Raw genomic sequence first — 56,845 nt, forward strand, 5'->3', positions numbered from 1 at the left:
ATTACGGCGAATTTCGTAGAACTGCTGACGGCTGTAGCCGATGAGCTTGCAGGCTTTGCTGACATTATTGAGCTCTTTGGCGAGCTCTAGCAGGCTGAGTTTGCGACGTGCTACTTTCTCGTTGGTGGTCATACGGTGACTCCAGATAACACGGTAGGGGTACCGTTTTGTTATCCGGTTTGAAGCCGTATGACCACTCCCTTTTGTGGGCAACTGTCAGGTGAATACCATCTCCATACACACGGTATTGGCTTCCCCCTCCAATCCGCCGAGGGGGAGGGGCAAGATCAGGAGCGCCATCAGGGATGATGGCGCAGCCGCAGTCGGCACAGGGATGTGCCGTCTGCGGCGGTCCGTCCGACCTTGTACCTGATCCGAGGGAAACCGCGCAGCGGTCGGATTGGCGGGGTGGCCGCTCGATTGGTGCCTTTTCTTTGGCCACGCAAAGAAAAGTTACTCGCCCAAGCCCGAAGGGCGGGCGAAACCCCTTCGAGGCCACCGGCCTCGCGTCCTGCACGGCGCAGCCGTGCCTGCTCGCCACAAGCACGGAGTTTGGCCGAACTCCGCCCCTATCGGCCCAAGAAAGGCTCCCAATCCTTGAACACCGGCTGCAACCCGGCCTGCCGCACGGCGGCGGCCACTTCCCCCACCGGGCGGTCGTCGTGGATAGCGAACTGCTCCAGCTCCTCTGCATCCCCCTCGGCATAGCCCCCCGGCTGGGTGCGCGACTCGGCCGACATCTGGGTGATGCCAAGGCGCACCGCGCCGTTGCGGAAGGTGGCCGACTCGCGAGTCGAAAGCGACAAGTCCAGCGTTGGCGAGAAGAGACGCCAGGCGCAGATAAGCTGCGCCAGCTGGCGATCCGACATCACAACCTCCGGCTCCAGCCCACCGGTGCAGGGGCGCAGGCGCGGGAAGGAGAGCGAGTAGCGGCTCTGCCAGTGGTGGCGCTCAAGCCAGCTCAGGTGCTCGGCGACAAAGTAGCTGTCGGCGCGCCAGTCTGAGGAGAGGCCGATGAGTGCCCCCAACCCGATTTTGTCGATCCCGGCGCGGCCGAGCCGATCCGGCGTGGCGAGGCGCCATGCAATGTCCCGCTTGTTGCCGCGCAGATGGTGGCGGGCATAGGTGGGGGCGTGGTAGGTCTCCTGATAAACCATGACGGCATCGAGGCCGAGGCTTTTCAGCTCGGCATATTCGTCCTGCGAGAGGGGCTGCACCTCCATCCCCACCGTGCTGAAGTGACGGCGGATGATGGGCATCACCTCGCGAAAATAGGCGAGCCCCACCTTGTGCTCGTGTTCACCGGTCACCAGCAGCACGCTGTCAAAACCGCGCGCCTTGATGGCCAGACACTCGCGCTCTATCTCCTCTGCATTCAAGGTCTTGCGCTTGAGGCGGTTGCTCATGGAGAAGCCGCAGTAGGTGCAGTCGTTGGCGCACAGGTTCGACAGATAGAGGGGCACATAGAAGCCGATGGTGTTGCCAAAGCGCTGGCGGGTCAGGCGCTCGGCCTCGGCCGCCATCTGCGGCAAAAATGCCTCGGCAGCCGGCGAGATCAGCGCCATAAAATCGCTCAGGGTGCGACGCGGTGCGCTCAGGGCTCGCGCCACGTCGGCGGCGCTCTTGGCGCGGATCTGCATACCGATATCGTCCCACTCCAGCTCGCGCCATCTATCGAGAAAATTCTCCGACTTTCTCTCAACCCCCTCCCGGCCTCCCCCTTCACAAGGGGGAGGTGTTAATCCGCCCCCCCGGTCTCCCCTTTCACAAGAGGACGGAGTCAACACTCCCTCCCCTGGCAAGGGGAGGGTCGGGGTGGGGTCATTGGCATGCTGACTCATAACGCCCCCAGAAAATCGGTAAGCGGGCTGGAGGCTTGCGCCTGCAGGGCGCGGGCGCCAAGACCCGCTTCATAGGCGCTGCGACCTGCTTCACAAGCGAGCGCAAAGGCGCGGCCCATGGCGATCGGATCGCCGCTCACCGCGATGGCAGTGTTGACCAGCACGGCATCGGCGCCGAGTTCGAAGGCCGCCGCCGCGTGGCTCGGCGCACCTATCCCCGCATCCACCACCACGGGCACATTGGCCTGTTCGACGATGATGGAGAGGAACTCCCGGGTCACCAGCCCCTGATTCGAGCCGATAGGCGCGCCGAGCGGCATCACGGCGGCGCAGCCCACCTCTTCGAGCCGCTTGCAGAGCACCGGGTCGGCGCCGCAGTAGGGCAGCACCACAAAACCCTCTTTCACCAGCTGCTCGGCGGCTTTCAGCGTCTCGATGGGATCGGGCAGCAGATAGCGCGGGTCGGGGTGGATCTCCAGCTTGAGCCAGTTTGTCCCCAGCGCCTCGCGGGCCAGGTGGGCGGCAAACACCGCCTCGGCGGCGGTCTTGGCGCCTGAGGTGTTGGGCAAGAGCTTGACCCCGAGTTTCAAAAGCGGGCTCAGGATATCGTCGTGGGCCTTGCCGGGTTCGAGCCGCTTGATGGCCATGGTGACGAGCTGGGAGCCGCTCGCCTCGATGGCGGCGGCCATCAGTTCCGGACGGGCAAACTTGCCGGTGCCGGTAAAGAGGCGCGAGGAGAAGGTGTGATCGGCAATTGTCAGCATGTCAGCCTCCGGCCACTGCGATAAGAAGAGATGAGGCCCCGCCGCAAGGCATAGCGCTCGAAGATGGGACTGCGAGCATCATGGGTCAGCCTCCGGCAATGGCGGTGAAGAGGTGAAGTTCATCCCCGTCATTGAGACGGGTCTCGGCCCAGCGGCCACGGGGCAGCACGGCGCCGTTAAGGGCCACCGCCACCCCCTGGGGATTGACCCCTTGCGCGGCCAGCAGGTCGGCCACGCTCTGCCCTGCCGCCAGCGGCTGGGATTGATCGTTGAGTCGAATGGTCAAGGTCATGGGGTGATTTCCTTATCGTGTGTCGGGCATCGGTGCTGCCCGCAGACCGGGCAATCGGGGTCGGGGGCCAGAGTGAGGGTCTGCCACTGATGGGTTAGCGCATCGAAGCGGCGCAATGTGCCGGCCACCGGGTTCGGCATCCCGAACAGCAGTTTCAGAGCCTCCAGCGCCTGCAAAGAGCCCATCACCCCCACCAGCGGGCCGGTGACGCCGCTGGTATCGCAGCTCTCCTTGATCTCGGTATCCTGCGGATAGAGGCAGGCGTAGCAGGCGTGATCGCTGCTGGTGCGCGCCATCAGCTGCCCCTGCCAGCCCACTGCGGCGGCACAGACCCAGGGCTTGCCCTGAGCCACGCAGGCGGCGTTGATGGCCTGGCGGGTGGCGAGGTTGTCGCAGCAGTCGATCACCAGATCTACCTCGGCCACAAACTCCGGCAGGCTGGTGGCATCGAGCCGCTGGTTGATGGCAATCAGCTCCACCAGCGGGTTGTGTTGGCTAAGGCGCTCGCGGGCCAGCTCCGCCTTGGAGTGGTTGACTGCCTCGGAGTCGAACAGGATCTGGCGCGGCAGGTTGCTGGAGTCCACGGTATCGCCATCGGCGAGCCAGAGCGTCCCCACACCGGCCCCGGCCAGATAGAGGGCGAGCGGCGAGCCGAGCCCGCCGAGGCCGACGATCAGCACGGATTTGTCTTTCAGCCGCGCCTGCCCCGCCTCCCCCACTTCCGCCAGCATCAGCTGGCGGCCGTATCTCAGATACTCTTTGTCACTAAGAGAAGCCGCATCAGAGCGCATGTTCCACCTCCCTTATGGCTGTGGCCGAGCGCGGCTCATCCCCCGCTCCCACTGCGGCCAGCAGCCGTTCGGTCGCCCCCTGCCAGTCGTCGCTCGCCGTGATGGCCGAGACCAGCGCGATGCTGCCGACCCCGCTCCCCTTGACCGCCGCCACCCGCTCCTCGCTGATGCCGCCGATGGCGACCGTCGGCCACTCCGCCATCAGGGCGCGGTAGCGATGCAGCCGCACCAGCCCCTGAGGGCGCGAAGGCATCGCCTTGGTGTTGGTCGGGAAGATATGACCGAGCGCGATATAGGAGGGGGCCAGCTCGCGCGCCCGCATCAGCTCGAAGTAGCCGTGGGTGGAGATGCCAAGGCGCAGCCCGGCCGCCTGAATGGCGGCGAGATCGGCGGTCTCCATATCCTCCTGCCCCAGATGCACGCCCCAGGCACCCGCCGCTATGGCCTGTTGCCAATGGTCGTTGATAAAAAGCCGCGCCCCATGGCGGCGACCGAGCTCTACCGCATCACGAATGGCCGGCGCCACCTCTGTGGCGGGCAGATTTTTGATGCGCAGCTGGATGGTCTTGACCCCCTGCCCCAGCAGGCGGCGCAGCCACTTGACCGAATCCACCACCGGATAGAGACCGAGGTTGTGTTCGGTCGGCGCGAAGGGGCCATCCGGCAGACGGGCGCTGCTTGTCTCATACAATCCGAAGCGGCGATCGAGCTTTGACCCCGCCAGCACGGCGCGGGGGAAGTGTGCAAGATCGGCGGGCCAGCCGAGGTGGGCGATGGGCCCCGGGCCTGCCCCCACCCCCTGCGCCGCCGCCAAGCCCTGTTGCAGGTAGGCCCGCGCCAGGGTGATGGCGTCCTCCACCGGATAGTCCTGCGCCACCACGGCGGCAATGGCGCTGGCGTAAGCGCAGCCGGTGCCGTGGCCATGGCGGGTATCGAGGCGCGGCGCGGCGAGCCAGAATTCGCGGGTCTCGTCCTGGTAGTAGTCGAGGCAGTGATCCCCGCTCCAGCCCAGATGGCCACCCTTGACCAGCACCGCCCTGGCGCCGAGTTCCCGCAGTCGCCGGGCGGCGAGGCGCACCAGTTCGGGGCTGGTGGCGGGCAGTCCGGTCAGGGCCTCCAGCTCGGGGCCGTTGGGGGTGATGAGCGACAGACGTGGTAGCAGGTGCTCGCGCACCGCCGCCAGCATGCCGGCCTCCACCATGGGGGTGCCGGTGCTGGCGATGGCCACCGGATCGTAGACCACGAAGGGAGCCTCGACGGTCGACAACCTGCGGGCCAGCACCTCCACATGCAGCCGGGTCGGCAGCAGGCCGATCTTGATGGCGGCAGGTGGCAGATCGACACTGAGGGCGTCGATCTGGGCGGTAAAAGTCTGCATCAGCACAGGGTCGACCATCTTCACCGCCACCGAGTTCTGGGCCGTGATGGCGGAAATGACGGAGCAGCCGTGCACGCCGAGATCGTGCATTGTGTGCAAGTCGGCCTGAATGCCGGCCCCGCCGCCGGAGTCGGACCCGGCGATGGTCCAGACCACGGGGCGGGCAGCCGTCACTGCTGTCAGGTCGGCGGGGCTGACAGCCCCGCGCTCGCTGCTCACGCCTCCTCCCCTGCGGCCTGCTTCAGGGTCGCCGCCTGATGGTAGATCTCGCCGCCGGTCTCCTTGAAGGTTTCAGCCATGCGGGCCATGCCGCTCTCGACCTCGGCCACCACCCGCTCCTGCTGACCGTCCATGCCGACCAGCTTTATCTCTACGGCTTCCAGCTTGGCGGCGTAGTCGCGCACGTCCTGGGTGATCTTCATGGAGCAGAACTTGGGGCCACACATGGAGCAGAAGTGGGCCACCTTGCCGGACTCCTGGGGCAGGGTCTCGTCGTGGTAGGCGCGGGCGGTGTCGGGATCCAGCGCCAGATTGAACTGATCCTCCCAGCGGAATTCAAAGCGCGCCTTGGACATGGCGTTGTCGCGGATCTGGGCCCCCGGGTGACCCTTGGCCAGATCGGCGGCGTGAGCGGCGATCTTGTAGGTAATCAGCCCCTGTTTCACATCCTCCTTGTTGGGCAGCCCCAGATGCTCCTTGGGAGTGACGTAGCAGAGCATGGCGCAGCCATACCAGCCGATGAGCGCGGCACCGATGCCGGAGGTGAAGTGATCGTACCCCGGCGCGATGTCGGTGGTGAGCGGACCAAGGGTGTAGAACGGCGCCTCGTGGCAGTGCTCCAGCTGCTCGGTCATGTTGCGCTCGATCATGTGCATCGGCACGTGGCCGGGGCCCTCGATCATCACCTGCACGTCGTATTCCCACGCGATCTTGGTCAGCTCACCCAGGGTGCGCAGCTCGGCGAACTGGGCCTCGTCGTTGGCGTCATAGACGGAGCCCGGACGCAGACCGTCACCCAGCGACAAGCTCACGTCGTAGGCGGCGCAGATCTCGCAGATCTCGCGGAAGTGCTGGTAGAGGAAGTTCTCCTTGTGATGCGACAGGCACCACTTGGCCATGATGCTGCCGCCGCGCGACACGATGCCGGTGAGGCGCTTGGCGGTCATCGGCACGAAGCGCAGCAGGACGCCGGCGTGGATGGTGAAATAGTCCACCCCCTGCTCGGCCTGCTCCAGCAGGGTGTCGCGGAACAGCTCCCAGGTGAGCTCTTCGGCGATGCCGTTGGTCTTCTCCAGCGCCTGATAGATGGGCACGGTACCGATGGGCACCGGGCTGTTGCGCAGGATCCACTCGCGGGTCTCGTGGATGTAGCGACCGGTGGAGAGATCCATCACGGTGTCGGCGCCCCAGCGGGTCGACCAGACCAGCTTCTCCACCTCCTCCTCGATGCTGGAGGTGACCGCCGAGTTGCCGATGTTGGCGTTGATCTTCACCAGAAAATTGCGGCCGATGATCATCGGCTCCGCTTCCGGGTGGTTGATGTTGCTGGGGATGATGGCACGACCGGCGGCCACCTCATCACGCACGAATTCGGGGGTGATGTTCTGGGGCAAACGGGCACCAAAATCACGGCCCGGATGCTGGGTGCGCAACAGTTCAGAGCGCACCCGCTCGCGACCCATGTTCTCGCGCAGGGCGATAAATTCCATCTCGGGAGTGACGATGCCAGCGCGGGCGTAGTGGAGCTGGGTGACCCGGCGGCCCGGCTTGGCACGGCGCGGTTTCGGCAGATGCTCGAAGCGCAGGTGATCCAGCCCCTCGTCGGCCAGCCGCTCCTGAGTGAAGGTGGAGCTGAGCCCCGGCAGTTCGTCGGTATCATCCCGCTCCAGCACCCAGTTCTCCCGCAGGCGCGGCAGGCCGCGGCGCACGTCGATAGCGACCCCCTCCTCCCCGTAACGGCCCGAGGTGTCGTAGACCGGCACCGGCTCGTTGGGCTCGAACTGAGGAGCCTCTTTGGTGCCACCGACGAAGGTGTCGGCCAGCTGGATCTCCCGCAGCGGAACACGGATATCGGCGCGGGAGCCTTCGATAAAGATGCGGCGGGAGTTGGGGTGAGCCATTCCCTTGAGGCTGTCGATAAAGGCCTGAGCGCTGGAGCGCTGCTCGCGGCGGCTGGATTTGGCGGTATCAGATACGGAAGTAGACATAGCAAAACTCACATTAACTGGTTGAAGTTATGGGTATTTGCTTGTCTGGAGTTCGAGGAGAAGATGAACTTGCGGCGGGGTGTGTTCGGGGGAACGGGCGATGGATTTTCCCTGCTCTGCCGTCCCGGTGTTTCCCTAGTCTGGAAACCCGGCGCCCTATGGACAACCGGACGGGACAGCCTCCCCCTCTGTGCGCCTGTGCCAGCCAGAGGCTGGTCTGCTTCCGACTGGCGGGAAGGTGCTCCTTCCCCGGCGCGGTAACCCGCAAGTTACCCTTGTTTCCCTTCGCAGGTCTTAACCTGATCAGGTTCCACGGATCCCGAATTAACGGTCTCAGCTTCGCGTCGTTCGACGGTCAGCACTCCGACAAGATGGCGCAAGTATAAGTGGGGAATTTGAAAGTACAAGGTTTTAACAAGTCAGACCTGTGGGCGCGGCTGACTCAGGGTTCGTTCGGATCATCTTCCGGATTGGGGATCAGGATCTCGGTGAGGCGGCCCTCCTCATCCCGGCTCAGCACCAGGCGGCGACCCGGTTGCAGATCGGCGACGCTGCCGTTGATCCAGCGAGTGTCGGTATCAAACACCAGCACGCCGAGACCCTGTAGCAGCAATGCCTGCCCCGAGTGGGTGAGCAGTCGATCCTCCGCTCGCCGCCAGTTGGCCCCGAGCGCCGGATCCGGCGCCCCGTCGAGCACCCGGATCGTCTCGGCCACGCCGTAACGGCTCTGGATCGCGAGGCGCATGCCGGGCACGAGCCCGTCGGGCTGGGTCACACCGTGCAGCTCGGCACTGCCGAGCTCCAGCTCGGCCCCCTGGAATTGCAGGCGCACCCCGTCGTTGTGCTCCAGCTCCACCAGCCAGAGCTCGGCGTCGTCGGCGAGGGTGCAGAAGGGCAACAGCAGCAGGCAGAGTGCGGTTCTGGTCATGGCTGGCGGTCCAGGGTCACGGGATGAGGTTTAACTATGGGCCTGGACGGGCCATTTTTCCGGTCTCCCGCGACCGGCTCAGTCATCCTCCCGGCACTGGCTCAGGCGCATGCCGTCAAACCTGCACTCCAGCTCCAGCCAGCGCCCCTCGAACGGATCCAGACTCCCATCCGAGGTGACATAGCCCCAGATACGGCCCCCCTCCACCGGCCCCTCCAGCTCCATCTCGTCCTCCTCTTCCAGCGGCTCCACCTCGCGAACGAGCCGCCGCGCCCCCTGCGCCGTCTCCTGCACCACCCCTTCCAGATCGACCCAGGTCCCGCCGAGATCGTCCTCATCCAGCCCGTCCTTGAAGCGAGTGCGCTCGTCGATCACGAAGGGAATGCCGTTGACCATCAACTGGCCAAGCTGCCAGCTGGTGCGGCCCGTGAGCTTGAACTCGGCCGCCTGCGCCAGACCAAAAGGCAATAGAATCAATAACCAGAAGGCGCGGAGAGACTTCTTCATCGGGGATCCTCGGGGTTACACTGGCACACAGGATGACGCATCCGGTGTGAAATGGCCGTGAAATGCCGGCCAGAACCAGGAGATCAAAGCATGAAAATACTGGTGGTGGAAGACAGTCCCCAGGTGGCGGAGACCATCATGGACTATCTGGAGCTGGCCGGGCACAGGGTGGATTGCGCCTATCACGGTCAGGCCGCCCTGCAACTGCTCGCCGAGCAGCGCTTCGACGTCATCATTATGGATGTCATGATGCCGCGCCTGGACGGCCTGCGCACCGTGGAGCGGCTGCGCTCGGACGGCATCTCGACCCCGGTGATCTTTCTCACCGCCCGCGACAGCCTGGAGGACAAGCTGGCAGGCTTCAAGGCGGGAGGGGACGACTACCTGGTCAAGCCCTTCGCCATGGAGGAGCTGGAGGTGCGGCTGCAGGCCCTGGGCCTGCGCGGCCCCCGAGGTGACATGGGCGCCCTCAGCTTCGGCGACCTGACGGTGGACACCGCCGCCGGTCGCGCCACCCGCGCCGGGGTGGAGCTCAAACTCGGCAAGATCCCGTTCCAGATCCTCAGCCTGCTGGTGAGGCGCGCCCCCCAGCTGGTGACGCGTCAGGAGGTGCTCGACACCGTCTGGGGGGACGAGGAGCCCGACTCCGACGCCCTGCGCAGTCACATCTATGCCCTGCGCAACGCCCTCGACAAGCCTTTCCCCGCCCCCATGCTGGAGACCCTGCACGGCCAGGGCTACCGGCTGGTGAAACCATGAGAGCCCCGCCACCGCCAGACCAGCAGGCCCCGGGCCTGCCGAGCCTGCGCCGACGGCTGGTGCTGGCGCTGGGGGGGGCCGGCCTGCTGCTGCTGATGATCCTGAGCCTGCTGATGGTGGTGGCCGAGGACAAGATGGAGGAGCTGAGCCTGCGCCACTGGCTGGAGGCCGAGGCGACCCGCTACGGCGACGACTGGCTGCGCCTGGGACCTGGGGCCCCCGCCCCCAGCCCGCGCCAGTTCTCCAGCTACTGGACCGAGGCGGGCCGCCTGCCGGCCTGGCTCAAGACCTACCGGAGCCCCGGCTTCTTCGAACACCAGCTGGGCGAGGAGGACAAGCACTTCCTGGTACGCGCCCACCCCTCGGGTCAGGGGCTGCTCTATCTGGTGTTCAACGACGACGCCGACGACTATCTGGACCCCTACGAAGACAAGCTGCATCTGGTCACCCGGTTGATCGGCCTGGCCCTGCTGCTGGGGAGCCTCGCCTTCGGCATCTGGCTGGTGCGCCACATCACCCGCCCCCTGGACAGGCTGCGCCAGCGCGTCGCCCACCTCACACCGGATCAGGGGGACTTCGTGCCGGATGCCCCCTGGCAGGAACTGCGTGACATCGAGCTGGCGCTGCTGGCGGGCAAGCACGAGGTGGCCGCCGTGTTCGCCCGCGAACAGGAGTTCAGCCGCTTCGCGAGCCACGAGCTGCGCACCCCCAACATGGTGATCCAGGGCTCCGCCGCCCTCCTAGGCAAGGTGGCGGACCTGCCCGCCCCGGCGGCCCGCGCCACCGCTCGCATCCGCGCCGCCGCCGACGAGATGGCCCTGCTCACCGAGACCTTCCTGCTGCTGGGGCGCAAGGAGGCCGTGGAGCGTACGCCCCAGCAGGTGGCCCCTCTCATTCGCCAGGAGCTGACCCGCCTCGCCCCCCTGCTGCAACGGGAGGCGCTGGACATTCGCCTGCAATTGGACGAGGAGAGCGAGGTAGAGGCCCCCCTCTCCCTGCTCGCCATTGCGCTCGGCAACCTCTTGAAAAACGCTCTGAGCTACGCCGAGGGCCATATCGAGATCGCACTGCACGAACGGGTGCTCACCATCAGCAACCCCACGACAGCCGCACCGGATCAGATCCTCGGCTACGGCTGCGGCCTCACCATCATCCAGCGCATCTGCGAGAAGCTGGGCTGGCAGATAGAGACCCGGCTGGAGGACGGCGTTTTCAGCGCCCGGCTGGCGATGATCGCCGGCGACCCCGGGGCGGCATAGCCCCTCCTCCCCGCCCCTTCTCCCGCAAGGGGAGACAACAACACTCCCCGGCAGGCCCGCTGCCCACCAGCCGGATAACGACAAGGCGCCCGAGGGCGCCCTGTTTTATCTGTCTGACACTCGTTTGGGACTCATTCCGCCGGCTTGTGCTTGCGACTCGCCTTGAGCTCCAGATACTCGATGATCTTGCCCGCCACGTCCTTGCCGGAGGCGGCTTCCACCCCCTGCAGGCCGGGGGAGGAGTTCACCTCCAGCACCAGGGGGCCGCGGGCGCTGCGCAGTATGTCCACCCCGGCCACGTCCAGCCCCATGATCTTGGCGGCCTGCACCGCGGTCGCCCGCTCCTCCGGGGTGATCTTGATGGCCGAGGCCTCGCCGCCCCGGTGCAGGTTGGAGCGAAACTCCCCCGGCTGGGCCTGACGACGCATGGCGGCCACCACCTTGCCGTTGACCACCAGGCAGCGGATGTCGGCGCCGTTCGCCTCGCGGATATACTCCTGCACCAGGATGTTGTTGTTGGTCTGGATGAAGGCCTCGATCACGCTCTCGGCGGCCTTCTGGGTCTCGCACAGCACCACCCCTATCCCCTGGGTCCCCTCCAGCAGCTTCACCACCAGGGGCGCCCCGCCCACCATGGTGATGAGGTCGGGCACGTCGTGGGTACTGTGGGCATAGCCGGTGATGGGCAGGCCTATGCCGTGACGGGAGAGCAGCTGCATGGCGCGCAGCTTGTCCCGGGAGCGGGAGATGGCCACCGAACTGTTGAGGGCCATGGTGTTCATCATCTCGAACTGGCGCAGCACGGCGGTGCCGTAGAAGGTGATGCTGGCCCCGATGCGCGGGATCACGGCGTCATAGCTCTCCAGTTCCCGTCCTTCGTAGTGGATAGAGGGATTGTGGGAGGCGATGTTCATGTAGCAGCGCAGGGTGTCGAGCACCTCGACCTGGTGCCCACGGGCCCGGGCCACTTCGACCAGGCGGCGGGTGGAGTAGTTGTTGGGCTCGCGGGATAAGATGGCAATATTCATGGCGATTCCGCTAGAAGGCTGTGCCTGGGCAGGATGGGGCGGGAGAGTATAAAGTGCCACAGCGCCAAGACAACGCCAATTGTTTATCCTGACAACAAGGCAAACCACGCAGAACTCCGCTATGCCATCCCGTTGTCATCCAGATGTCACACGGCGGCACCAGACTGGTCTGTCCCCCAGCACAGGATGCCGCCGTTGTTCGTCAAAGATCAATCTGGATTGACCCGGTTGCCACGCCTCAGTGCAGGTTCGGCCCCAGCCAGCGCTCGGCTTCTGCCAGGGTCATGCCCTTGCGCTGGGCATAGTCTTCCACCTGGTCCGGCTGGATCTGGGCCACGGCGAAGTATTTGCTCTCGGGGTGGGAGAAGTACCAGCCCGACACCGCCGCCCCCGGCCACATGGCGTAGGACTCGGTGAGCTGCATGCCGATGGCCTGCTCCACGTCCAGCAGCTCCCAGATGCTCCCCTTCTCGGTGTGCTCCGGGCAGGCCGGGTAACCCGGCGCCGGACGGATGCCCCGATAGTTCTCGCGGATCAGCTCCTCGTTGGAGAGCGCCTCGTCCGGGGCATAGCCCCAGTGCACTTTGCGCACCTGCTCGTGCAGGTATTCGGCAAAGGCCTCGGCCAGGCGGTCGCACACAGCCTGGATGAGGATGGCGTTGTAGTCGTCGTGGTCCGCCTTGTAGGCCTTGGCGATGGCCTCCTCGCCGATGCCGCCGGTCACCGCGAAGGCGCCGATCCAGTCGGGCTTGCCGCTCTCCTTCGGGGCCACATAGTCTGCCAGACAGTAGTTGGGGAAGCCCTGCTTCTCGCTCTGCTGGCGCAGGTGGTGCAGCACCTTGCGCACCTGGGTGCGGGTCTCGTCGGTGTAGACCTCGATGCTGTCCCCCACGGCATTGGCCGGGAACAGGCCGATGATGCCGGCGCAGCGCACGCTCCGATCCTTCTCCAGCCGATCCAGCATGGCGTTGGCGTCGGCGTAGAGGCGCGTCGCCTCCTCCCCCACGACTTCATCCTCCAGAATGCGGGGGAACTTGCCCGCCAGCTCCCAGCTGAGGAAGAACGGCGTCCAGTCGATGTAGGGGCGCAGCACCGAGATGGGCACGTTCTCGAAGGTCTGCACGCCGGGCTCCCGGGGCGCCGGGGGCTCATAACCCACCCAGTCCAGCTGGTGGCGGTTGGCACGGGCATGGGCCAGGGAGACCGGCTTGGAGCGCGGCTGCTTGCGGGCATGCTGATCCCGGGCGATCTCGTACTCCTTGTCGATGCGGGCGACGAAGGCGGGCTTGAGCTCGGGGCTCAGCAGGCTCTGGGCCACCCCCACGGCGCGGGAGGCGTTGGAGACATAGACCACGGGCTCGGAGTAGTTCTGCTCTATCTTCACCGCGGTGTGGGCCTTGGAGGTGGTGGCACCGCCGATGAGCAGGGGCAGCTTGAAACCCTGACGCTCCATCTCCTTCGCCACGTGCACCATCTCGTCCAGCGACGGGGTGATAAGGCCCGACAGGCCGATGATGTCGGCCCCCACTTCCCGCGCCGTCTTGAGGATGGTCTCGCAGGAGACCATGACACCGAGATCCACGATCTCGAAGTTGTTGCACTGCAGCACCACCCCGACGATGTTCTTGCCGATGTCGTGCACGTCGCCCTTGACGGTGGCCAGCACGATTTTGCCGTTGCTGGAACCGCCGGACTTCTCCGCCTCTATGTAGGGTTGCAGGTAGGCCACCGCCCGCTTCATCACCCGAGCCGACTTCACCACCTGGGGCAGGAACATCTTGCCGGCGCCGAACAGATCGCCCACCACGTTCATGCCGTCCATCAGCGGCCCCTCGATGACGTGCAGCGGCTTCTCGGCCTGGGCACGCGCCTCCTCGGTATCCTCCTCGATGAAATCGGTGATCCCCTTGACCAGGGCGTGTTCGAGCCGCTTGCCCACCGGCCAGCCTCGCCACGCCTGATCCCGCGGATCCTCGGCCTGGGCCCCCGCGCCGCGATACTTCTCGGCGATGGCCAGCAGCGCCTCGGTGGCGTCGGGATTGAGGTTCAGCACCACAGCCTCCACCTTCTCTTTCAGCTCCGCCGGGATGTCCTCGTAGATGGCGAGCTGGCCCGCGTTGACTATCCCCATGTCCATGCCGTTCCTGATGGCGTGGTAGAGGAAGACGGCGTGGATGGCCTCGCGCACCGGCTCGTTGCCACGGAAGGAGAAGGAGACGTTGGAGACGCCGCCGGAGATCATGGCGTGGGGCAGGTTGCGTTTTATGTCGCCGACCGCCTCGATAAAGTCCACCGCGTAGTTGTTGTGCTCGTCGATGCCGGTCGCCACCGCGAAGATGTTGGGGTCGAAGATGATGTCTTCCGGCGGGAAGCCGACGCGGTCCACCAGGATCCGGTAGGCGCGCTGGCAGATCTCGAACTTGCGGGCCCGGGTGTCGGCCTGGCCCACCTCGTCGAACGCCATCACGATGACGGCGGCGCCATAGCGGCGCAGCAGTTTCGCCTGCTCGATGAACTTCTCCTCCCCCTCCTTCATGGAGATGGAGTTGACCACGGGCTTGCCCTGCACGCACTTGAGACCCGCCTCCAGCACCTCCCACTTGGAGGAGTCGATCATCACAGGCACCCGGGCGATGTCCGGTTCCCCGGCGATCAGGTTCAGGAAGCGCACCATGGCCACCTCGGCGTCCAGCATCCCCTCGTCCATGTTGATGTCGATGATCTGGGCGCCGTTCTCCACCTGCTGCTTGGCCACGTCCAGGGCCTCGTCGTAGAGCCCTTCTTTTATCAAGCGCTTGAACTTGGCCGAGCCGGTGACGTTGGTCCGTTCCCCCACGTTCACGAACATGGATTCGGGGGTGATGATGAGGGGCTCCAGGCCCGACAGGCGACAGGCCACCGGCAGATCCGGCAAGGCGCGGGGCTTGATGCCGGCGACGGCGTCCGCCATGGCGCGGATGTGGGTCGGGGTGGTACCGCAGCAGCCGCCCACCAGGTTGAGGAAGCCGCTCTGGGCCCACTCGCGGATATGCTCCGCCATCTCGACCGCGTCGAGATCGTACTCGCCGAAGGCATTGGGCAGGCCGGCGTTGGGGTGGGCGCTGACATGGGTCTCGCTGATGCGGGACAACTCCTCCACGTACTGGCGCAGCTCGTCCGGGCCGAGCGCACAGTTGAGGCCGAAGGAGATGGGCTTCACGTGGCGAAGGGAATGGTAGAAGGCTTCCGTGGTCTGGCCCGAGAGGGTGCGGCCGGAGGCGTCCGTGATGGTGCCGGAGATCATCACCGGCAGGCTGTAGCCCAGCTCCTCGAACACCAGGTCCACCGCGAAGGCGGCCGCCTTGGCGTTGAGGGTATCGAAGATGGTCTCAATCAGGATGAGGTCGGCCCCCCCCTCGATCAGGGCATGAGTCGATTCGGTGTAGGCGGCCACCAGCTCGTCATAGGTGACGTTGCGCTTGCCCGGGTCGTTCACGTCCGGCGAGATGGAGGCGGTGCGGTTGGTGGGACCCAGGACCCCTGCCACAAAGCGCGGTTTCGCCGGATCCTTGGCCGTCCACTCGTCCGCCACGGCGCGGGCCAGGCGGGCCGCCTCCCGGTTGATCTCGGCCGAGAGCGCTTCCATCTCGTAGTCGGCCATGGCGATGCGGGTGGCGTTGAAGGTGTTGGTCTCGAGGATGTCGGCACCGGCGGCGCAGTACTGGTCGTGGATCTCGCGAATGACGGCGGGACGGCTCAGCACCAGCAGGTCGTTGTTGCCCTTGATGTCGGTATGCCAGTTCGCAAACCGCTCGCCTCTATAGTCCGACTCGCCGAGCTTGTAGCCCTGGATCATGGTGCCCATGGCCCCGTCGATGATCAGGATCCGCTCCCTGAGACAGGCTTCCAGCCTGGTTGTGACATCCGCTTTCTTGTTCGACTCTCTGCTCGACACCGCTCGTACCCCTTACATCCATGCAACTGCGTGATGCCCATCCTAGCAGCAATCAAATTAAATGGAAATCTAGCCGTCTATCTGTCCGTATCGGCGATTAAATATAACCATAAATAGGTAATGAGCGGGCACTAGCCCGGGAGTACCCTATGCCCGTCCTCAATAGGGATACGTGCTTGCTGTTTACTAAAGAGAAAAAATAACTATGAGCGTCTACTACACACTCTGCTTCCTGGCAGCCCTGGCGATCTTCATCGCCTTTGCCAACCAGTATGTTGTGAAGATCCAGACCACCATCGCCATCACCGCGGGATCCATGCTGATCTCCGCCCTGATGGTGCTGTTTGGTAAGTTGGGATGGTTCAACCTGGAACCTCTGGCCGTCGAGACCATGGAGAGCATCGACTTCCAGAACTTCCTGCTGAAGGGGATCCTGGGCTTCCTGCTGTTCGCCGGTGGCCTTGGCATCAACCTCAAGGCATTGCGCAGCCAGAAGTGGGAGATCACCATTCTCTCCATAGTGGCGACCCTGCTCTCCACCTTCATCATCGGCTACGGCTTCTGGTTCATCGCCAGGCTGCTGGGCTGGGAGCTGCCGCTGGTCTACTGCATGCTGTTCGGTGCCCTGATCTCCCCCACCGACCCCATCGCCGTGCTGGCCATCGTCAAGAAGATGAAGGCGCCACCCCAGATCGCCATCCAGATCGAGGGGGAATCCCTGTTCAACGACGGGGTCGGCCTGGTGATCTTCGCCACCGTGTTTGCCGTGGCCTTTGGCGGTGTCGAGCCCACCTTCACCAGCGTGGCCGGCCTGTTCCTGCATGAGGCCCTCGGCGGCATCCTGTTCGGTGCCGTGCTGGGCCTCATCGCCCACGTGATGATCAGCGCCACCGACGACGGCTCCCTGGAGCTGCTGCTGACCCTCTGCATCCCCACCGCGGGCTTCGCCTTCGCCAACATGATCGGCGTCTCCGGCGCCCTGGCCATGGTGGTGACCGGCATCATGATCGGCAACTGGACCCGCCACAGCGGCTTCTCCGAGCAGAGCAGCCACCACCTGGATCACTTCTGGGAGTTGATGGACCAGTTCCTCAACGCCCTGCTGTTCCTGCTGATCGGCCTGGCCCTGGTGCTGCTGGATCTCGCCTGGCAAGACTGGATCCTGCTGGTCATCGCGGTGCCGCTCTGCCTGGCCGCCCGCTTCATCAGCGTCTCCCTGCCCTACGTGGCCTTCCGCCGCTATCGCAGCTACAACACCTTCTCGGTGCGTATCCTGACCTGGGGCGGCCTGCGCGGCGGCCTGGCCATGGCCATGGCCCTGGCGCTGCCCTCCGGCGTCATGGTGCTGCCGGAGCACGGCGTCGACCTGCGGGAAGTGATCCTGGTGATGACCTACTCGGTGGTGATGTTCTCCATCGTGGTACAGGGCATGACCATCACCCCCATGATCACCGCCGCCAAGAGGGCCTGCGGCGACGCCTGAGTCGCCCGCATCCCCTGACAGACAAGGCACAAAGGGCTCCCTCTGGAGCCCTTTTGTCGTCACCGCGACAGTGAAAAATGAGGGAATGCTGGATGGCAGCACAATGAGTGTTTGCTTTTTATGCATTTTGAAGAGAGAATGCGCGCCGGCTAGTCAATCAGCCCTGATTATGTTCGCAATGCTTCACCTCACGATGAATCCTGCCAGTACCTACATAACCTCCCTCTGATTTACTCGCCTTGAGAACCGTTCAGGCTGTCTGCCTGCGTTGCCCGGCTCTCACGGTGCAGACCCGATCTGCCCATCCATTGGTCTATGCATGTCGCATAGGTCTTGGCGCCTTCCTTGAAAGTGCAGACGCCCCTTATCCGGGCTGGGTATTCCTGCGCGCCCGTCAGCCAGAACGCTGACCGCGCCCATCGACCTGACATTTGCCAACACAAGGAGCAAACACTTAATTTATATAGAGAAATACCATGATGAAACACGTACAAATCCGCAAACCCCTGCGTCGCAGCAAGCCCATCAACCTGCCCGTGCAAGAACACGACTATGATGCGTTTCTGATCCAGTTCAGCACCCGCTTCAGCGGCGGCTTCGCCATCTCCTGCGATGGCATCGCCGGCGAGTTCTCCATCGAAGAGCTCAACTGACCCTGCCTGACGGCAGTGTCCGATGCAGACAGGCCGCAGCTCACGGCGGCCTCCCTTGCCCAGACCTAGACCCGGCAGGGCGCCTTATCCGGCGCCTCCAGCAGCAGGCACTCCTCCTCGCTCTCCCCCAGCCTGACCCGCTTGCCCTGACTCAGCCCCAGCTTGGCCAGTAGCCGGACCGAGCGCTCGTTGCCCGGGGTGACGATGGCCACCACCCGCTCGATGCCGAGCCGCTCGCGACCATCCTTCAGCGCCGCCCGCGCCGCCTCCAGGGCATAGCCCTGTCCGCGCCAGGCCGGCAGGAAGGCGTAGCCGATGTCCTCGCACGGCAGGGTGTCGCGCTTGATGAGACCGCAGATGCCGAGCCTGGCCCCGTCGCTGCGCCTGGCCACCAGATAGAGGCCGTGACCGTGGCGGGCATAGCTGACCGCCGGCCCCTGCTGGATGTAGTTCTCGGCATCGTCCCGGGTACGCACCCCGCGATCGCCGATCCAGCGGTGGAAGTCGCCGTCGTTGAGCAGTTCGAGAATGAAGGGGGCATCGGCAGTGGTCAGTTCGCGCAGTTCCAGGCGCTCGGAGAGGATCATGACAGGGGCTCTGTTGACAAAAACGGGTCACCCAGACTGCCCCCGTCGCCCGATCTTGGCAAGATCCGGGCAGACATTTCTGCCCCGACGGCAGGCGTCCCCGCTATACTGCCCACCCCATGACAACCCCATGCAACAGACAGGACACCACCATGACGGACACCACCGAATTTTTTGATGAAGCGACGCTGCTGGAGATGGTGGAAAACCAGCTCGCCGACGGCCATCCCCTGCAGGTGAAAGCCACCCTGATGCGGCTGGTGATGAAGGGCACCCCGAGGGAAGAGGCGCTGCAATACATCGCCTGCGCCCTGGGCGCCGAACTCATGGCCATGGAGGCCGATCAGGGCCCCTTCAACCTCGCCCGCTACGGCGAGTTTCTCGACAGCCTGCCCGAGATGCCCTGGGCCGAATAAGGCCCCTGGTTAGGCAAGGCGCGGGACCCGCCATTATCATTACTGCCACCAAAGATGACGGGAGTATGGGGATATGCGCTGGCAAGATCGCCGTGAGAGCAACAACGTGGAAGACAGGCGCCAGCAGGGCGGGGGCGGCGGCCTGCCCATCGGCGGCAAGGGGCGCCTCGTCCTGCTGGTCGTGGTCATGGTCGCGGGTTACTACGGCGTTGACCTGAGCCCCCTGCTCGACGAGCCGGCCCCGCAGAGCCATCCCCAGCGTCAGAACCCGTCCCAGGCCGCCAGCGACCCCCTCGCCCGCTTCACCTCGGTGATGCTCGCCTCCACGGAGGATGCCTGGGGCGAGATCTTCCAGCAAAGCGGCAACCACTATCAGGCCCCCAAGCTGGTGCTCTATCGCGGGGCGACCCGCACCGGGTGCGGCCAGGGCCAGTCGGTGATGGGGCCCTTCTACTGTCCGGCGGACGGCTCCGTCTACATCGATCTCTCCTTCTATCAGGACATGCGCGACAAGCTGAGGGCCGACGGCGACTTCGCCCAGGGCTATGTGATCGCCCACGAGGTGGGCCACCACGTGCAGCACCTGCTCGGCATCTCCACCAGGGTGCGCCAGCAACAACAGGGGCTGAGCCAGGTGGCCCAGAACCGGTTGTCGGTCAGGCTCGAACTGCAGGCGGACTGCTTCGCCGGGGTCTGGGGCCACTACATGGAAAAAGAGCAGGTGCTGGAGCGCGGCGATCTGGAAGAGGCGCTCAACGCCGCCCAGGCCATCGGCGACGACAGGTTGCAACAGCAGGGTCAGGGCCGGGTAGTGCCCGACAGCTTCACCCACGGCACCTCGGCCCAGCGCCTCGCCTGGTTCAAACGCGGCTTTGACAGCGGCAAGCCCGCCAGTTGCGACACCTTCGCCGCCCGCTGACACACGGCAACGACAGGGCCGGATCCCCGAGGATCCGGCCCTTTCTCTGGGCGCTGGCGGCCCGCCTCAGGCGATCTCGTCCGCCAGCAGATCGGTGAAGACGAAGCCGTCCCTCAGCACAGTCTCCCCCACCCGGATGGCCAGGGGCCGCTGGAACATGGGGCCGTCCCAGGCCAGGGTGTGGAACTCGCCGTTTTCGCCGCAGGGGTCCACCCCGGCGGGCAGGGCGGCCAGCAGGGCCTCATCGAACTCGTGTCCCCCCAGGCTCATGTCCAGCGTCTTGGGGTCGAGGGTGCAGACCCTGGCCCTGAGCCCGGCCGCCATCATCTGCTGCGCCAGCTCGGTCGTGTCGCTGCCCCAGAGCGGGAACAGCGGCGTGATGCCGGTTCCCGCGAGCTGGCGCTCCCGGTAGGCGCGCACCTCCTCGAGGAAGAGATCGCCAAACGCCATATGGCGGATCCCCCGGGCCATCACCTCCCTGATAAAGCCGGTCATGATGCGGCCGTACTCCTCGTTGCTGCAGGGCCAGGGCAGGTCGATGGTCATCAGCGGCAATCCCACGCACTGGGCCTGCCGCGCCAGCAAACTCTTGCGCACCCCGTGCATGGCGACCCGCTCGAATGCCTGATTGAGGGTGGTGAACAGGCCCACCACCTCGATGGCCGGATCCTGCCGCAATCTGTGCAGCGCCCAGGCGCTGTCCTTGCCGCTGCTCCAGGAGAGCAGCACTTTGGTCTTGGTCATGGTTTCTCCCACTGTGTCGTCCCGGGCCAATGGCCGCTCGCCGTCAGCCGCTCTCCTGTCTCGTTGCACCAGGATGCTGCAAGACAGTGTTGCGAATTGTGCGATTTACATCGCGGGACACAAAAGCATACCCTCGTGATCGAGCGTATCCCCGCAGAGCCTGGGGGAGAATAACTAAAAAAACGATGGGAAACATAAGGATATGAGTACAGTCAGCACATCGCACGACCACTGTCGCCCCCTCAACCGACAGGATTACAAGACCCTGAGCCTGGCCGCGCTGGGCGGCGCCCTCGAATTCTACGACTTCATCATCTTCGTCTTCTTCGCCGTGGTCATCGGCGAGCTCTTCTTCCCGGCGGACATTCCCGAGTGGCTGCGCCAGTTCCAGACCTTCGGCATCTTCGCCGCCGGCTACCTGGCCCGCCCGCTCGGCGGCATCATCATGGCCCACTTCGGCGATCTCATCGGCCGCAAGCGGATGTTCACCCTCAGCATCATCCTGATGGCCCTGCCGACCCTGCTGATCGGCCTGCTGCCCACCTATGCCGTGCTCGGCATCGCCGCCCCCCTGTTGTTGCTGCTGCTGCGGATCCTGCAGGGAGCCGCCATCGGCGGTGAAGTGCCTGGGGCCTGGGTCTTCGTGGCCGAGCACGTCCCCGCCCGCCGGGTCGGCGTCGCCTGCGGCACCCTCACGGCGGGCCTGACCGCCGGCATCCTGCTCGGCTCCCTGGTGGCCACCGCCATCAACCGCGGCATGAGCCCGGACGACGTGAGCGACTGGGGCTGGCGCCTGGCCTTCGTGCTCGGCGGCGTGTTCGGCATCGTCGCCATGTACCTGCGCCGCTGGCTGCACGAGACCCCGGTCTTTGCCGAGATGCAGGCCAACAAGTCGCTGGCAGAGGAGCTGCCGCTCAAGACGGTGCTGCGCGAGCACAAGGGCAGCGTCATCGTCTCCATGCTGCTGACCTGGCTGCTCTCCGCCGGGATCGTTGTGGTGATCCTGATGACCCCGACCTATCTGCAGAAGGTCCACGGCATCAGCCCCGCCGATGCCCTGACCGCCAACTCCCTGGCCATAGTCGCGCTCACCCTGGGCTGCATCTTCTACGGCCGCCTGATCGACGCCCTCGGCAGCGGCCCCACCTTCGTGCTGGGCTCCCTGCTGCTGGCGGGATCGACCTACGCCTTCTACCACGGCCTGGCGGCCGGCATGGCGCAGCTGGTGCCGCTCTACATGCTGGCCGGCTTCGCGGTGGGGATAGTCGGCGCCGTGCCCTACGTCATGGTCAACGCCTTCCCGGCGGTGGTGCGCTTCTCCGGCCTGTCCTTCTCCTACAACGTGGCCTACGCCATCTTCGGCGGCCTGACGCCCATGCTGGTCACCCTCTGGATGAAGAGCGACGTGCTGGCCCCGTCCCACTATGTGGTCAGCCTGGCCGGCCTCGGCTTCGTACTGGGCCTCTGGCTCTGGCTGCGCCAGCGCGGTCAGCGTCAGGTCACGCCACAAACCGCCTGATCACCATGGGGCCCCGCACTGTCGGGGCTCCTTCATTCCGGCTATATTCAGCCGGGCTCCCATAGAGTAGCCCCCCCTTGAGGCCAGACCCCCGTCTGGCCCTGTTGTTTGCCAACCACCCCGAGGTACACGATGTTCTTCCAGGTCGTCTTCATCGCCTTGCTGGCCCTGCTGCCCATGGTCAACCCCCCCACCACGGCCACCCTGCTGCTGGGTCTGAGCAAGGGGATGTCCCGCGAGCACATACGCCGCCAGATCAACATGGCCGCCATCTATCTGTTCGCCACCCTCTGCGTCAGCTTCTTCATCGGATCCTCCATCCTGGATCTGTTCGGGATCTCCATCCCGGGGCTGCGCCTGGCCGGTGGCCTCATCATCGCCTTCATCGGCTTTCGCATGCTGTTCCCTGCGCCGAGCCAGGCCGCCGGCGTCGATACCAACCAGAGCATCGCCTTCGTGCCGCTCACCATGCCCAGCATGTGCGGGCCCGGTACCATGGCCCTGGTGATCAGCGGTGCGGCCCAGATAGCCGAGCTGCCGGCGGAGGCCGACCGCTTCGTCATCTATGCCGCCATGGTGACCGCCTTCGCCCTGATGAGCCTCATCAGTTGGGGCGTGCTCAAGCTCGCGGATCCGGTGTGCAAGATCCTCGGCGCCACCGGGATCGACGCCATGACCCGGATCATGGGTTTCCTGCTGGTGTGCATGGGCATGCAGTTCTGCATCAACGGCGTCAAGGAGGTGGCCCAGGATCCCGTGTTCCACGGCGCCCCGGCACCGCAGACGTCCCCCGCCTCGCCCCAGGCCGGCGCCGGCACCCTGGATCATCTCTCCCTGCCGCGCCAGCCCTGACTGAAAACGCTGTCATCCGTCTCGAGAATCGCCCTGGATCTTGCGCCCGATCATGTTGCCCACCCACAGGTGAGGTAGTCTGATTTTTGTACAGGCAGGGTTCAGAGGGTCGCCGTTAGCCTGACTGACGCAGACCCCGTCACTTGAGGAGATATGCAAATGGAAAAGATGCTGACCGAGATTGGAAGCTACAGCCTGTTTCATGAATATCTGAACGTGGTCGGGGCCGCCAGCCCCGCCCTGACCCGGATCAAGACGAGGTGGGAGTTCAAGCAGAAGGATCGTCTGGTTGCCCAGATAAGGGTGGATGCCCAGGGCCACGCCCGGTTCTTCATCGACGCCCGCGCCATCTCGGTCAACTGATCCGAGCCCCCTTCACCAGCCCCGGCCCTGTCCGGGGCTTTTTGTTGCCTTTTCTCCGGCCAATAAAAAACCCCGGCACCGGGCCGGGGTTCGAGAGGGCGAGTGAGCCTTACTGGGTGCCACCCACGGTCAGTTGATCCAGCTTGAGGGTCGGCTGGCCGACGCCGACCGGCACGCTCTGCCCCTCCTTGCCGCAGACCCCCACCCCGCGATCCAGGGCGAGGTCGTGGCCCACCATGGAGACCTGGCTCATGGCCTCTGGGCCGTTGCCGATCAGGGTCGCGCCCTTGATGGGGGCGGTGATCCTGCCGTCTTCGATGAGGTAGGCCTCGGAGGCGGAGAAGACGAACTTGCCGGAGGTGATGTCCACCTGGCCGCCGCCGAAGTTGGGGGCATAGATCCCCTTCTTCACCGAGGCGATGATCTCCGCCGGATCATACTGGCCTGCCAGCATGTAGGTGTTGGTCATGCGCGGCATCGGCAGGGCGGCGTAGGATTCGCGGCGGCCGTTGCCGGTGAGCGGCACCCCCATCAGGCGGGCGTTCTGCTTGTCCTGCAGATAGCCCTTGAGGATGCCGTTCTCGATCAGGACGTTGTAGCCGCCCGGCGTCCCCTCGTCATCGATGGAGACGGAGCCGCGTCGACCCGGCAGGGTGCCGTCGTCGACTATGGTGCAGTGTCTGGAGGCGACCTGCTCGCCGATGCGGCCGGCGAAGGCGGAGGAGCCCTTGCGGTTGAAGTCCCCCTCCAGACCGTGGCCCACCGCCTCGTGCAGCAGCACGCCGGGCCAGCCGGCGCCGAGCACCACCGGCATGGTGCCGGCCGGGGCGTCGATGGCTTCCAGGTTCACCAGGGCCTGGCGCACCGCCTCGCGTACATAGCCAAACGCCCGACTCTCGAGGCCATCCAGTTCGAGGAAATAATCGTAGCCGAAGCGGCCACCGCCGCCGGCGCTGCCGCGCTCCCGGCGATCCCCCTTCTCGGCAATGACGGTCACCGACAGGCGCACCAGGGGGCGCACGTCGGCGGCCAGGGTGCCGTCGGTGGCAGCCACCAGGATCTCCTCGTAGACACCGCTGATGGAGGCCATCACCTGATTGATGGCGGGATCCAGACTTCTGGCGAACCTGTCCATCTGCTCCAGCAGGGCGATCTTCTGCTGCTTGTCGAGGGTCTGCAGGGGGTCCATGGCCGGATAGAGCAGGTTCGCTTCGGTTCTGGCCCAGGCCTTCACCTTGCCCTGCGCACCGGCGGCGGCGATGCCGCGGGCGGCGGTCACCGACTGCTGCAGCGCCAGCAGGCTCAGCTCGTCCGAGTAGGCGAAGCCGGTCTTCTCGCCGCTGACGGCGCGTACCCCCACCCCCTGATCGATGTTGTAGCTGCCGTCCTTGACGATGCCGTCCTCCAGCATCCAGGACTCGTGCCAGCTGCGCTGGAAATAGAGGTCGCCGAACTCCACCTCATGGCTCATCAGGCTGCCGAGCAGCTGCTGCAGGCGCCCTTCGTCGAGGTCGTTCGGGGCCAACAATGCGGCACTAACCTGGCTCAATAGACTCAAATCTTTCTCTCCACTCTCATGCGAGATGTCGTAACGGTTAAATCCACGGCCGCAGGTTCACAGCAGGCGGGCATGATCCAGCACCGGCATGGTGCGCTTCAACTCCTCGACAAGGCCGGCATCCATCTGCGCCAGCACTGTGCCCTGTCCGGTCTCCCGACACGCCAGCACCCGGCCCCAGGGGTCGATCACCATGCTGTGGCCCCAGGTCTGACGTCCCGTCTCGTGGGTGCCCCCCTGGTTGGCGGCCACCACATAGCACTGGTTCTCGATGGCGCGGGCCCGCAGCAGCGGCTCCCAGTGTGCCTCGCCGGTCACGGCGGTGAAGGCGGCAGGCACCAGCAGCACCCGGGCGCCGGCCCGGGCCAGCTGGCGGTACAGCTCGGGAAAGCGCAGATCATAACAGATCGACAGGCCGAGGGGACCAAGGGGGGAGTCTACCAGCACAGGTACCTCGCCAGGGCTGAAGGTCTCGGACTCCCGGTAGCGGCCGTGATTGTCCGCCACGTCCACGTCGAACAGGTGGATCTTGTGGTAGTGACCCCTGAGCTCACCGCTGGGGTCGAACACCAGGGAGCTGGTGTGGATATGGTCCGACCCCGGGATCCGGGTCGGCATGGCCCCGGCCACCAGCCAGATCCCGTGCTCCCTGGCCCAGGCGGCCAGCTGCTGCTGGATGGGGCCTTCCCCTATCGTCTCGGCACCGTCCAGATAACCCTGGCGCTCGCCGAACAGGGCGAAGTTCTCCGGCAGCAGGGCCAGCAGGGGACGCCGTGCCGGCAGGGCCGCCAGCTCGGCGTCAATCCGTGCCCGGTTGTCCTGCCAGTGACGGCCTGACACCAGTTGTATTGCGGCTAACCACATGACTCGCTCCTTGTCGTTGTTTGGCCCCCCTGGATGCGGATCGCATCCCGGGTATCAGGCAGCACTATGCCCCCTCGCCGCCCGGCGCGGAAGATGGCCGGCTCAACGCTGGGCCGGCCCGCCGTGCTTGGGGGTGAGCAGGAAGGGGGTCACCTCCTCGGCGGGCAGGCTGGGCGCCACCGCGTCCACCGCCTCCTTCTGCTGCTGGTTGAGCTTGATGCGGGCGCGGTTGCGCCCCGCCTCGATCAGCCTGGGATCGTCCAGCGGGCCCGAGACCCTGAAGTCGATGCGGGTCACCACGTCCACCACGGGCTCCAGCAGCTTGGAGAGCGCCAGCACGTAGAGTCCGGTGATCGGGGTCAGGGAGAAGGCCGCCACCACAGGCAGGGTCCCCCCCAGGTTCGGCGAGAAGCTCAGATCGTAGTCGAGTTGCCAGCGCACCAGATCGGCGATCCCCTCCCCGCGCAGGTTGCCCGCCGCCCCCTTCATGTAGAAGTCCTTGTTCTCCACCACCCCCTGGCTGACCTTGGCGGAGGCGGACATGGACTCGAAGTAGAAGCCCTTGTCGAAGACGTCGCGAAAATCGAGGCGCAACTTGCGCAGCAGGGAGTCGAGGCTGAGCAGGGAGAGCAGCCGCGCCCCCTTGTCGTTCACCTCCCGCAGGGTCCCCCCTTCCAGCTGGTAGTCGGCGCTGCCGGCCAGAGTCGGCAGGCTCAGCCGGTAGGGGGTATCGCGCCAGTTCAGATCCAGCGCCAGCTTGCCCGGCGCATCGCCGATGGGGGAGGTAAAACCGAGCCGCTTGAGCAGCAGCTCGCTGTTCGGGGTGTCGAGGTGGAGCCGGGCCCGGGTCTGCATCTGGCCGGCGCGCGACAGCCACTCGGCGCCGCCGCGCAGGGTGCTGCCGGCCAGGCGCATCTCCAGCCCCTTGAGATCGAGCCGGTTGGCACCGGGGACCAGCTCCCCCTTCACCTCGCCCAGGGGCAGCTCGCCGAAGCGGCAGTCCACGCAGCTGAAGCGCAGCCAGGGGATGGCGTCCATGATGGCCTTGTCCTGGCGCGCATCGGGATCCGGGCTCAGGTCCGACCCCTTGCCGGACCAGTGGATGCGGGCAAACCTGGCGTCGATGGGCTGGCGGTCGGTCAGCGGCAGGCGCACCACCCCCATCACGTCCGGGCTGTCGATCATCACCTCGGTGGCTTGCTGTACCGGCCCCACGGTGAAGTGCACCGCCTTGAGGGTGGCGGTGCCGATGTCGGCCCGGGCCAGCTGGCCGTCCACCCACCACTCCTGGGGCAGGAAGGCGGGGCCCACCACCGCATTGCCGGTCGTCTCCTGCCCCTTGCCGGGCAGCCAGCGCGTGAGCCTGCCCAGCCAGCCCGCCACGTCCGCCTGCTGCTGGTTGATGGCGAGCAGCATGGGCCTGTCCTGGAGCACGCGCGCGCCGGGCTGGCCGACGTTGACCCTCACCCGGCTCATGTAGGGAGCCCCCTCGCCGTAGACCAGGCGGCCCTGCATGTCCACGTCCGCCCCCAGCACGGCCCGGAGGTCGGCGCTGCCGTCCCGGCCCCGCGCCGTCACCTTGAGGGGGAGGCGAGCCCCGGCGGCCTTGGCCAGCGGGGCCGGCAGATCCAGCCCCATCCCCTGCAGGCTGGAGTCCAGCGCCAGCTGGAAGCTGAAAGGCTTGTCCTCCGGCAGGGTCAGCCCCAGGCTGCCCGCCCAGTTGCTGTTCCCCTGGAGCAGCTCCAGGGCCGGGATGTCCCGGCGCTGGCGGCGGCTGTCCCAGCTGCCCCTGAACTTGAGGTCGGCCTGATAGCCGCGGGGCAGCAGCCTGCCCTCATAGTCCAGGGTCAGCGGCTGGTTCCAGAGGCTGGCCTTGAGGTTGTGAATGCGCGTGTGTTCATTGTCATATTCGAGCCTGCCCGCCACCTTCTCCAGGGGCAGATCCAGGGCGGCGATCCTGACCCTGTTGTCGTGGAAGCTGGCGTCCCCGCTGGCCTTGACCTCCCCCTTGCCGTCCAGCGGTATGTCCAGCTTGACCGTGCCCTTCATGGGGCCGCGGATCTCCACCTCCTGCAGCGCCTTCCCCACCGAGCCGCCGAGGGGCGAGTCCTGCAGGTAGTCGCTGACGGCCTGCCCCTCCCCCTCGACTCTGGCATCCACATAGAGGTGGGCGCCGGGGGAGAGATCCGGGATCCAGGCGTGGACCGAGTCGGAGCTGGCCTTGCCGAGCCGGGTCGAGCGGCTGCGCATGTCCAGCCCCGCGTTCTGGAACAGGAGATCGATCTGCAGGTCGGTCAGCGGCTGCCAGCCGGGGAAGAACTCGTAGGTGGCCTGTTCCAGCGGCACCGCCACCTGGAAGATCCCCTTGCCATTGTCATAGGGGAAGTCCCGGAACTCCCCGTACCATAGCAGATCCGCCCCCTTGGCCCTGCCCCCCTTGATGGCCCCGCTCAGGTAGTCCACCAGGCCATCGCTCATCACGGCAAGGGGGTAGTAACGATCCGCATGGGCCGCATTCTTGACGTCGATGCGGCCGGTCAGGGCGAGGAAGGGGTGATCGAACAGCTCCAGGCGAAAACGGCTGGCGAGGCGCAGGTCGGGGTTCTCCAGGGCGATGTCCTGGCCGTAGAGCACCCACCCCTCTGGAGTCTGCCACCAGTCGAGCCTGGCGCTCAGGCTGTCGACAGGGATGGGCTCCTTGAAGTGGCGCGCCGGATCCACCTTGCCCTTGCCCAGGCTCAGGCGGGCGCTGCCCCCGGCCGGGGTCAGCCAGAAATCGCCGTCCAGTTTCTGCAGGCCGGGCACGTCGTGCCAGGCCCGGGTCTCGAAGCCCCTGAGCTGCCCGCTCAGGGAGAGTCCCTGCCAGTCCCCGTCGGCCTGCAGCAGCAGATCCTGCAGCTGGCCCCTGGGCCGGGTGCGCTTGAGGGTCTCGGTCAGCTCGGGATAGAGGCCAGAGACCAGTTGGCTCAGGTTGGCCACCTGGTCGAGATCGATGGCGGGCACATAGCCCTGGATGCGATCCCCCATCCGTTCGAGCTGCAGACGGCTCTGCAACCAGGTGGCACCGTCGAGCTTGAAGGTGACGTCGTGGCTGGCGAGCTGCCACTCCTCGCCGTCGCGGCGCAGCTGGATCTTGCCGCCCCGCAGATCGAGGCGGTGCGGCTCTCCCTTGACCTCGTCCTGCCAGATCAGGTGGTTGTTGCCAAAGGCCAGCAGGGAGTTGCCGAGCCGGCCCCCCTCGAACTCGCTCCAGAGCTGGAAGTCGAGCTGGCCGGTGACCCTGGGTTCACCGGCGTGGATCCTGGCCAGCATGGGGCTGATGTCCAGCTCGCTGGCCCCGAGATAGAGCTGCCCCTTGAGCCTGTCGAGGCGCACTTGCGGGGCATCCACGTCGATGATGAGGTCCAGGGTGCTCTCGCCCACCCCGTTGATGAGGTAGGCCTTGCCGACCCCCTGGTGGCGCTTGCCGCGATTCTGCCAGCGCAGCTGGGCGATGTTGAGGGCACGCACCTCCCCGAGCGCCGTGGTGAGGCTCAGGCGGCTGTCGTGAATGTCGAAGGTGGAGAGCTGGGTCAGCAGGAAGCGCAGCAGGGCCTCCTGCTGGTTCGGACCCTTGCCGCTGGCGGGGTCCGCGGGCTTCGTCAGATCCAGCGCTATGTCGCCGTCGCTGAGCAGCAGCTGGCCGAACACCGGCTTCCAGTCGTTGAGGGAACGCCAGAAGTCGAGGTGAGCCCAGACCTTGCCGAGCCGCAGGGAGAAGCGGCCCGAGTCCGGGGCGATGACGAGTCCTTCGAGTTCGAGGGCGGGGCCGCGCTGGGTCCAGTCCAGCCCGACGTGCTCGACGCTCACCTCCAGCTGGCTCTCCCCGAGCAGGGTCGCGATCACAGCCTGTCGGTGCTGGTTGAGCAGGGGGCCGCCGAGGCGCACCACGCTGACCAGGACGGCCAGCAGCACGAAGAGGACTCCGAGGGCCAACCAGCCCCGACTCAGCCAGCGATAGACCAATTACATCATCACCACGTCGAACTGCTCCTGACCGCAGAGGGGCTCGCTCACCACCCTGACCTGCTTGCCGATGAAGACCTCCAGCTCCGCCAGGCTGTGGGACTCCTCGCCCCTCAGGTAGTCCGCCACCGAGGGTGCCGCGTAGACGGTGAACTGATCCGCGTCGTAGGCGCGGTTGACCCGGATGATCTCCCGCAGGATCTCGAAGCAGACCGACTCCACCGTCTTGACCCGGCCGCGCCCCTTGCACTCGGGGCACTCGGCGCAGAGCACGTGCTCCAGGCTCTCGCGGGTGCGCTTGCGGGTCATCTCCACCAGGCCGAGCTGGGAGAAGCCGTTCACGTTGGTCTTGGCCCTGTCCTTGGCCAGCGCCAGCTCCAGGCTGTGCAGCACCCGGCGGCGGTGATCCTCGGACTGCATGTCGATGAAGTCGATGATGATGATGCCGCCGAGGTTGCGCAGCCGCAGGTGGCGGGCGATGGCGGCGGTCGCCTCGACGTTGGTGTTGAAGATGGTCTCTTCCAGGTTGCGGTGGCCGACGAAGGCGCCGGTGTTGATGTCCACCGTGGTCATGGCTTCGGTCTGATCGATGATGAGGTAGCCGCCGGATTTCAGCTCCACCTTGCGCTCCAGGGCGCGCTGGATCTCGTTCTCCACGTCGTAGAGATCGAAGATGGGCGACTCGCCGGAGTAGTACTCCAGCTTGTTGGCGAGCTCGGGCACGTACTCCTCGGTGAAGCGCTTGAGCTGATCGAAGCTCTGGCGGGAGTCGACCCGGATCTTGTCGAGCTCGGCCCCGACGAAGTCGCGCACCACCCGGAACGCCAGGCTGGGATCCTCGTACAGGATCTTGCAGGGGGGGTACTTCTGCTTGCGTTCCAGGATCTTGCGCCACAGGCGCTTCAAGAAGGCGGCGTCCTGCTCCAGCTCCTGCTCCCCCACCCCCTCGGCGGCGGTGCGGATGATGTAGCCACCGAGCTCGTCCACATAGCCGGCCACGGTGCGCTTGAGGCGCTCGCGCTCCGCCTCGGACTCGATGCGCTGGGACACCCCCACATGCGCACTCCCCGGCATGAAGACCAGGTAGCGGGAAGGCAGGGTGATGTCGGTGGTGAGGCGGGCCCCCTTGGTGCCCAGCGGATCTTTCACCACCTGCACCATGATGTCCTGCCCCTGGCGCACCAGCTCGGCGATGTTGCCGGCCTGGAACTGCTCCTTCTCCTTGATCGCCACGCACTCGGTGTGGGGGACTATGTCGGAGGCGTGCAGGAAGGCGGCCTTGTCCATGCCGATGTCGACGAAGGCGGCCTGCATGCCGGGCAGCACCCGGCTGATCTTGCCCTTGTAGATGTTGCCCACTATGCCGCGCTTGGCCTGGCGCTCCACGTGCACTTCCTGCAGCAGGCCGTTCTCGACCAGGGCGACCCGGGTCTCGGAGGGGGTGACGTTCACCAGCAGTTCTACCGACATAAGTTACCTTGCCTTTCTAGTTTTGAATTCTGGCACGACGAACAACGGGTAACTCAGCAGCGCACCGCTGACGGGAGGATTACCGGGTCTGCTCGACGTGCTGCTTGATCAACAGATCCGTCTCCAGCAGGGGCAGGCCGACCACGGCGCTGTAGCTCCCCTCGATGCGGCTGACGAACTTGCCGGCAATGCCCTGGATGGCGTAGGCGCCGGCCTTGTCGCACGGCTCGCCGGTGCGCCAGTAGGCCTCGATCTCGGACTCGTCCAGCTTGCGAAACGCCACATTGGTGGTGACCAGGCGCACGTCGCAGCGATCCGGGGTGGCCAGGGCCACCGCCGTCATCACCTGGTGCACCCGTCCGGAGAGCGCCTCCAGCATGTCCTTGGCGTCCAGCAGGTCGGAGGGCTTCTCCAGCACCCGCTCCCCCAGCACCACTATGGTGTCCGCCCCCAGCACGGGCAGCGCCGTGGGCGCCGCGGCCACGCCGGCCATGGCCTTGTCGCGGGCGAGCCGGCAGACGTAGTCCTGGGGCTTCTCCCCCTCGCCGCGCTGCTCGGGCACATCCAGCCTGAGCACCTCGAAGCGGTAGCCCAGCTGGGTCAGGAGTTCGTGCCGGCGGGGCGAACCCGAGGCGAGATAGAGTTGCAGTTCGTTGTGCTTGTTCATATTCACTCAATGGGGCGAGGCATGGTCACAATCCGTTGTTTTTGCTCACATTCACTTGATATTGAAGCGACGCCGCACCTTGCGCAAGACCATAAAAATCCAGGGCCATATTAACATCGTCGTCAACGTCGACCAAAAATAGGCGAAATTGAGGCTGGCCCGGCTGAACAGGTGCTCGGCCCAGAACACGGTGATCTTCCCCACCAGGGAGAGCAGGCCGATGATCAGCGCCTGCTGCCAGAGGGAGAAGTTGCGGATCTTCTGGAACTGGAAGGCCGCCAGATAGGTGGTGATGGCCATGGCCATGGCCCGTACCCCGAGGGTGCTGCCGAGCAGCACGTCCAGCAGCAGGCCCGCCACCCAGGCGGTGCCGACGTTGGTGCGATGCGGCAGCGCCAGCGCCCAGTAGATGAGCACCATGGCGAGCCAGTCCGGCCGGAAGGGCTCGAACTGGAACGGAAGCGGCAGTATGGAGAGACACAGGGCCAGCAGGATCGAACACCAGATCCAGATCCTGCCGCTGGCGGGTTGCAGCATCAGCGCGTCGCCCCCGCCGCCGAGGTAGCCGTGGCCGCCGAGGCGCTCGCCGCGGGCTCCTCATCCTTGTCGTGCACTTCCGGTTTCTTGTCGGTCCACAGCAGCAGCAGGTAGCGCAGACGGTCCAGCGCCACCAGGGGCTTGGCCTCGATCTGGGCGAAGGGCTTGCCCTCCACGTAGTCGGAGCGGGTTACGGTCGCCACCGGATAGCCTTCCGGGAAGCGGCCGCCGAGGCCCGAGGTGACCAGCAGATCGCCGACCTGGACGTCGGTGTTGCGCGGCAGGTTGCGCAGCTCCAGCTTGTCCAGTTCGCCACTGCCGGAGGCGATGGCGCGCAGGTCGTTGCGCAGCACCCGCACCGGGATGCCGTGGCTGGAGTCGGTGATGAGCAGGACTCGGCTGGTGGTGGATCCCACGTGCAGCACCTGGCCGACCACCCCCTGATCGTTGATCACCGGCTGGCCGTTGTAGACGCCGTCCAGCGCCCCCTTGTTGATCAGCACCTGATGGCTGAAGGGGTCGGAATCCACCGACAGCAGCTCGGCCACCATCTTGCGGGACTCCTTGTGTACCGGCGACCCCAGCAGCTCGCGCAGACGCTGGTTCTCGTGCTCCAGTTGATCCATCTTGAGCAGCCGGGAGCGCAGGGTGAACAGTTGCTGCTCCTGCTGCTTGGTCTGCTCGATGAGGTCGGCACGGGTCTGCACCTGGGTCGACATGGTGTCGAGCAGGGTGCCGGGGGCGTTGGCGATGTACTGCAGCGGGCTCACCAGGGAGCTCAGATAGACGCGGGCGTGCGCAAACACACCGAAGCGGGAATCCGCGACGATGGCAGCGACCGAGATGATGACGGCGAGAAACAACCGTAACTGAAGCGAAGGGCCTCTACCGAAGATGGGTTTCATGAGTCGTCAAAAAAGAGCCGGCGCTCGGCCGGCTTTGGGTCTTATTCGTAGTGGAACAGATCGCCACCGTGCATATCGATCAGCTCCAGCGCCTTGCCACCGCCACGGGCGACACAGGTGAGGGGATCTTCGGCCACGACGACCGGGATGCCGGTCTCTTCCATCAGCAGACGGTCGATGTCCTTGAGCAGGGCGCCACCACCGGTCAGCACCATGCCGCGTTCGGAGATGTCGGACGCCAGCTCGGGCGGGGACTGTTCCAGGGCCACCATGACGGCGGAGACGATGCCGGACAGCGGCTCTTGCAGCGCTTCCAGGATCTCGTTGGAGTTCAGGGTGAAGCTGCGCGGCACCCCTTCGGCCAGGTTGCGACCGCGGACTTCGATCTCGCGCACCTCTTCGCCCGGGTAGGCGGAGCCGATCTCGTGCTTGATGCGCTCGGCGGTGGCTTCCCCGATCAGGCTGCCGTAGTTGCGACGGACGTAGCTGATGATGGCTTCATCGAACTTGTCGCCACCGATGCGCACGGACTGGGAGTAGACCACACCGTTCAGGGAGATGATGGCCACTTCTGTGGTACCGCCACCGATGTCCACCACCATGGAACCGGTCGCTTCGGAGACCGGCAGGCCGGCACCGATGGCGGCAGCCATGGGTTCGTCGATGAGGTACACCTCGCGGGCGCCGGCGCCCAGAGCGGATTCCTTGATGGCGCGGCGCTCCACCTGAGTGGAGCCGCACGGCACACACACCAGCACGCGCGGGCTGGGGCGGAAATAGTTGTTGTCGTGAACCTGCTTGATGAAGTGCTGCAGCATCTTCTCGGTCACGTAGAAGTCGGCGATCACGCCGTCCTTCATCGGACGAATGGCGGAGATGTTACCCGGGGTACGACCCAGCATCTGCTTGGCGGCATGACCGACGGCAGCGACCGATTTGGCGTTCCCGCGCTCTTGGCGAATGGCGACAACTGAGGGTTCGTTAAGGACGATCCCTTGATCTTTTACGTAGATCAGGGTGTTGGCAGTTCCCAAATCGATCGACAGATCGTTGGAAAAGACGCCTCTGAGCTTTTTGAACATGGCTACGGGAAATCCTAAGAATTTGGAGGTGCAGAAAACCGGCTAACTTTACCAATGCCCACCCCAATGGGCAAGCGCTCAAACTGTCGCCAGTCAATCAGGCGCGACAAAAATGCGAGTCATCACTCACCCGCTCAGGCCGACAAACACTAAGAAACAAGGAGATAAGACGCGGCTGTACACCAAAGCGTCTCTCTTCCCGCCGCCGCACGGATGTCAGGGCATCACTTCACGGCGATAAATAATGCGGTCATTGCCCCTATCCCGGCCAAAGATGGCCTCTCCCAGCAGGTGATCCGCCGTGGCCGGGTCCGCCAGCCAGAGCGGAGCCAGGGGTTGCAATGGCAGCTTGTCCAGCTGTATCCGGTAGGGAATGCGCACGCTCTGGTTCGGCGCGGCGAAGTGGAACCGGGTCTCCCCGCCCTCGACACTGGCCTGGCTGCCGCCGGGAGCGACCTGACCCAGGCCGAGGCGGATCCGGGTGCCATCCTTGAGGCTCAGGTCCCCGGTCGCGGCGTCATAGTGCTGCTCGGGATCGGTGAAGAGAATGCCGTCCCCCGCCAGGGACAGCCGGGTGCAGAGATCCTGCAGGTTGACGCGCCACCGGCCCCCTTCGAAATACTGCACCTGGAGCGGCAGCGCCAGCGGGGCGCTGGCCGCCCCCTGACGAGTGCTGGCGAGCAGCCGGCCGTAGTAGGCGATCATGGTGTCGCTCGTTCCCTGCGGGATCTGCAGCTGCTTCGCGGTGCAGCTCACCCCGGCCTGGCAGTCACCCGTCACGGCCGGATTCATGTCCCGATCCGCGAGGAAGCTGGTCTCTGGCATTTCACCGTCCTCCACCTTGAGCCCCAACCGCAGCCGCCGCAGTGGCTCCTCCGGTGCTGTCAGGGTCGGGGTCAGCTCGCGCAATCGCATATAGCGGCTCTGGCCGGTGAAGTCCGCCACGCCAGCGGACCAGCTGGTCACCAGGGGATCCAGCCGGTTGGAGCGATCCACCCCGTCCTGGTCGTTGGCGGCCACCAGGGAGAGCGTGCCCCTGGCAAAGGCCCCACGGTAGTTCTTCGTAACCCCCCCCTCCTTGTTGCGCGCCTGTACCGTCGTCTGCACCCCAAACGGCTGGCTCATGTAGCTGAAGTCGCCGCAGGCCGGGGTGACGGTGCCGCTCACCAAGTTGAAGTCCCAGGGCACGAAGCGCCCCACCGGCACGCTGGTCGCGGCGGGGATGGTGTAGTTGAAATAGCCTGCTGCCGGGGGGGTCGCCGTCATCCGGAAGACCCCGACCTCGTTGACCGACTGGCTGAGAGTATTGAGGTTGTTGTTGCCTTTCGCGTTTGAGTGGTCATAACTGGCCGTACCGACCACCGCCTCTTCCCCTGGTTTGGGGGCCACCAGCTCGCTGCCCAGCGCAATATTGGCCAGCGCGAAGTTGGGGGTCGCCAGGTTGTCGCGGCACAAGTCTTTGTCATCGTCCGCTTGCCAGGCCACGGCCGCGATATTCAGCTGGAATGCTTCACCGGTCTTCTTGAACACCGGGCAGCTGGCATCCCCTGCCGCGCAGGCCCCCTGAGTGGGCGTGATGCAGAGCCCGACCGGGCGGCTCACGAACAGATCCGAGCCCGTCATCACCAGACCCGCCGTGTCGCCACTGCCATCGTGGCGGGCATTGAGCCGCATCTGGCCCGCATCCGGGTAGTTCACGGTAAGAGTGGTCTCACCATTGGTATCGAAGCTCAGATTGCTGGTCACCGCCGTCGCTTGTGAGGTGGCGATGGCGCTGCCGTTGACCGTTACCTTGCTGCCGAAGGGGTTGCTCGCCGGGCTGACATAGTCGCTCCAGAAGCTGACCGGCTTGCTCACACTGGCAAAACCGGGCACGCACCTCTGGGTGTCATTGTCCTTCTTGACCGCCTTCAGTTGCACCTGTTGCGGCTTGTTGGCCAGGGTATCCGGCACATCGAACACGAAGCCGCTGTCGGCGAAACTGAGGGTGCAGGCGGCGACACTCGGCACTCCGCCGCCCGCCCGGCACAGGGTCGGGTGCTGGAATGCCGGCGTCGAACCGGCCACGCCCATGGTCACCGTGCCCGCCGTGTTGTTGTGCAGCCGGGCCGTGGTCGAGCCGCCGCTGAAGGTCAGCTGGTTGCCCCCCACCCAGCCATTGCTGGCGGTGTCGGGGGTGAGGCTCAGGGACGCGCTGACCTGCTCGGCGACGAGCCGGGAACAGTTCGCATCGGCACAGGCCTTGATGACCACAGTCTCGGGGTTGCAGGTGAGCGCCTGGCCGGAGTGGCTGAGCTCGAAGTGATCGATCTGGGACCCACCCGTGCTCCCCCCGCAGGTGTTACCACCGAGGTCCACCTTGTCGACGGCATCCTGATCGAAGTAGTAGTCACCGTTTCCGCTGATATCGACATTGCCTCCCGTCGCCAGCGCCCCTTCGAGCGTGGCGTTGCCGGCCATGCGGACATTGCCCGCCACATAGACGACGGCATTGATCTGGTTCTGGCCGGCGATGGAGAGATCCCCCTTCACGTAGATGAAGAGATGCTCGGGCGGATTCTGGAGGTTGAGCCTGGCGTTGTTCAGATCCAGGTTGTTGAAATAGAGCCTCGCCGTCACGCCGGTGGCGATGATCTCGGCCTGGTTGCTGATGGTGCCGTCGTCGAAGTCGTAATCCCCGGGTCCGAAGCTGTTGCCGCTGTGGCCGGTGCAGCTGGTGCCACTCCCCTGCTTGCTGCACACCAGATCCCCAAGGGGGGGCACCAGCACACCGGGGGGCGGTGTCATGCTGGCCCCCTCCGTCGGGGGATCGGTAAAGATATCCTTGCAGGTGGAGAAAGGGCATAGGCCGGGCCAGTCCCCGCCGAAAGGCTCATGGGTGACCTTGCTGTTGCCCGTCATGGTGACGTTGACCGCCGACACGGCACCGGTCAGCTGGGCCTGGTCGCCCATGGTCAGGTTGCCCGCCTTCACATAGAGGATGGCGTTGAGCCTGGCATTGCCGCTCATGGTGACCTTGCCGAAGTGGTAGATCATCAGGCTGTTGGCCTTGCCGATGGCGTTGACCTCCATCTGATCGCTCAGGGCCAGATCGCTCTTGATGTAGAGCTGGGCGGCGGTGCCGGCATCGAAGATCAGATCATCGTTGTGGCCAAGTTCCAGCCGGTCGATCCAGTGGCTGCCGCCACGGAAATAGAGGCTGATCTCGGACGTGCTCTGGTGTCTGAACGTCTTGAGGTAGCGGGCCTGCAGATAGCCGTTGATGGCGGCATTGCCGATCATCTCCAGCGTCTGATGGAGCTGGACGCTCAGATCGTTGCGACTGCCCACGGCGGTGATCCTGCCCTGATCCTCCATCCTGAGCCCATAGACGCTGAGCGTGCTCTGGCCCTGGAAGGCCATGATGCTGTTGCCTTTTATCTCGAGATTCCTGATGAACCAGTTCCCCGCCGCCATGGTGACCGGCACGCCGCCACCCGACATGTTCATGGCGACGTTTTCGATATAGCGGGGCTGGAAGTGGGCCGTCCCGGTGTTGCCATTGCCCGAGACCTCCAGGCGGTTGTAGACGGTGACCCTGGCGTCGGAGAGCCTGCCGTTGCCCGTGACCGTCAGCTCGTTCGCATGCAGGGAACCCGCCCCATGGAGGCCGCTGTTGTAGTCATTCCTGATCGTCAGCTTCCTGGCATACAGGGTCGCGCCGTTGAGGTTGAGCACGGCCCCCTCGGAGAGGGACAGGGTGTCGAAGCGATAGGTTTGCCCCGATGTCAGGGTTACCACGCAACTGTTGCCGCCCCACGACGCATTTCTGTAATCCCCGGCTGCGGGAGAAATGGCGCCATTGCAGGCCAGATCGTTCTGGCCGCCATAGGCAGGAAAGCCTCCCGGATTGGCCGGAAATGCATTGGGGTCCTCGATGAAGGCCACGCCGCCGAGGGGGCTGGCCAGGGCACCGCTGACGTTGCAGTTGGAGGTCCAGGTACCACCGTCCCAGTAGCCGCTGCTGTTGCAGTTGGCGTTTGGCTGGATGTTCTTGCCGAGGAAGGGGTAACGGGTTCCCACGGTCGAGCTGATGATCTTGCTCTCGCTGGTCATGCTCAGCACACCTGGCGCAGCGTGGCTCTGCACCGGGAAGAGGAAGGCGGCGGTGCACTGATCGGCCCCCTGTGCCGGGACCGAGCCCAGCAGCATGGCGAACAGCATGGGGGCCCAGAGAGGCGGACGGGACGTCATGGGTACTGGCTCCTTGCAAGAGGTCTCACGGCGTGGTGCCATCGAAGGCTTCCGCCACCAGGGTACGGCTCACGGCAAAGTCCGGGTTGGGGCCACTGTTCACACCCGGATCGCCGCAGCGCCCTTCGCTGCGAAATCTGTAGCCGGTCTGGGTCCCGCCGGCCGCGCTCACGGTGATCTGCTGACAGCTCACTTCGGCTTCGCAATCCGCCAGTCCGGGCAGCGCAAAGGCGGTCGTGGTCGATGCATCGCACCGCTGGGCGGTCCACTCGTCATTGGGATAGAGCCGGTACAGCGCGATCTCCAGCCCGCTCTGGGCCGCCATCAGGGCCCGCACTCCGCGCACCTCCACCCCGTGCTTCTCGCCGCTGTCCACCAGGAAGCGCCCCATGGCCGCGGCCAGCAGGGCCATGATGACGATGACGAAGAGGGCGATCATGATGGCGCTGCCACGCTGGGTGCCGGGGGGAAGGGGGCGGGCGTCAGGGGACATTGAGCGTCTCCAGCTTGTGGTTGAAGAGGACGCGCTCACCGCGCTGCTCGAACTCCAGCCTCAGCCCCACCTCGCTCTGGCTGAAGGCGGCGGGCTCCCGGTAGAAGTAGTGAGCCGCCGGGCGGACATGCTCGGCCATCAAAACCGGCGTGCTGGCGGCGATATCGGTTCCGATGGCGGCGCTGGCCCGCATCAGCCGGCTTCCCGCCACGCAGTAGCGCACCTGCCGGCTGGCAAAATAGATGCGCTGCCCCGGGGAGCCCTTGGCGAAGGTGCCCTGCACCGTCAGCGGCAGCGCCCCCGAGACCGGGCTCCCCACGGTATCGACTTTGGCCACGCACCTGCCGTGCAGGCAGCCCTGATCCAGGGTCAGCAGGGGATCGGCGAGGGGATAGACGATGGCAAGGTCTTGATCCTGCCTGGGAAGCACGGTCGGCGTCACTATGGCGAGATCGCTGCCGAGGCCGGTGCCCAGGTAGCGGCTGGCGGTGACGATGGGCCAGAAGCGCAGGCAGACCCCCTGCTCCATGGCGCTGCCACCCTCGTCCTCAATGCGCACCGAGCCCGGCACGGCGTCCCGCACCTCGCGATTGAGCCGCTCCAGGGCGAAGCGGGCATCGCTCATCAGCTGTTCGCGGCGGCTGGCGTCCCCGTAGATCTGGGTGCCGATGCCGATGAACTGGCTGGAGAAGGTGGCCATGGCCCCGAGCAGCAGGATCACCATCACCAGTTCGACCAGGGTGAAGCCCTGCATACGCCTGGGTTGGGCGCAGGTTCGATGAGCGAAGCCTGATCGGACGCGGTAACGGGTTGTGGTAACCAATGCGCAATCGGACGCGGCATAAGGGGAATGCGGCTTGTCCATCAATAGTTCCCCCGATAGAGGGCAAAGGCCAGCTCGCTCTTATCCGGCAAACGCACCCACAGCTCGATACGCTTGCCGATGGACTCGGCACCATGGCCCGTGCTGCCAAAGAGCGCGTCCGGCACGACCGCGATCTTCACCCGATAGTGGCGATACTCCTCCTCGCTGACACCGGCCGCGGTCTGGGTAAAGCGGTTGGCCGCCACCCAGCTGCCCCCGGTGTCGAAATCGTCCACGTCGTTGAATTCATAGGGACGGGTCTCGCCGCCGTCCGGGCCATAGTCGGCACTCGCCGTGCAGGGGGCATGGGCTATGGGAGGCGTGCCAGCGGTCTCGCCGCAGCGAAAACGGCCGCCGTTGTGATCGGAATGCTCATCGAAGGACTTCTCCAGCACCTCGTTCAGGATGCGCTGGGCCAGCTGGGCCGCCCGCACCTGCTGTACCGGATCCACCGACTGGGGCGCCTGGTTGATGAGCAGCCCCAGAATACCGGTCAACGCCACGGCCAGCAGCACCATGCCGACCACGAACTCTATCAGGGTGAAGCCGCGCCGGGCCTTAAGGGATCGCATGGACATAACCTTCCGGCTCGATGCGCAGCCGGGCGCTCTCCTGCCCGCTGCTCACCACCAGATTGCAGCCATTGATGCAGGTTGAGGGTGAGAGCGGACGACCGCTTCGCTTGTCGAAAGAGAAGCTGCCTTGGGGGAGGGAGACGCCACCGGAGGCCGTGACCAGACGCCCACGGGTCTGCTCATCCGCACTCCAGCCGGAGATGGGGGCGGGGGCGCAGCTCGCCCTGGTCAGATGGCCAAAGCGCCCCGCCTCCAATACCAGCTGGGTGCAGCGCGCCTCCCCTTCCTGCATGTTCATGGTCTGCACCAGCCGCAGCCGGGCCACCAGCTCGTCGCGCAGCGTATGGGTTTCAAAGCCGCCTTTGCCCAGCCACTTGGGCACGGCAAAGGCGGCCAGAATCCCGAGCAACAGGATCACGATCACCAGTTCAATCAGGGTGAAACCCTTGGTTGTCGTCATTCACGCTCTCATCGGGAATATCAGGGATAAAGAAAAAGCGAGGCCGAAGCCTCGCCCTTGTTAACCATTATTTGCCGCAGTCGGTACTGACAGCGATGGAGGGGACACCACCCGCCGCAGTAATGGCGCCTTCATTCTTATAAGTAACGGCACACTTACTGTTTGGCTCGTTACTCGGTTTGAAGGTACCCACGGAGCCTGAGACTTCCGCCCAACCATCCAGAGAGACTGTTTTGGCTACGTCGGCATTCACCGGATAACCATATTTGGTGTTAACGGTTGCCCCAGCGACAGAGACGGCACCTGAAGTGCTCTCGATCCCCAGAATAGCGGCTTTGCTATATACCAGCTGGGAGGAACTCTGGAGCGAGGCTTTCACGCCGTTGGCCGCAGCCAGACGCGCATCATCCTGCAGATTCAGGAACTTGGGTGCGGCGGTGACCGCCAGAATGCCCAGGATGATGATCACGATCACCAGTTCGATCAGGGTAAAACCCGATTGCTTCTTCATTGCGTTTTCCTCGGTTTATCAATTGATATGGGTGGTCACCTGGCCTGAGGCCGGGCGATAACTGAAACTCATGTAGGCGTCCGTGCTCCCTTGCGGGTCCTGATAGCGCCCATCACTGCCCTTGCTCAGGCTGTTGACCAGATAGTAACGGCAGACCGAATCCAGCCCGTTGTTGCTCACGGTGGCATAGAACTTCAGGTCATTGCCGCTACCGCGCACCTCGTCAAAGCTGGCAGTCGCCTTGGGAGGGTTCTGCAGCAGTCCCTCCCAGATATTGAGGCAGCGGGCCGCCGTCAGGCTGGCCGGATCCACATTGGCGCTGCCACTCGCCGCCGTGTCCATGGGATACCCCGGAGAGAGCTCGCCATTGCTGACCTGGCTGTCGGTTGGCGTCGTCAGGTAAAAACGGGAGCCGTCATAGAGCACCGTATTGAGCCCGTCCTGCTTGGCCCGTCCTTCGGCCTCCCACTGGGCCCGCACCAGGGAGACCCCGGTGGCGAAACCGCCGGACACCCCCTCCACGCTCGCCTTCTTCGCCTCGTCGGTCACGTCGAGGAAGCGGGGCAAGGCGGTGACGGCCAGGATCCCCAGGATCACGATGACGATCACCAGCTCGATCAGGGAAAAACCGGCCATCCGGCCAGGACTCACTCTCTTTGCTGCCATGCTGCCTCCGTAATGGTCCGCATTATTTCATGTGAACAGAAAAAAATCATGCCGCTGAAGCACTTGAGCGTGCCGGCTCAAGGCTTGCCCACCCGGCCATCGCGAAAACGGTAGCTCAGCCACTGGCCTTCCCAGCCGAACTCGCACCCGCCCCCATCCCGGCTGGCGAGGGCCTGCCAGGCTGGCAGGGCCCGATCCTCTGGGCCGATCAGGGCCAGCCACAACCGGCGGCAGTTCTCGGACGGCGAGCCCAGCGGCAGCACCGCCAGGGGCCAGCCCCGATCGTCGAACTGCCAGGCCAGCCCCTCGGCATGGAGCACAACGGGGCGCCGCTCATCGAGCCAGCGCCCGTGCAGCCGCTGGACCCGCACGGCGAATTGCTCCCCGAGCAGGCTCAGGCTGACCGCCAGCGCCTCTTCCCGGTGGCTGCGATAGCTCGTGGCCAGGGTGGCAAGGATGACCAGCAGCAGGACGAGGACGACCATCCGCCTGTATCCTCCCAGCCAACGCTGATCCTGCTCCGACTGTCTGCTCATGCCTTCCCGCCCCTTGTCTACCACGCACCGCTCGCATCATGTCCCCCACCAGGAGGAGTGAAGATGCCGGACCACATCACTGACCGCGCACGGCACGCATCATGTCCCACATGGGCGTAAAGATGCCGAGCGCCAGCACCAGCACCATGACCGCCACTATGCCGATCAGGATGGGTTCGATGCGGGCGGTGAGGCTCTTGAGGTCGTAGTCCACCTCCCGCTCGTAATATTCGGCCGCCTCGTGCAGCAACTCGTCCACCTGGCCCGTCTCTTCCCCCACCGCGATCATCTGCATCACCAGGGGGGTGAACAGGCCGCTGGCCCCGGCGGTGCGCAGCAGGCTCTCACCCCGCTCGATGCCGCCCCGCATGTCGCGGATCCGCCCCGCCATATACGCATTGTCCACCGCATCGGCCACCAGGGTCAGCGCCGTGTTCAGCGGCACCCCCGCCTTGAGCATCATGGAGAAGCTGCGGGCGAAGCGGGCCAGCAGGGAGCGCTCTATGATGGAGCCGACGATGGGCAGTCTGAGCTGCCATCTGTGCCAGGCCAGCTTGCCCCTGGTCGTGGCAACCCAGCGGCGCCAGCCGACGACAGCCCCCACCAGGATGGCCAGCAGCAGCCACCAGTAGTGGACGAAGAAGTGGGAGGTGGCGAGCAGGATCCGGGTCGCCAGCGGCAGCTCCACCCCGAACTTGGCGAACATGTTGGCAAAGACCGGGATCACCATGATGTTGAGGATCACCATGGCGACGGCGATGGCGATCATCACGAAGCTGGGGTAGCGCATGGCGGTCTTGATCCGCTTGCGGGTCTCCAGCTCCAGATCGAAGTAGTTGGCGAGCTGCAGGAAGGCCTCCTCCAGCTGGCCGGTATTCTCCCCCACGTGGATGATGGCCACGAACAGGCTGCTGAACACCCTGGGGTGGGCCTGCATGGAGCTCGACAGCGGCCGGCCATTGCCGAGATCCTCTCCCAGGGCGTGGAGCGCCCGCTTGAGGGGCTTGCTGTGGGCGCTCTCCTCCAGCCCGGCGATGGCGCGCAGTATGGGAATGCCCGCCCGGGTCAGGGCATACATCTGGCGGCTGAACACCACCAGCTCCTCCAGCTTGACGCTCCCCTCCAGCAGCAGGGACCAGTCGATGGCGGCAGACCTGGCCTGGCCGGCCTTCAACTCGGTGGGCATGACCCCGCGGCGCATCAGCTGCTCGGCGGCGGCCAGCTCGCTGGCCGCCTCCACCACGCCGCTGACGGCCTGCCCCTGGCTGTCGCGCCCCTTGTAGGCAAAGCGACTCATGGGCGACCTCGATCGCCCGGGGGGCTCTGTGATGCACTGCTATGGGTGTGAGTCATGACTTACCCCAGATCCTCCGCCAGCCTGAGCACCTCGTCCACCGAGGTGATCCCCTCCCGGGCATAGTCGAGCGCCGTGAGGGCCAGGGGCCTGTAGTGTTCGTGCTCCCGCGCCGCCCGGGCGAAGCCCTCGGCGTCATTGCGCCGCAGGGCGTCCATCATGGGCTGATCCAGCTCCAGCAGCTCGTAGACCCCGATCCGGCCCGAGTAACCGGTGAAGTTGCAGCTCTGGCAACCGCGCCCCTTGCGATAGCTGTGCTGGCCGGGCGCCTCCCCAGACAATACGGAGAGCCAGGTGGCCTGACCCTCGTCCGGCGCCGTCTCGCAGGCGCAGTGTTCGCACACTCGCCGCACCAGGCGCTGGGCCACCACGGCCCGCAGGGCGCTCGCCACCAGGTAGCCGGGGGCCCCCATGTCGATGAGGCGCAGGGCGCTGGTGACGGCGTCGTTGGTGTGCAATGTGGTCAGCACCAGGTGGCCGGTGATGGCGCCGCGCAGGCCGATCTCCACCGTCTCGCTGTCCCGCATCTCCCCCACCAGCAGGATGTCCGGATCCTGGCGCAGGGTGGAGCGCAGCACCTGGGAGAAGGTCAGGCCTATCTTGGGATTGACCTGCACCTGGTTGATGCGGGGCAATCGGTACTCTACCGGGTCCTCCACCGTGATGATCTTGTGGCTCGCCTGGTTGAGTTCGGAGAGCGCGCCATAGAGGGTGGTGGTCTTGCCGCTGCCGGTGGGGCCCGTCACCAGGATCATGCCGTGGGGACGCCGCAACTGGCGGCGAAAGCGCGTCAGTATGGCCGGCGGCATGCCGGTCTCGATCAGGGACAGTATGCCGGAGGATTGATCCAGCAGGCGCATCACCACGGACTCGCCGTATTGCACCGGCATGGTGGACATCCGCACGTCGACGTCGCGGCCGCGCACCTTCATGTTGAAGCGGCCATCCTGGGGCAGCCGCTTCTCCGAGATGTCGAGGCCGGCCACCAGCTTCAGGCGCAGCACCAGCGCCTGGGCGATGCGCACCTCGCTCAGGATGTTCTCGTGCAGCACCCCGTCGATCCGCTGGCGGATCCGCAGCACCTTCTCGTCCGGCTCGATATGGATATCCGACGCCCCCACCTGCACCGCATCCTCGAACAGGGAGCGCAGCAGCTTGGCCACCGTCGCCTCCCCCTCGTCGGTCCCGGCGTTCAGGCCGCCGGTGCCGAGCTCGAAGACGGTCTCCTGGTGCTCCTCGTGCAGCTGCACCGCGAAGCTCTCGATCTCCCGGGTGCGGCGGTAGAGGCGATCGAAATACTCCAGCAACTGGCCTTCCCGCGCCACCGCCAGCACCAGCTCCCGCGGGCTCAGCAGGGCGGCGATGGCATCGAGGGCGCTCAAGTCGGCGGGATCCGACATCACCACAGTCACCTTGTCGTCGGTGAGGTTGACGGCCAGCGCCCGGTAGCGGCGCGCCTGCACCTCGGGCAGCAGGGTCACGGCCGCGGCGTCTATGGTGAGGTTGTTGAGATCGAAGAAGGGCACGTCCAGCTGACGGGCGAGGAAGGTCAGCAGCTGCACCTCGCTGATGAAGCCGAGATCGATCAGGGTGGTGCCCAGCTTGCGGCCGGTGTGGCGCTGCTGCTGCAGGGCGAGCTGCAGCTGATCATCCGAGATGATCTGCTCCTGAACCAGCAGGTCGCCGAGGCGCATCTTCAGTCTGGGTTGTGCCATTTACGCTCCGATGTCGGTTGCTTCACACCCGCGGCCCATCCGGTCAGCGTTCGCCGACGCGGCCGGGCCATGGCGGGTTCTTAGGGGTTGAGCTGGGCGATCCGCTGTTCCAGCCACTGGGTCGAGGCCTCGCCCAGGTTGCCGTGCAGCTGGGCGTTGCGATAGGCGTCCAGCGCCCGCTGACGGTGGCCCTGACCATCCTCGGCCACGCCGAGTCCGAGCCACCAGCGCCCCTGATCCGGCTGCTGGCGCAACAGCCTGACATACAGCTCGGACGCCCGGGCGGGCTGCCCCAGCTCCTGGGCGAGTCCGGCCCAGGTGGCGTAGTAGTCCAGGTTGCCGGCCAGCTCGGGCTGGTAGCCGGTGAGCCAGTCCAGCGCCTTCTGCCGCTCTCCGCTGCCAATGGCCACCCGGGCCAGCAGCAGGCGCAGATCGGCCTGGGCGGGATCCAGCCTCAGCCCCTCTTCCAGCACCTGGCTCGCCTCGGCCAGCCGCCCCGCCCCGTAGAGCAGGCCCGCCAGCTGTTCGCGCGCCCCCTGGTTGTGCGGGTCGTGGGCCAGCACTTCGTAATAGCTGTCCTGCGCCTCCTGCATCTGCCCCTTGGCCATGGCGGTGGTCGCCTTGCGTTCGGCCAGGGCGGCCAGTTCGGACGCGGAGAGTTCCACCGTCTCTATCTTCAGGATCCCGGGCTTGCGCGGGGCCGCAGGCGCCTCTTCGGCGTCCTGCTCCGCGGCCAGCTCGGCATAGAGATCCGGCTGCAACTCCTCGTCGCTCGGGATCGCCTCGTCCGCCAGCCCCTCGTCCACCTGGTTCTCATCTGCTTGAGTCTCGTCGGCCTGGGCCCCGGACGCCGGTTGGGCCTCGTCGGCGGGCACCGGCGTCTGAGCCGGGCTCGATACCCTCGCGGGGGACGCCGCCAGCACGCTCGCCGCCCCCTCCGAGGAGGCGGTGGGCACTGCCGTGCTCGCCATCGCAGGGAGGGCGGACGAGACGATCGGAGTGACAGCGGCAGACGCCGATGCCTGGACCGGAGATTCGACGACCCGCGCCGTTGGCTGGGCGGCCCGCTGGCTCTGCTGCCAGTAGATCCAGGTACGCCAGCCGAGGATCGCCAGGGCCAGGGTGCACAGCAGGGTCAGCACCAGCATCCACCAGCCCTGCTGGCGCACCGGCGCCACATAGACGGCGGCATCCTCGGATCCCGGCTGGCGCCGCTCCAGATCCTTGAGCATCTGATTGATCACGCTCATGACCAGACTCCATAGGCCAGGGCGGCCCCCAGCAACAGCAGCAGGGGCCACCAGAAGGTGAGACGACCGCCGCCGGCGTCCTCGGTATCGCGGATGGCGAGCCGGACCAGGGCGCTGTCGATCCGCCGCAGCCCGCGGCCATAGGCCAGCATCAGGCACTTCTGCGCCAGTATGTTGATGAGGCGAGGAATGCCGCGGGATGCGCGCCACAGCCTGCGCAGGGCCCGCCCCTCGAACAGGGCGGCCCCGCGGTAGCCGGAGACCTGCAGCCGGTATTCCAGATAGGCCCGGGTCTCGTCGAGCCGCAGCGGCCGCAGGCGGTAGGAGAAGCCGATGCGCTGGCGCAGCTGGCGCAGGCGGGGTTGCCCCAGCCGCGCATCCAGCTCGGGCTGGCCGAACAGCACGATTTGCAGCAGCTTGCAGGACTCCGTCTCCAGGTTGCCGAACAGCCGGATCGCCTCCAGGGTCTCGTCGGGCAGGGCCTGCGCCTCGTCGATGAGCACCACCACCCGGCTCCCCTGCTGGTGCAGGGCGATGAGGTGGCGGTGGATGCGATCCGTGAGATCCAGCTCGCCCTCTCCCTGTAGCGTCAGCCCCAGCTCCAGGGCCAGGGCCGTGCGCAGCTCCCCCGGGGTGAGATGGGGATTGGGCAGCCAGGCCAGGCGCACCGGACGCGCCTCCGAGCCCAGCTCGCTCAGCAGCTTGCGGCACAGCAGGGTCTTGCCGGTGCCCACCTCGCCGGTCACCTTGATGAAGCCCTCCCCCTGTGCCAGCGCCCAGTTGAGCACCTGCATCGCCTCCTCGTGGGGGGGCAGGCCGTAATAGAAGCCGGTGTTCGGGGTCAGGCCGAAGGGGGGCTCCCGCAGGCCGAAATGGCTCAGATACATCTCCCCTCCCCGGCCCCGTCAGCGCCAATATTGGGGGCTGCGGCGGCAAGAGGCCGGCGAGATGGCGCTGACGCTATGGGGGTGCGCATCATGGTTTAGCCCTTGGGCGGGTACCATTTGTCGAGCAGCTCGGAGGAGCGTTGCAGCTCCTGCTGCCAGGTATCCTTTTCCACCACGGTCGGCTTGAGCATGATCACCAGCTCCACCTTGCGGTTGCTCTCGCGGCGGTTGGTAAAGGCCTCGCCGACCCAGGGAATGTCCCCGAGCAGGGGCACCTTGCTGACGATCTCCTGCTTGTCGGTCTTCATCAGGCCGCCGATGACGACGATGTCGCCGTTGTTGGCCTGCACCACGGTATCCGACTCGCGGATGGAGCTCTTGGCGAGCGGCAGCACCAGGGGATCGGCGGTACCGACGTTGATGGTCTTGCTCTGCTCCTCGGTGTCGATGACGGAGGGGTGGATGTGCAGCAGCACCCGGCCGGCCTCGTCGATCTGCGGGGTCACGTCCAGGGCGATGCCCGAGAAGAAGGGGGTCAGCTCCACGTTGGGGGTGACGATGGGGGCCGAGTTGCCCGAGGTGGTGGTGGTGGTCGAGGCATTGGTCACGAAGTACTCGTCCGTGCCCACCTTGATCACCGCCTTCTGGTTGTTGGTGGCGGTGACGCGCGGGCTCGACAGGGTGTTCACGTCCCCCTGGGTCTTGAGCAGGCTGACCGCCACGTTGAAGTTGCCATCGGAAATGGTGAAGCCAGCACCGCCCCCCAGCGCCCGGAAGATCTGGTTGGGGGTATTGGCGATGGGGCTGTCGAGCAGGGAGCCGCCCCCCGTGATGCCCTTGCCGCCATCCCAGCTCGCGGAGAGACCGCTCCAGTCCACCCCCTGCTCGTAGCCCTCGTTGAGGGAGACCTCCAGGATCCGCGCCTCCAGCACCACCTGGCGCTTGAGATGCTCACCGGACTGATCCAGGAACTCGCGCACCGCCTTCAGCTCCTTCGGATAGGCCCGCACCGTGACCAGACCCGCCTGGGGACTGGTGATGACGGCTCTCCCCTCGCCGTTGCCGATCAGGGTCTGCAGGGAGTCCCGCAGATCGGTCCAGTAGTCGTTGTTGCTGTCCGTCTCGATCCGGGTGCCGTTGCCGTTGGCATTGCTGTCACCGTTGGAGGAGGAGTCGAAGTTGTTGTTGCCGCCGTTGTTCAGGCCGTTGTCGACGTTGTTGTTATTGCCGTTGTTATTGTTGTCGTTTGCGGTCACCCCGCCGGTACTCACCGAGGTACGGGAGAGGCCGCGGCGAGCCATCATCAGGTAGTTGACCGGTATGGTCTCGGTGCGCAGACCGGCCGGATAGACGTGGAAGACATTGCCCTTTCGCTGCACGTCGAAGCCGTACATGTCGCCGACCGTCGCCAGCGCCTCCTGCAGGGTCACGTCTTTCAATTCCACCGAGATGGCACCCGCCACCCCGGGATGGACGGCGACGCTGTAACGGGAGCCCTTGAACAGGGAGCCAAAAAACTCCACCGCATCGACGTCATGGGCCGCGATGCGCATCCGTTTCTCGGGGACGGGCAGGGGCTGCTGGGGACGATTGAGCTGCAGCAGTTCGCTCTGCACCGAGGGGGGCAGGGTGGTCAGGGGGGCGGTCGGGGTCTGCTCGCTCATGGCCTGCTTGAGCGCATCCTTCGCCTGCACCGGCTCGGGATGGCGATAGGTAGTGCAACCCGCCATCGCCAGCGCGAGGGGAAGCAGACAAAAAGGGGGTTTTTTCATGTTATTCGTGCACCTGACTCGCAATGAAACTCGACAAACCTGGCCCGTGACATCCTTCACGGTACCGACTCACATCCGGATCTTGCTGCCAAACAGGGTCAGTGTCTGGCGCTTGCCCGCCTTCTCCAGCACCACGGAATCGACGCCGATGGCCACCAGCCGGAAGCCGTTGACCTGCTGGCCCACCCGATAGCTCTGGCCGTTGATCACCGCCAGGGCCGGGCCGTTGCCCAGGATCACGCTCTGCAGGCGGGGCAGGCCGGCCCCCTTGCTCGCACTCGCCGCCGGCGCCGTGCCGGCCAGGGGAGCCGTGGGATCCTGCAGCACCTCCGCCTGGGCCGGGGGGACCAGCAGACAGCCCCACAGGGCCAGCCAGCGCCAGGACGGGAGGGCGCGGGATCCCGTCCCGCCGATATGCCGCTTAACCACGGATAAACTCCTTGCTGGTGCTGAGGGTGTAGATCTCCATCGCCACCGCCGCCTTGGGGTGTTCGACCACCCTGTAGTCGAAGCCCTTCCAGTAGAAGTGACGGGGCAGGGCCTCCAGCGCCTTCAGGTACTGGTAGACATCGAAATAGCCCCCCTCCAGCTGGAGCCGGATCCCGTGCCTGAACAGGTTGACGCGCTGCTCGCCGGCCATCAGCGGCTCGGGTTTGAGGGAGGTCAGCGCCAGCATATGCAGGCTGGCGGAGCGAGACAACAGGGCCTCCAGCACCGCCGGCATCTCCCGGGCCGGGATAAGATCCACCGTCTGGGCCAGCAACTGCCCATCCAGCTGGTCGAGGGACGCCTGCACGCCGGCCAGCTGCTCGCGCACCCGGGCGTTGGGATCCCGCCCCAGCCGGGCCTGCTTGCCCTGGTTCTCCAGGGTCAGGATCTCCAGATCCCGCTGCGCCGCCATCAGAGCCTGGCGATCCTGGTTCAGGCGGGTATTGGCGGCCTCCAGCCAGCCATAGACGCCGAGGGCGCCCAGCAGGATGACCCCCGTCAGCAGGATCAGGATCCGCTCCCGCAGGCTGAGGGCGGCGATCCGGGTCGCCCACCCCTGCCACTGTGCCTTCATCTCCATCAGGGGGCCTCCCGCGCTATGCCACTGAGCTGGAAGGCCAGCCGGCCCTCCTTGTCCCGACTCAGGGTGAGCTCGCCAAACTGCGCCCCCGCCAGGGTCGGGGTCTGCTTGAAGCGATTCACCCAGGCGGGCACGTCCTGGCTGCGTTCGGCCACCCCGGAGAGATTGATCCGCCCGTCGCTTATCTCGATCCGCTGCAGGGAGAGGCGGGCATCCCGCAGGCGGGCGAGATCCGCCATCACGCCCGCATAGCCCCGGGATTTTTGCAGGGAGAGGCTGCCAAGCTGCTGCATCAGCGCCTGCTTGGCGCCCAGCTCCTCCCGCTTGTCGGCCAGTTGCTGCTGCAACCCGGCATCCGCCTGATGACGGGCCAGCTCGGCATTCAGCCGCCTGGCCTCGCCGCGCTGCACGTCGAGCTGTGCCCGCACGCCAGCCAATTCACGGTCCAGGCCCTGCTGTTGCCAGCCATAGAAGAGGGTGGCCGCCAGCAACAGCAGCAGCACGCCGCCCCAGACCAGGCTCATCTGGGGGAGGCTGGCCCACAGGCGCCTGGGTCTGAACTCGGCGCCATAGAGGTTGATATGGTGTTTCATCATTCGCTCCTGCCCAGGGCGGCGCCATAGGCACTGAGGTACTCCACCCCGGCCAGCACCGCCTTGTTGGCCATGGCCGACACCGGGAAGCCGAAGGCCTGCTCCAGGTGGCGGACCAGCAGCCCCATGGCGGAGGAGGCGATGGCGAGCTGCAACTGGCCCGGCTCCGGCAGCTTGAGATGGCCGGCCAGATAGTCGATGGAGCGCTGAAGCTCCAGCGCCAGCGCGTCGAGCAGCTCGTCTTCGGGCTCACGGGGGCCGGTGAGGGCGGCAAAGCCGCGCAGCTGGCGTGAGAAGCAGAGGCCGCCCCGATGGAAGACCAGCAGTTGCAACTCCTGTCCCCTGGGTTGCCAGAGCAGCATGCGGACCGCCTGATCCTCCTCGTAGAGGGCCGTCATGGCCAGCTCGTCGCTGACGATGGCGGCCAGGGTGGCCACGCCGTTGACCGCATCCGCCACCTGCTGTATCCGGCTCTTCGGCACGCAGATCACGTTGATCCTCGGGCGGCCCGCAGGGGGGGTCGGCAGATCCACGTAATCCATGGCGAGCTGCAACACGGGGTCGGTGACGAAGTCCTTGACGGCCCAGGGCAGGGCCCCCGCCATCTCGGCATCGGGCACGGCGGGCTTGTCGATCTGGATCTGCTGATAAAGGCTGGCGGCCAGGGCCACCCGCACCTTAGACTTGGCCAACCCATGCAGGGAAAACAGCTCTGCCAGGGCCCTGGACCACTCGTGAGGCCCATTGACGGCGCGGCTGGTGAACACGGGCGCGGGCCCCGTGCTGGCCAGCAGGATGCGATCGCTGGCCAGCAGGAGTCCGACCTGATGGCTGGGGGACGAACGTCTGAAAAATGACTTCATCTGGCTCTGCACCTGACGGCATGAAACGGATTAAACCTTAACATAAACAGGCGATTAGCCTCCAATTTTATGACAGACAATGCTCCGAAGGCCGGGCCGACGCCCCCCGCAGACGACCCGCTGGCCCCCCTCAGTCTCCCCTCCCCCCTGCACAGGATCCACCACCCGCTGCTGGATGCCAGGGACGTCAGGCTCTGGTGCAAGCGGGACGACCTGATCCACCCGACCCTCTCCGGCAACAAGTGGCGCAAGCTCAAATACCACCTGGAACGGGCCAGGTCACAGGGCAAGACGCACATACTGTCGTTCGGCGGTGCCTACTCCAATCACATCCACGCCCTGGCGGCGGCTGGGTTCAGATTGGGGCTGCGCACCACGGGCATCATACGCGGTGAAGCCGCCACCGTCAGCAACGCGACCCTGAGTGCGGCCAGAGGCTGGGGCATGGATCTCGTTTTCGTGGACCGCCAGATCTACCGGCGACGCCAGGATCCCGACTGGCTGGCCAGGTTCGAGGATGAAGACACCCTGATAGTGCCGGAGGGGGGCAGCAGCCCGCTCGCCATCCCCGGGGTGGCCGAGCTGGTGACCGAACTGCCCTTCTCGCCGGATCTCTGGGTGCTGCCCTGCGCCAGCGGCGGTACCCTGGCGGGGCTCATCGCGGGCAAACGGGAGCGGGAGCGGATCCTGGCCATCGCCGTGCTCAAGGGGGGAGGCTTCCTCCATGACGAGGTATGCCGGCTTCATCCGGCGGCGGCCACCACCCAGGGATGGCACATCGCCCTGGATCACCACGATGGCGGCTACGCCAGGTTCAGCCAGGCGCTCTGGCAATGGGTGCAGGACTTCAGCGCCCAGACCGGGCTGCCGCTCGAGCCCATCTACAGCGGCAAGGCGATGTGGGGGCTGTTTCGGGAGCTGGACGCCGGCCGCATTCCCCGCGGCAGCGAGGTGGTCTTCATCCACACCGGCGGCATGCAGGGGCTGGCGGGCTTGCGGGAGCAGGGCCGTCTCTAGGACCGCCCGCCACGGCCGGTCGCGCCAAAGGGCGCTTCATCGTCCTGCCGGCGCCACTGTCAGGTGGGCATGGTGAACGGTTCGGGCTCGGCGAACCAGGGGCCCTGCCCCGCGTGCACCCCGAGGTGGCGCAGCATCTTCCACTCGTCGCCGCTCTCCACCCCCACCGCTATCACCCGGGTCTGGGTGTTGGCACAGCCGCCCACCAGGCTGCGCACCGCCATCTGGTTGACCTGGCGCAGGTGGATCTCCCGCACCAGGCTGGGGTGCAGCTTGAGGAAGTGGATCTCGAACTCCTTGATGTACTGGGTGCTCACTACATCCTGACCCGCGTGATCGATGGCCAGCTGGCAGCCCAGCATGCGCAGCGCCCGCAGCGGCCGCTTGAGGGCCTCGTAGTGGCGGGTCACCTGGGATTCCGACAGCTGCAGGATCAGCCCCTCGTTGGTGCTGCGCGGCAGCTGGAACAGATCGAAGAAGAGCTCGCGCTGGAACTCCCGGTTGAGCAGGTTCTGGGCGCTGAGGGAGAGACTGACGGGGCAGCTCGACGCCGGCCGCTGCCGCAGCAGGCGCAGGGTGCTGGCGACCACCAGCCGGTCCAGCGGCAGCAGCAGCCCGGCCTTCTCCGCCATGGGCATGAAGACCCCCGCCTGCAGCTCCCTGCCCTGTTCGTCGTGGATGCGGATCAGCAGCTCCTGCTGCAGCACCACCTGATCCCGCTCCTGCTGCACCGGCTGCAGATAGAAGGAGATCCCCCGCTCCTCGATGCGACGGCTGATCAGGGTGCGCCAGCGCACCGTCCCCTTGCTGCTCGCCTCGTCGTTGAGGGACTTCTCGAACAGGAACCATCCGCTGTGGCCCTGCAGGCGCGCGCTCTTGAGCGCCAGCTCGGCCTCCTCCTGCACCTTGAGCAGGGAGTCCTCGGCCTGGTAGCAGACGGCCCCCAGGTAGACGGCCGTCTCCACATTGACCGCCTCGGGCCAGTGCAGGCGCTGCAGGCTCTTGAGCAGCTGGCTGGCCCCGTCCACCATCTCGCTCTCGGACATGTTGGGCAGCAGCACGGCAAACACCTGACCCGCATAGCGGGCCTGCAGGGCGCCGCTGTGCTTGCGCACGAAGGCACCGATGGAGGCGCTCGCCTCCATCAGCAGCTCCTGGCTCGGGCGACTGCTCAACTCGGGATCCAGCTCCTCCAGCCCGGCCAGCTCGATCAGCAGCACCCCGCCGCTGATCACGCTCGCCTCCATGATGGCGCTCTCCAGCCGGTTGTCGAAGAAGAGGCGGTTGCCGATGCCCGTCGTCTTGTCGACGAAGGCATTGCTGCGGATGAAGTTGTCGAACCGGCTTCGCTCCTTGCGGGCGTCCGCCAGCTCGGCCAGCAGATAGTCGAGGGCCTGGCTGGCCGGGGCCGGCCACTCCTCTGCCGGATCATGGGCCAGCTTGGTGAGCTTGCCATCCAGGATCAGCTGGGCCCGTTCCGCCAGCAGTTCGGCACCGCGCAGCTGCTGGCGCAGCCAGCGAATGGAGTACCAGAGCCCGAACACCACGATGAAGACGCCGAGGGAGATGCCAAACATGGCCCGCATGGAGTACTCGAACTCCTTGAACGGCCTGTCCAGCTTGAAGTCGGCCCGCATGCCGGCCTGATTGGGGATCGCCTTGCTGTAGGGGATCAGCAGGCTCTCGTCGGTCTGCTGCTGCACGTCGCGAAACCAGTAGACCCGCTGCTTGTCCTGGCGGATCTCCAGTTCGACCACGTGGGAGGCCCGCAGCAGGGAGGGCAGCCAGCGGGCAAGGGCCTGCTGGTCATCGGTCACCCCCAGCTGCTTGTCGATGATCTCCACCAGGGAATCGACCCGGTTCTGCTGCAGCTCCATGCCCATCTGGCGGAAACTGAAGACCCCGCCCAGCATCACCATGGCCATGGCCGCGATCACGCACAGGGTAATAAAGGAGACGAGTTGAGTGGTCAGTTTCATGTGCCTTTCCGTAGCCGACAGCATCCATAGGGCCTCATGGTATCAGCCTTGGCCAAAGCCCGCCTATGGATGAAGATCCCGCTTCTGCAAATAAGCGGACGGGGGCGTCAGACTCTGGCCGGCAGGCCGTCGGAACGGAAAACTGGAGGAGGGGCAACACCCGGGGGAGACGGACAGAAAAATGGTCCCGCACGGGGACCAAAAGAAACACTCATATCAAAACTAACACTCTGTGCTACTGACAAAAATAGATACAGGAGTATTGAACACACGGTGAGTCAAACCGCACCGCTACTCTAGCCATTTCAGATAAGCTGGACAATTGTCATTTATGACAGGTCAGCGATTGAATCTTCATCAATCAATTTGTCATATTGGTTGTTTATCAAGGGATTACCATTTTTGTTCCAAGTGTGACCGACCCGACTCAAATCGATGCAGCTAATGCTATGATGTTGCAATCCATTTGCATCCCATGCGTCCACCGGACAGGTATCTCTTGCGACGAACATCCCCTCTCTGGATCAGTCTGCTGTTGCTCTGCCTGCCACCGCTGCTGGCCTTGCCCCTCGGGCACCTGCTGGAGCGCCCCCTCGCCCGCCAGTTGCTGACACAGAAAGGCCGGGAGATAGAAGAGGCGCTGCTCGAACGCCACCGCGAACTGGATCAGGGCATTCGCCTCCAGCTGGCTCGCTTTCGTTTCGATTGCGGCCCCCAGGACATGGCGCTGCTGCGCGGTCCCCATTTTTACAGCAAGCATCTTCGAATACAGGGGCTCATTCTCGCCTCCGGCAGCGGCTGCTCCAGCCTGGGACAGACGTTGCCCTTCCACTCCGCCGACATGCCCCCCTACCCCGCTGGCGATCAGTTCGGGATCATCGCCACCCAGGCCAGCTTCCACACCGAGCAGGAGCTGGTTGCCTACTACAGGGCCGGCGGCAATATCGCCTACTGGGTGCTGAGCAACAGCTGGAGCCATGACCTGCTGAAAACCCCTTGTGCCGACTGTTTCTATCTCGAGTTCAGCCAGCTGGAACCCGGCGAGGTGAATCCCATCTTTCCTCGCGGGGACAGCACCATCAAGCAGGAAGCCACCAGCCAGAGCCTGAGCTTCCTGGATCCCGGCAAGCAGATCAGGCAGACCCTGTGGGCGGGCAAGGCGCTGCAGCGCCATGCAAGCATGCGGGCTCGCCACTACGGCCTCTGGTATGGCGGTGCCCTGGGGGGTCTGCTAGTGGCCATCTACTGGGGGCTGCGCAACTACCGGCGCTCCCTCAAGGGGTTGCTGCAGGCCGGGCTGGCACGGCGGGAGTTCATCCCCTTCTACCAGCCCGTGGTGGACAGCCGCACCCGGGAGGTGGTCGGCTTCGAGGCCCTGCTGCGCTGGCAGCGGGGGCGGAACATGGTGCCGCCAGGCACCTTCATCGCCTATGCGGAAGAGCAGGACCTGATCCTGCCCATGACGGATCAACTGCTGGAGCAGGTCATCGCCGATCTCCCCAGTCTGGCGCCGACCCAGTGGGTCAGTGTCAACCTGGTGGCCGCCCACATAGAGCAGCCCCATCTGAGCGGCCAGTTGCAACGCCATGGCTGGCCCTCTCCGGACAGGCTCACCTTCGAGCTCACGGAGCGCAAGCCCATCACCGACATCCAGGCGGCCATGGGGGAGATCGCCACCCTGCAGGAGAAGGGGTA

Annotated in this window: 49 protein-coding genes, 1 pseudogene and 1 riboswitch (1 of these 51 cut by a window edge); of the genes and pseudogenes, 11 read left to right on the forward strand and 39 right to left on the reverse strand. The window is 65.6% G+C overall.

The features are described 5' to 3' along the window. From AB5Y72_RS12115 to AB5Y72_RS12155, 9 genes and pseudogenes are all read right to left on the reverse strand, one after another. Positions 1-132, reverse strand: a pseudogene (locus AB5Y72_RS12115) (IS481 family transposase); the annotation flags it as partial. A gap of 437 nt (positions 133-569) precedes the next feature. Further along, positions 570-1,841 carry a 2-iminoacetate synthase ThiH gene (thiH, locus tag AB5Y72_RS12120; RefSeq protein ID WP_325783458.1) on the reverse strand — a complete coding sequence of 424 codons (1,272 nt, stop codon included), beginning with the start codon at positions 1,839-1,841 and terminating at the stop codon, positions 570-572. Then, on the reverse strand, positions 1,838-2,605 hold the full coding sequence (locus AB5Y72_RS12125) for a thiazole synthase (RefSeq protein WP_219143377.1): 768 nt from the start codon (positions 2,603-2,605) through the stop codon (positions 1,838-1,840). The genes thiH and AB5Y72_RS12125 overlap by 4 nt, the downstream gene beginning before the upstream one ends. An 85-nt stretch (positions 2,606-2,690) precedes the next feature. After that, on the reverse strand, positions 2,691-2,897 hold the full coding sequence (thiS, locus tag AB5Y72_RS12130) for a sulfur carrier protein ThiS (protein WP_219143376.1): 207 nt from the start codon (positions 2,895-2,897) through the stop codon (positions 2,691-2,693). Next, the gene (locus AB5Y72_RS12135) at positions 2,894-3,688 is read right to left on the reverse strand and encodes a HesA/MoeB/ThiF family protein (RefSeq protein WP_219143375.1); all 795 of its coding nucleotides are present in this window, start codon (positions 3,686-3,688) and stop codon (positions 2,894-2,896) included. The genes thiS and AB5Y72_RS12135 overlap by 4 nt, the downstream gene beginning before the upstream one ends. Further along, positions 3,678-5,285 (reverse strand): thiamine phosphate synthase, encoded by a 1,608-nt coding sequence (gene thiE, locus AB5Y72_RS12140; protein ID WP_219143374.1) that lies wholly within the window; start codon positions 5,283-5,285, stop codon positions 3,678-3,680. Before thiE ends, AB5Y72_RS12135 begins: the two co-directional genes overlap by 11 nt. Next, complete coding sequence (gene thiC / locus AB5Y72_RS12145) at positions 5,282-7,273, reverse strand: phosphomethylpyrimidine synthase ThiC (RefSeq protein ID WP_306824252.1); 1,992 nt, start codon at positions 7,271-7,273, stop codon at positions 5,282-5,284. Before thiC ends, thiE begins: the two co-directional genes overlap by 4 nt. Positions 7,274-7,535: 262 nt before the next feature. Beyond that, positions 7,536-7,649: riboswitch (TPP riboswitch) on the reverse strand. A gap of 66 nt (positions 7,650-7,715) precedes the next feature. After that, positions 7,716-8,201, reverse strand: a complete 486-nt coding sequence (locus tag AB5Y72_RS12150; protein WP_325783457.1) for a hypothetical protein — start codon at positions 8,199-8,201, stop codon at positions 7,716-7,718. A gap of 78 nt (positions 8,202-8,279) precedes the next feature. Then, positions 8,280-8,708, reverse strand: coding sequence for a hypothetical protein (locus tag AB5Y72_RS12155; RefSeq protein ID WP_216991191.1), 429 nt, complete (start codon positions 8,706-8,708; stop codon positions 8,280-8,282). A 90-nt stretch (positions 8,709-8,798) separates the two neighbouring features. Between AB5Y72_RS12155 and AB5Y72_RS12160 the strand changes: the two genes are divergently transcribed. Both AB5Y72_RS12160 and AB5Y72_RS12165 read left to right on the forward strand, forming a co-directional pair. Continuing rightward, positions 8,799-9,467 (forward strand): response regulator transcription factor, encoded by a 669-nt coding sequence (locus AB5Y72_RS12160; RefSeq protein ID WP_216991192.1) that lies wholly within the window; start codon positions 8,799-8,801, stop codon positions 9,465-9,467. After that, positions 9,464-10,726, forward strand: coding sequence for a HAMP domain-containing sensor histidine kinase (locus AB5Y72_RS12165; protein WP_216991193.1), 1,263 nt, complete (start codon positions 9,464-9,466; stop codon positions 10,724-10,726). The genes AB5Y72_RS12160 and AB5Y72_RS12165 overlap by 4 nt, the downstream gene beginning before the upstream one ends. Before the next feature lie 131 nt (positions 10,727-10,857). Here AB5Y72_RS12165 and rimK read toward each other — a convergent pair whose 3' ends face one another. Both rimK and metH read right to left on the reverse strand, forming a co-directional pair. Continuing rightward, complete coding sequence (gene rimK / locus AB5Y72_RS12170) at positions 10,858-11,754, reverse strand: 30S ribosomal protein S6--L-glutamate ligase (protein WP_042077940.1); 897 nt, start codon at positions 11,752-11,754, stop codon at positions 10,858-10,860. Positions 11,755-11,992: 238 nt separating this feature from the next. After that, on the reverse strand, positions 11,993-15,688 hold the full coding sequence (gene metH, locus AB5Y72_RS12175; RefSeq protein ID WP_325783455.1) for a methionine synthase: 3,696 nt from the start codon (positions 15,686-15,688) through the stop codon (positions 11,993-11,995). Between the two features lie 205 nt (positions 15,689-15,893). On the opposite strand from metH, the gene AB5Y72_RS12180 reads away from it, so the two are divergent. Together AB5Y72_RS12180 and AB5Y72_RS12185 are read left to right on the forward strand one after the other, a co-directional pair. Next, positions 15,894-17,171 (forward strand): cation:proton antiporter, encoded by a 1,278-nt coding sequence (locus AB5Y72_RS12180; RefSeq protein WP_368199048.1) that lies wholly within the window; start codon positions 15,894-15,896, stop codon positions 17,169-17,171. A gap of 476 nt (positions 17,172-17,647) precedes the next feature. Then, a complete protein-coding gene (locus tag AB5Y72_RS12185) occupies positions 17,648-17,824 on the forward strand; it encodes a hypothetical protein (protein WP_084202887.1) in 177 nt (58 codons plus the stop codon). Between the two features lie 65 nt (positions 17,825-17,889). On the opposite strand, the gene AB5Y72_RS12190 is transcribed toward AB5Y72_RS12185, so the two are convergent. Further along, on the reverse strand, positions 17,890-18,411 hold the full coding sequence (locus tag AB5Y72_RS12190) for a GNAT family N-acetyltransferase (protein ID WP_209793766.1): 522 nt from the start codon (positions 18,409-18,411) through the stop codon (positions 17,890-17,892). A 152-nt stretch (positions 18,412-18,563) separates the two neighbouring features. Here AB5Y72_RS12190 and AB5Y72_RS12195 point away from each other — a divergent pair, with 152 nt between their 5' ends. Together AB5Y72_RS12195 and AB5Y72_RS12200 are read left to right on the forward strand one after the other, a co-directional pair. After that, a complete protein-coding gene (locus AB5Y72_RS12195; RefSeq protein ID WP_042077947.1) occupies positions 18,564-18,827 on the forward strand; it encodes a hypothetical protein in 264 nt (87 codons plus the stop codon). A gap of 73 nt (positions 18,828-18,900) precedes the next feature. Next, positions 18,901-19,746, forward strand: coding sequence for a neutral zinc metallopeptidase (locus AB5Y72_RS12200; RefSeq protein ID WP_325783454.1), 846 nt, complete (start codon positions 18,901-18,903; stop codon positions 19,744-19,746). A 66-nt stretch (positions 19,747-19,812) separates the two neighbouring features. On the opposite strand, the gene AB5Y72_RS12205 is transcribed toward AB5Y72_RS12200, so the two are convergent. Beyond that, positions 19,813-20,490, reverse strand: coding sequence for an ATP-binding protein (locus AB5Y72_RS12205; RefSeq protein WP_325783453.1), 678 nt, complete (start codon positions 20,488-20,490; stop codon positions 19,813-19,815). Positions 20,491-20,692: 202 nt separating this feature from the next. On the opposite strand from AB5Y72_RS12205, the gene AB5Y72_RS12210 reads away from it, so the two are divergent. The 3 genes from AB5Y72_RS12210 (at position 20,693) to AB5Y72_RS12220 (ending at position 23,224) form a co-directional block, all read left to right on the forward strand. Next, positions 20,693-22,009: an MFS transporter gene (locus AB5Y72_RS12210; protein WP_325783452.1), complete on the forward strand. Its 1,317-nt coding sequence runs from the start codon at positions 20,693-20,695 to the stop codon at positions 22,007-22,009. Between the two features lie 132 nt (positions 22,010-22,141). Continuing rightward, a complete protein-coding gene (locus AB5Y72_RS12215) occupies positions 22,142-22,861 on the forward strand; it encodes a MarC family NAAT transporter (protein ID WP_325783451.1) in 720 nt (239 codons plus the stop codon). A gap of 159 nt (positions 22,862-23,020) precedes the next feature. Further along, positions 23,021-23,224, forward strand: a complete 204-nt coding sequence (locus AB5Y72_RS12220) for a hypothetical protein (protein WP_042077957.1) — start codon at positions 23,021-23,023, stop codon at positions 23,222-23,224. A gap of 109 nt (positions 23,225-23,333) precedes the next feature. On the opposite strand, the gene tldD is transcribed toward AB5Y72_RS12220, so the two are convergent. The 25 genes from tldD to AB5Y72_RS12345 form a co-directional block, all read right to left on the reverse strand. Further along, positions 23,334-24,782, reverse strand: coding sequence for a metalloprotease TldD (tldD, locus tag AB5Y72_RS12225; protein ID WP_216991198.1), 1,449 nt, complete (start codon positions 24,780-24,782; stop codon positions 23,334-23,336). 57 nt (positions 24,783-24,839) lie between these two features. Continuing rightward, on the reverse strand, positions 24,840-25,646 hold the full coding sequence (locus AB5Y72_RS12230) for a carbon-nitrogen hydrolase family protein (protein ID WP_216991199.1): 807 nt from the start codon (positions 25,644-25,646) through the stop codon (positions 24,840-24,842). Positions 25,647-25,748: 102 nt separating this feature from the next. Then, positions 25,749-29,651, reverse strand: a complete 3,903-nt coding sequence (locus AB5Y72_RS12235; RefSeq protein WP_216991200.1) for a YhdP family protein — start codon at positions 29,649-29,651, stop codon at positions 25,749-25,751. Beyond that, on the reverse strand, positions 29,652-31,121 hold the full coding sequence (rng, locus tag AB5Y72_RS12240; protein ID WP_039040432.1) for a ribonuclease G: 1,470 nt from the start codon (positions 31,119-31,121) through the stop codon (positions 29,652-29,654). 79 nt (positions 31,122-31,200) lie between these two features. Further along, positions 31,201-31,788 (reverse strand): nucleoside triphosphate pyrophosphatase, encoded by a 588-nt coding sequence (locus tag AB5Y72_RS12245; protein WP_128342118.1) that lies wholly within the window; start codon positions 31,786-31,788, stop codon positions 31,201-31,203. A gap of 51 nt (positions 31,789-31,839) precedes the next feature. Further along, entirely contained in the window at positions 31,840-32,325 is a 486-nt protein-coding gene (gene mreD, locus AB5Y72_RS12250; RefSeq protein ID WP_010672635.1) for a rod shape-determining protein MreD, read from the reverse strand. Further along, entirely contained in the window at positions 32,325-33,230 is a 906-nt protein-coding gene (gene mreC / locus AB5Y72_RS12255) for a rod shape-determining protein MreC (RefSeq protein WP_042077964.1), read from the reverse strand. Before mreC ends, mreD begins: the two co-directional genes overlap by 1 nt. A gap of 41 nt (positions 33,231-33,271) precedes the next feature. Next, a complete protein-coding gene (locus tag AB5Y72_RS12260) occupies positions 33,272-34,312 on the reverse strand; it encodes a rod shape-determining protein (RefSeq protein ID WP_005308111.1) in 1,041 nt (346 codons plus the stop codon). A gap of 216 nt (positions 34,313-34,528) precedes the next feature. Continuing rightward, the gene (locus AB5Y72_RS12265; RefSeq protein WP_325783449.1) at positions 34,529-38,545 is read right to left on the reverse strand and encodes a DUF6701 domain-containing protein; all 4,017 of its coding nucleotides are present in this window, start codon (positions 38,543-38,545) and stop codon (positions 34,529-34,531) included. 25 nt (positions 38,546-38,570) lie between these two features. Next, positions 38,571-39,038 (reverse strand): MSHA biogenesis protein MshP, encoded by a 468-nt coding sequence (locus tag AB5Y72_RS12270; RefSeq protein WP_325783448.1) that lies wholly within the window; start codon positions 39,036-39,038, stop codon positions 38,571-38,573. Further along, positions 39,028-39,792: a type II secretion system protein gene (locus AB5Y72_RS12275; RefSeq protein ID WP_325783447.1), complete on the reverse strand. Its 765-nt coding sequence runs from the start codon at positions 39,790-39,792 to the stop codon at positions 39,028-39,030. Before AB5Y72_RS12275 ends, AB5Y72_RS12270 begins: the two co-directional genes overlap by 11 nt. 110 nt (positions 39,793-39,902) lie before the next feature. After that, positions 39,903-40,475, reverse strand: a complete 573-nt coding sequence (locus AB5Y72_RS12280; RefSeq protein ID WP_325783446.1) for a prepilin-type N-terminal cleavage/methylation domain-containing protein — start codon at positions 40,473-40,475, stop codon at positions 39,903-39,905. Then, positions 40,462-40,938, reverse strand: coding sequence for a prepilin-type N-terminal cleavage/methylation domain-containing protein (locus AB5Y72_RS12285; RefSeq protein WP_318162183.1), 477 nt, complete (start codon positions 40,936-40,938; stop codon positions 40,462-40,464). Before AB5Y72_RS12285 ends, AB5Y72_RS12280 begins: the two co-directional genes overlap by 14 nt. Positions 40,939-41,005: 67 nt before the next feature. Then, the gene (locus AB5Y72_RS12290; RefSeq protein ID WP_042077970.1) at positions 41,006-41,449 is read right to left on the reverse strand and encodes a prepilin-type N-terminal cleavage/methylation domain-containing protein; all 444 of its coding nucleotides are present in this window, start codon (positions 41,447-41,449) and stop codon (positions 41,006-41,008) included. 18 nt (positions 41,450-41,467) lie between these two features. Further along, entirely contained in the window at positions 41,468-42,115 is a 648-nt protein-coding gene (locus AB5Y72_RS12295) for a type II secretion system protein (RefSeq protein WP_042077972.1), read from the reverse strand. Positions 42,116-42,192: 77 nt separating this feature from the next. Then, on the reverse strand, positions 42,193-42,651 hold the full coding sequence (locus tag AB5Y72_RS12300) for a hypothetical protein (protein ID WP_325783445.1): 459 nt from the start codon (positions 42,649-42,651) through the stop codon (positions 42,193-42,195). 76 nt (positions 42,652-42,727) lie between these two features. After that, entirely contained in the window at positions 42,728-43,948 is a 1,221-nt protein-coding gene (locus AB5Y72_RS12305; RefSeq protein ID WP_209793780.1) for a type II secretion system F family protein, read from the reverse strand. Positions 43,949-44,007: 59 nt separating this feature from the next. Next, a complete protein-coding gene (gene mshE, locus AB5Y72_RS12310) occupies positions 44,008-45,720 on the reverse strand; it encodes an MSHA fimbrial ATPase MshE (RefSeq protein WP_216991207.1) in 1,713 nt (570 codons plus the stop codon). An 80-nt stretch (positions 45,721-45,800) separates the two neighbouring features. Continuing rightward, the gene (locus AB5Y72_RS12315; RefSeq protein ID WP_216991208.1) at positions 45,801-46,970 is read right to left on the reverse strand and encodes a tetratricopeptide repeat protein; all 1,170 of its coding nucleotides are present in this window, start codon (positions 46,968-46,970) and stop codon (positions 45,801-45,803) included. Further along, positions 46,967-47,857 (reverse strand): ExeA family protein, encoded by an 891-nt coding sequence (locus AB5Y72_RS12320; RefSeq protein WP_216991209.1) that lies wholly within the window; start codon positions 47,855-47,857, stop codon positions 46,967-46,969. Before AB5Y72_RS12320 ends, AB5Y72_RS12315 begins: the two co-directional genes overlap by 4 nt. Positions 47,858-47,952: 95 nt before the next feature. Continuing rightward, positions 47,953-49,629 carry a pilus (MSHA type) biogenesis protein MshL gene (mshL, locus tag AB5Y72_RS12325; RefSeq protein ID WP_325783443.1) on the reverse strand — a complete coding sequence of 559 codons (1,677 nt, stop codon included), beginning with the start codon at positions 49,627-49,629 and terminating at the stop codon, positions 47,953-47,955. Between the two features lie 69 nt (positions 49,630-49,698). Beyond that, positions 49,699-50,001 (reverse strand): MSHA biogenesis protein MshK, encoded by a 303-nt coding sequence (locus AB5Y72_RS12330; protein WP_216991754.1) that lies wholly within the window; start codon positions 49,999-50,001, stop codon positions 49,699-49,701. A gap of 49 nt (positions 50,002-50,050) precedes the next feature. Further along, positions 50,051-50,698 carry an MSHA biogenesis protein MshJ gene (locus AB5Y72_RS12335; RefSeq protein ID WP_216991211.1) on the reverse strand — a complete coding sequence of 216 codons (648 nt, stop codon included), beginning with the start codon at positions 50,696-50,698 and terminating at the stop codon, positions 50,051-50,053. Beyond that, the gene (locus AB5Y72_RS12340; protein ID WP_216991212.1) at positions 50,698-51,291 is read right to left on the reverse strand and encodes a PilN domain-containing protein; all 594 of its coding nucleotides are present in this window, start codon (positions 51,289-51,291) and stop codon (positions 50,698-50,700) included. Before AB5Y72_RS12340 ends, AB5Y72_RS12335 begins: the two co-directional genes overlap by 1 nt. After that, positions 51,291-52,154, reverse strand: coding sequence for an MSHA biogenesis protein MshI (locus AB5Y72_RS12345; protein WP_216991213.1), 864 nt, complete (start codon positions 52,152-52,154; stop codon positions 51,291-51,293). Before AB5Y72_RS12345 ends, AB5Y72_RS12340 begins: the two co-directional genes overlap by 1 nt. 69 nt (positions 52,155-52,223) lie before the next feature. Between AB5Y72_RS12345 and AB5Y72_RS12350 the strand changes: the two genes are divergently transcribed. Further along, positions 52,224-53,171, forward strand: a complete 948-nt coding sequence (locus tag AB5Y72_RS12350) for a 1-aminocyclopropane-1-carboxylate deaminase/D-cysteine desulfhydrase (protein ID WP_216991214.1) — start codon at positions 52,224-52,226, stop codon at positions 53,169-53,171. Positions 53,172-53,230: 59 nt separating this feature from the next. On the opposite strand, the gene AB5Y72_RS12355 is transcribed toward AB5Y72_RS12350, so the two are convergent. After that, positions 53,231-55,150, reverse strand: coding sequence for an EAL domain-containing protein (locus tag AB5Y72_RS12355; RefSeq protein ID WP_209793788.1), 1,920 nt, complete (start codon positions 55,148-55,150; stop codon positions 53,231-53,233). Between the two features lie 499 nt (positions 55,151-55,649). Between AB5Y72_RS12355 and AB5Y72_RS12360 the strand changes: the two genes are divergently transcribed. After that, positions 55,650-56,845 carry the 5' portion of an EAL domain-containing protein gene (locus tag AB5Y72_RS12360; RefSeq protein ID WP_254203739.1) on the forward strand. 334 nt of this gene lie beyond the right edge of the window, so 1,196 of the gene's 1,530 nt are visible here — the first part of the coding sequence; the start codon lies at positions 55,650-55,652; its stop codon lies beyond the right edge, outside the window.

Source organism: Aeromonas sp. R7-4, assembly GCF_040908055.1.
GTDB lineage: Bacteria > Pseudomonadota > Gammaproteobacteria > Enterobacterales > Aeromonadaceae > Aeromonas > Aeromonas sanarellii.

What these genes read in the sequence shown, in the direction of transcription:
- mshL (WP_325783443.1), bottom strand. Translation starts at nt 49,629, where the DNA reads ATGAAAAAACCCCCTTTTTGTCTGCTTCCCCTCGCGCTGGCGATGGCG.
- AB5Y72_RS12190 (WP_209793766.1), bottom strand. Translation starts at nt 18,411, where the DNA reads ATGATCCTCTCCGAGCGCCTGGAACTGCGCGAACTGACCACTGCCGAT.
- AB5Y72_RS12205 (WP_325783453.1), bottom strand. Translation starts at nt 20,490, where the DNA reads ATGACCAAGACCAAAGTGCTGCTCTCCTGGAGCAGCGGCAAGGACAGC.
- AB5Y72_RS12280 (WP_325783446.1), bottom strand. Translation starts at nt 40,475, where the DNA reads ATGCGATCCCTTAAGGCCCGGCGCGGCTTCACCCTGATAGAGTTCGTG.
- thiS (WP_219143376.1), bottom strand. Translation starts at nt 2,897, where the DNA reads ATGACCTTGACCATTCGACTCAACGATCAATCCCAGCCGCTGGCGGCA.
- AB5Y72_RS12260 (WP_005308111.1), bottom strand. Translation starts at nt 34,312, where the DNA reads ATGTTCAAAAAGCTCAGAGGCGTCTTTTCCAACGATCTGTCGATCGAT.
- AB5Y72_RS12210 (WP_325783452.1), top strand. Translation starts at nt 20,693, where the DNA reads ATGAGTACAGTCAGCACATCGCACGACCACTGTCGCCCCCTCAACCGA.
- AB5Y72_RS12165 (WP_216991193.1), top strand. Translation starts at nt 9,464, where the DNA reads ATGAGAGCCCCGCCACCGCCAGACCAGCAGGCCCCGGGCCTGCCGAGC.
- AB5Y72_RS12220 (WP_042077957.1), top strand. Translation starts at nt 23,021, where the DNA reads ATGGAAAAGATGCTGACCGAGATTGGAAGCTACAGCCTGTTTCATGAA.
- AB5Y72_RS12135 (WP_219143375.1), bottom strand. Translation starts at nt 3,688, where the DNA reads ATGCGCTCTGATGCGGCTTCTCTTAGTGACAAAGAGTATCTGAGATAC.
- AB5Y72_RS12270 (WP_325783448.1), bottom strand. Translation starts at nt 39,038, where the DNA reads ATGTCCCCTGACGCCCGCCCCCTTCCCCCCGGCACCCAGCGTGGCAGC.
- AB5Y72_RS12215 (WP_325783451.1), top strand. Translation starts at nt 22,142, where the DNA reads ATGTTCTTCCAGGTCGTCTTCATCGCCTTGCTGGCCCTGCTGCCCATG.
- AB5Y72_RS12160 (WP_216991192.1), top strand. Translation starts at nt 8,799, where the DNA reads ATGAAAATACTGGTGGTGGAAGACAGTCCCCAGGTGGCGGAGACCATC.
- AB5Y72_RS12180 (WP_368199048.1), top strand. Translation starts at nt 15,894, where the DNA reads ATGAGCGTCTACTACACACTCTGCTTCCTGGCAGCCCTGGCGATCTTC.
- AB5Y72_RS12350 (WP_216991214.1), top strand. Translation starts at nt 52,224, where the DNA reads ATGACAGACAATGCTCCGAAGGCCGGGCCGACGCCCCCCGCAGACGAC.
- AB5Y72_RS12295 (WP_042077972.1), bottom strand. Translation starts at nt 42,115, where the DNA reads ATGGCAGCAAAGAGAGTGAGTCCTGGCCGGATGGCCGGTTTTTCCCTG.
- AB5Y72_RS12195 (WP_042077947.1), top strand. Translation starts at nt 18,564, where the DNA reads ATGACGGACACCACCGAATTTTTTGATGAAGCGACGCTGCTGGAGATG.
- mreC (WP_042077964.1), bottom strand. Translation starts at nt 33,230, where the DNA reads ATGAAACCCATCTTCGGTAGAGGCCCTTCGCTTCAGTTACGGTTGTTT.
- AB5Y72_RS12125 (WP_219143377.1), bottom strand. Translation starts at nt 2,605, where the DNA reads ATGCTGACAATTGCCGATCACACCTTCTCCTCGCGCCTCTTTACCGGC.
- thiH (WP_325783458.1), bottom strand. Translation starts at nt 1,841, where the DNA reads ATGAGTCAGCATGCCAATGACCCCACCCCGACCCTCCCCTTGCCAGGG.
- AB5Y72_RS12290 (WP_042077970.1), bottom strand. Translation starts at nt 41,449, where the DNA reads ATGAAGAAGCAATCGGGTTTTACCCTGATCGAACTGGTGATCGTGATC.
- AB5Y72_RS12345 (WP_216991213.1), bottom strand. Translation starts at nt 52,154, where the DNA reads ATGAAGTCATTTTTCAGACGTTCGTCCCCCAGCCATCAGGTCGGACTC.
- AB5Y72_RS12155 (WP_216991191.1), bottom strand. Translation starts at nt 8,708, where the DNA reads ATGAAGAAGTCTCTCCGCGCCTTCTGGTTATTGATTCTATTGCCTTTT.
- AB5Y72_RS12340 (WP_216991212.1), bottom strand. Translation starts at nt 51,291, where the DNA reads ATGAAACACCATATCAACCTCTATGGCGCCGAGTTCAGACCCAGGCGC.
- AB5Y72_RS12245 (WP_128342118.1), bottom strand. Translation starts at nt 31,788, where the DNA reads ATGAACAAGCACAACGAACTGCAACTCTATCTCGCCTCGGGTTCGCCC.
- AB5Y72_RS12185 (WP_084202887.1), top strand. Translation starts at nt 17,648, where the DNA reads ATGATGAAACACGTACAAATCCGCAAACCCCTGCGTCGCAGCAAGCCC.
- AB5Y72_RS12300 (WP_325783445.1), bottom strand. Translation starts at nt 42,651, where the DNA reads ATGAGCAGACAGTCGGAGCAGGATCAGCGTTGGCTGGGAGGATACAGG.
- AB5Y72_RS12320 (WP_216991209.1), bottom strand. Translation starts at nt 47,857, where the DNA reads ATGTATCTGAGCCATTTCGGCCTGCGGGAGCCCCCCTTCGGCCTGACC.
- mshE (WP_216991207.1), bottom strand. Translation starts at nt 45,720, where the DNA reads ATGGCACAACCCAGACTGAAGATGCGCCTCGGCGACCTGCTGGTTCAG.
- thiC (WP_306824252.1), bottom strand. Translation starts at nt 7,273, where the DNA reads ATGTCTACTTCCGTATCTGATACCGCCAAATCCAGCCGCCGCGAGCAG.
- AB5Y72_RS12230 (WP_216991199.1), bottom strand. Translation starts at nt 25,646, where the DNA reads ATGTGGTTAGCCGCAATACAACTGGTGTCAGGCCGTCACTGGCAGGAC.
- AB5Y72_RS12305 (WP_209793780.1), bottom strand. Translation starts at nt 43,948, where the DNA reads ATGAGTCGCTTTGCCTACAAGGGGCGCGACAGCCAGGGGCAGGCCGTC.
- AB5Y72_RS12355 (WP_209793788.1), bottom strand. Translation starts at nt 55,150, where the DNA reads ATGAAACTGACCACTCAACTCGTCTCCTTTATTACCCTGTGCGTGATC.
- AB5Y72_RS12315 (WP_216991208.1), bottom strand. Translation starts at nt 46,970, where the DNA reads ATGAGCGTGATCAATCAGATGCTCAAGGATCTGGAGCGGCGCCAGCCG.
- mreD (WP_010672635.1), bottom strand. Translation starts at nt 32,325, where the DNA reads ATGCTGCAACCCGCCAGCGGCAGGATCTGGATCTGGTGTTCGATCCTG.
- AB5Y72_RS12200 (WP_325783454.1), top strand. Translation starts at nt 18,901, where the DNA reads ATGCGCTGGCAAGATCGCCGTGAGAGCAACAACGTGGAAGACAGGCGC.
- AB5Y72_RS12275 (WP_325783447.1), bottom strand. Translation starts at nt 39,792, where the DNA reads ATGCAGGGCTTCACCCTGGTCGAACTGGTGATGGTGATCCTGCTGCTC.
- AB5Y72_RS12265 (WP_325783449.1), bottom strand. Translation starts at nt 38,545, where the DNA reads ATGACGTCCCGTCCGCCTCTCTGGGCCCCCATGCTGTTCGCCATGCTG.
- rng (WP_039040432.1), bottom strand. Translation starts at nt 31,121, where the DNA reads ATGTCGGTAGAACTGCTGGTGAACGTCACCCCCTCCGAGACCCGGGTC.
- AB5Y72_RS12150 (WP_325783457.1), bottom strand. Translation starts at nt 8,201, where the DNA reads ATGACCAGAACCGCACTCTGCCTGCTGCTGTTGCCCTTCTGCACCCTC.
- rimK (WP_042077940.1), bottom strand. Translation starts at nt 11,754, where the DNA reads ATGAATATTGCCATCTTATCCCGCGAGCCCAACAACTACTCCACCCGC.
- AB5Y72_RS12335 (WP_216991211.1), bottom strand. Translation starts at nt 50,698, where the DNA reads ATGGAGATGAAGGCACAGTGGCAGGGGTGGGCGACCCGGATCGCCGCC.
- AB5Y72_RS12285 (WP_318162183.1), bottom strand. Translation starts at nt 40,938, where the DNA reads ATGACGACAACCAAGGGTTTCACCCTGATTGAACTGGTGATCGTGATC.